44 protein-coding genes and 5 pseudogenes (1 of these 49 running past the window's edge) are annotated in these 57,671 nt (G+C 36.4%); 29 read left to right on the top strand and 20 right to left on the bottom strand.

Going from position 1 to position 57,671, the window contains the following annotated elements; translation table 11 throughout:
- Positions 1 to 225: 225 nt before the first annotated feature.
- From IPH52_09575 to IPH52_09520, 12 genes and pseudogenes are all read left to right on the top strand, one after another.
- On the top strand, positions 226 to 348 hold the full coding sequence (locus tag IPH52_09575) for a hypothetical protein (protein ID MBK7055286.1): 123 nt from the start codon (positions 226 to 228) through the stop codon (positions 346 to 348).
- A gap of 370 nt (positions 349 to 718) precedes the next feature.
- On the top strand, positions 719 to 949 hold the full coding sequence (locus IPH52_09570; GenBank protein MBK7055285.1) for a hypothetical protein: 231 nt from the start codon (positions 719 to 721) through the stop codon (positions 947 to 949).
- A gap of 524 nt (positions 950 to 1,473) precedes the next feature.
- Positions 1,474 to 1,617 carry a hypothetical protein gene (locus IPH52_09565; protein MBK7055284.1) on the top strand — a complete coding sequence of 48 codons (144 nt, stop codon included), beginning with the start codon at positions 1,474 to 1,476 and terminating at the stop codon, positions 1,615 to 1,617.
- Between the two features lie 117 nt (positions 1,618 to 1,734).
- Complete coding sequence (locus tag IPH52_09560; GenBank protein MBK7055283.1) at positions 1,735 to 1,956, top strand: hypothetical protein; 222 nt, start codon at positions 1,735 to 1,737, stop codon at positions 1,954 to 1,956.
- A complete protein-coding gene (locus IPH52_09555) occupies positions 1,937 to 2,119 on the top strand; it encodes a hypothetical protein (protein MBK7055282.1) in 183 nt (60 codons plus the stop codon). The genes IPH52_09560 and IPH52_09555 overlap by 20 nt, the downstream gene beginning before the upstream one ends.
- A 185-nt stretch (positions 2,120 to 2,304) precedes the next feature.
- Positions 2,305 to 2,493 (top strand): hypothetical protein, encoded by a 189-nt coding sequence (locus tag IPH52_09550; protein ID MBK7055281.1) that lies wholly within the window; start codon positions 2,305 to 2,307, stop codon positions 2,491 to 2,493.
- Positions 2,494 to 2,625: 132 nt separating this feature from the next.
- Positions 2,626 to 4,363 (top strand): annotated as a pseudogene (locus tag IPH52_09545) (phospho-sugar mutase).
- Positions 4,356 to 5,604: pseudogene (locus IPH52_09540) on the top strand (aminotransferase class III-fold pyridoxal phosphate-dependent enzyme). Before IPH52_09545 ends, IPH52_09540 begins: the two co-directional pseudogenes overlap by 8 nt.
- Before the next feature lie 26 nt (positions 5,605 to 5,630).
- Positions 5,631 to 6,665: pseudogene (gene leuB, locus IPH52_09535) on the top strand (3-isopropylmalate dehydrogenase).
- Between the two features lies 1 nt (position 6,666).
- On the top strand, positions 6,667 to 7,095 hold the full coding sequence (locus IPH52_09530; protein ID MBK7055280.1) for a response regulator: 429 nt from the start codon (positions 6,667 to 6,669) through the stop codon (positions 7,093 to 7,095).
- A gap of 57 nt (positions 7,096 to 7,152) precedes the next feature.
- A complete protein-coding gene (locus IPH52_09525) occupies positions 7,153 to 7,488 on the top strand; it encodes a hypothetical protein (GenBank protein MBK7055279.1) in 336 nt (111 codons plus the stop codon).
- Between the two features lie 76 nt (positions 7,489 to 7,564).
- Complete coding sequence (locus tag IPH52_09520) at positions 7,565 to 7,966, top strand: hypothetical protein (protein MBK7055278.1); 402 nt, start codon at positions 7,565 to 7,567, stop codon at positions 7,964 to 7,966.
- A gap of 9 nt (positions 7,967 to 7,975) precedes the next feature.
- Here IPH52_09520 and IPH52_09515 read toward each other — a convergent pair whose 3' ends face one another.
- Positions 7,976 to 8,881, bottom strand: a complete 906-nt coding sequence (locus IPH52_09515) for an AEC family transporter (GenBank protein ID MBK7055277.1) — start codon at positions 8,879 to 8,881, stop codon at positions 7,976 to 7,978.
- Between the two features lie 336 nt (positions 8,882 to 9,217).
- Here IPH52_09515 and IPH52_09510 point away from each other — a divergent pair, with 336 nt between their 5' ends.
- The 4 genes from IPH52_09510 (at position 9,218) to IPH52_09495 (ending at position 14,296) form a co-directional block, all read left to right on the top strand.
- The gene (locus tag IPH52_09510; protein ID MBK7055276.1) at positions 9,218 to 11,230 is read left to right on the top strand and encodes a PD40 domain-containing protein; all 2,013 of its coding nucleotides are present in this window, start codon (positions 9,218 to 9,220) and stop codon (positions 11,228 to 11,230) included.
- Between the two features lie 12 nt (positions 11,231 to 11,242).
- Positions 11,243 to 12,412: a DUF1577 domain-containing protein gene (locus tag IPH52_09505; protein ID MBK7055275.1), complete on the top strand. Its 1,170-nt coding sequence runs from the start codon at positions 11,243 to 11,245 to the stop codon at positions 12,410 to 12,412.
- Between the two features lie 112 nt (positions 12,413 to 12,524).
- On the top strand, positions 12,525 to 13,778 hold the full coding sequence (locus IPH52_09500) for a histidine--tRNA ligase (GenBank protein MBK7055274.1): 1,254 nt from the start codon (positions 12,525 to 12,527) through the stop codon (positions 13,776 to 13,778).
- The gene (locus IPH52_09495) at positions 13,775 to 14,296 is read left to right on the top strand and encodes a phosphatase PAP2 family protein (GenBank protein MBK7055273.1); all 522 of its coding nucleotides are present in this window, start codon (positions 13,775 to 13,777) and stop codon (positions 14,294 to 14,296) included. Before IPH52_09500 ends, IPH52_09495 begins: the two co-directional genes overlap by 4 nt.
- Positions 14,297 to 14,384: 88 nt before the next feature.
- Here IPH52_09495 and IPH52_09490 read toward each other — a convergent pair whose 3' ends face one another.
- The 5 genes and pseudogenes from IPH52_09490 to IPH52_09470 all read right to left on the bottom strand — a co-directional run bounded on the left by IPH52_09490 (position 14,385) and on the right by IPH52_09470 (position 19,841).
- The gene (locus IPH52_09490) at positions 14,385 to 16,028 is read right to left on the bottom strand and encodes an ABC-F family ATPase (protein MBK7055272.1); all 1,644 of its coding nucleotides are present in this window, start codon (positions 16,026 to 16,028) and stop codon (positions 14,385 to 14,387) included.
- Between the two features lie 39 nt (positions 16,029 to 16,067).
- Positions 16,068 to 17,241 (bottom strand): annotated as a pseudogene (locus tag IPH52_09485) (hypothetical protein).
- 155 nt (positions 17,242 to 17,396) lie between these two features.
- A complete protein-coding gene (locus IPH52_09480) occupies positions 17,397 to 18,089 on the bottom strand; it encodes a hypothetical protein (GenBank protein MBK7055271.1) in 693 nt (230 codons plus the stop codon).
- A gap of 46 nt (positions 18,090 to 18,135) precedes the next feature.
- The gene (gene truA, locus IPH52_09475) at positions 18,136 to 18,951 is read right to left on the bottom strand and encodes a tRNA pseudouridine(38-40) synthase TruA (protein MBK7055270.1); all 816 of its coding nucleotides are present in this window, start codon (positions 18,949 to 18,951) and stop codon (positions 18,136 to 18,138) included.
- Between the two features lie 2 nt (positions 18,952 to 18,953).
- Positions 18,954 to 19,841 carry a DUF2225 domain-containing protein gene (locus IPH52_09470; GenBank protein MBK7055269.1) on the bottom strand — a complete coding sequence of 296 codons (888 nt, stop codon included), beginning with the start codon at positions 19,839 to 19,841 and terminating at the stop codon, positions 18,954 to 18,956.
- 402 nt (positions 19,842 to 20,243) lie between these two features.
- Here IPH52_09470 and IPH52_09465 point away from each other — a divergent pair.
- From IPH52_09465 to IPH52_09430, 8 genes and pseudogenes are all read left to right on the top strand, one after another.
- Positions 20,244 to 21,320, top strand: a pseudogene (locus IPH52_09465) (hypothetical protein).
- Positions 21,321 to 21,595: 275 nt separating this feature from the next.
- Complete coding sequence (locus IPH52_09460; GenBank protein ID MBK7055268.1) at positions 21,596 to 22,420, top strand: 1-acyl-sn-glycerol-3-phosphate acyltransferase; 825 nt, start codon at positions 21,596 to 21,598, stop codon at positions 22,418 to 22,420.
- Positions 22,417 to 24,426, top strand: a complete 2,010-nt coding sequence (locus tag IPH52_09455) for an acetyl-CoA carboxylase biotin carboxylase subunit (protein ID MBK7055267.1) — start codon at positions 22,417 to 22,419, stop codon at positions 24,424 to 24,426. The genes IPH52_09460 and IPH52_09455 overlap by 4 nt, the downstream gene beginning before the upstream one ends.
- 25 nt (positions 24,427 to 24,451) lie before the next feature.
- Entirely contained in the window at positions 24,452 to 25,114 is a 663-nt protein-coding gene (locus IPH52_09450) for a hypothetical protein (GenBank protein ID MBK7055266.1), read from the top strand.
- A 391-nt stretch (positions 25,115 to 25,505) separates the two neighbouring features.
- A complete protein-coding gene (locus tag IPH52_09445) occupies positions 25,506 to 25,841 on the top strand; it encodes a methylated-DNA--[protein]-cysteine S-methyltransferase (protein MBK7055265.1) in 336 nt (111 codons plus the stop codon).
- Positions 25,838 to 26,632, top strand: a complete 795-nt coding sequence (gene thiD / locus IPH52_09440) for a bifunctional hydroxymethylpyrimidine kinase/phosphomethylpyrimidine kinase (GenBank protein ID MBK7055264.1) — start codon at positions 25,838 to 25,840, stop codon at positions 26,630 to 26,632. Before IPH52_09445 ends, thiD begins: the two co-directional genes overlap by 4 nt.
- Entirely contained in the window at positions 26,629 to 29,241 is a 2,613-nt protein-coding gene (locus IPH52_09435) for a circularly permuted type 2 ATP-grasp protein (GenBank protein ID MBK7055263.1), read from the top strand. The genes thiD and IPH52_09435 overlap by 4 nt, the downstream gene beginning before the upstream one ends.
- Positions 29,238 to 30,149, top strand: coding sequence for a transglutaminase family protein (locus IPH52_09430; protein ID MBK7055262.1), 912 nt, complete (start codon positions 29,238 to 29,240; stop codon positions 30,147 to 30,149). The genes IPH52_09435 and IPH52_09430 overlap by 4 nt, the downstream gene beginning before the upstream one ends.
- On the opposite strand, the gene IPH52_09425 is transcribed toward IPH52_09430, so the two are convergent.
- The 7 genes from IPH52_09425 to IPH52_09395 form a co-directional block, all read right to left on the bottom strand.
- The gene (locus tag IPH52_09425; protein MBK7055261.1) at positions 30,150 to 30,923 is read right to left on the bottom strand and encodes a type III pantothenate kinase; all 774 of its coding nucleotides are present in this window, start codon (positions 30,921 to 30,923) and stop codon (positions 30,150 to 30,152) included.
- 15 nt (positions 30,924 to 30,938) lie between these two features.
- Complete coding sequence (locus IPH52_09420) at positions 30,939 to 31,673, bottom strand: biotin--[acetyl-CoA-carboxylase] ligase (protein ID MBK7055260.1); 735 nt, start codon at positions 31,671 to 31,673, stop codon at positions 30,939 to 30,941.
- A gap of 2 nt (positions 31,674 to 31,675) precedes the next feature.
- The gene (locus IPH52_09415; GenBank protein MBK7055259.1) at positions 31,676 to 34,750 is read right to left on the bottom strand and encodes a SpoIIE family protein phosphatase; all 3,075 of its coding nucleotides are present in this window, start codon (positions 34,748 to 34,750) and stop codon (positions 31,676 to 31,678) included.
- Between the two features lie 29 nt (positions 34,751 to 34,779).
- Positions 34,780 to 37,971 (bottom strand): SpoIIE family protein phosphatase, encoded by a 3,192-nt coding sequence (locus tag IPH52_09410; GenBank protein ID MBK7055258.1) that lies wholly within the window; start codon positions 37,969 to 37,971, stop codon positions 34,780 to 34,782.
- Positions 37,972 to 38,102: 131 nt separating this feature from the next.
- Positions 38,103 to 38,870, bottom strand: coding sequence for a hypothetical protein (locus tag IPH52_09405; protein MBK7055257.1), 768 nt, complete (start codon positions 38,868 to 38,870; stop codon positions 38,103 to 38,105).
- A 352-nt stretch (positions 38,871 to 39,222) separates the two neighbouring features.
- A complete protein-coding gene (locus IPH52_09400) occupies positions 39,223 to 39,849 on the bottom strand; it encodes a hypothetical protein (protein ID MBK7055256.1) in 627 nt (208 codons plus the stop codon).
- Positions 39,836 to 40,606 (bottom strand): nucleotidyl transferase AbiEii/AbiGii toxin family protein, encoded by a 771-nt coding sequence (locus IPH52_09395; GenBank protein MBK7055255.1) that lies wholly within the window; start codon positions 40,604 to 40,606, stop codon positions 39,836 to 39,838. The genes IPH52_09400 and IPH52_09395 overlap by 14 nt, the downstream gene beginning before the upstream one ends.
- A gap of 376 nt (positions 40,607 to 40,982) precedes the next feature.
- Between IPH52_09395 and IPH52_09390 the strand changes: the two genes are divergently transcribed.
- The 3 genes from IPH52_09390 to IPH52_09380 all read left to right on the top strand — a co-directional run bounded on the left by IPH52_09390 (position 40,983) and on the right by IPH52_09380 (position 45,026).
- Positions 40,983 to 42,143 carry an acyl-CoA dehydrogenase family protein gene (locus IPH52_09390; GenBank protein MBK7055254.1) on the top strand — a complete coding sequence of 387 codons (1,161 nt, stop codon included), beginning with the start codon at positions 40,983 to 40,985 and terminating at the stop codon, positions 42,141 to 42,143.
- 137 nt (positions 42,144 to 42,280) lie between these two features.
- Positions 42,281 to 42,865, top strand: a complete 585-nt coding sequence (locus IPH52_09385; GenBank protein MBK7055253.1) for a hypothetical protein — start codon at positions 42,281 to 42,283, stop codon at positions 42,863 to 42,865.
- 208 nt (positions 42,866 to 43,073) lie between these two features.
- A complete protein-coding gene (locus IPH52_09380) occupies positions 43,074 to 45,026 on the top strand; it encodes a DEAD/DEAH box helicase (GenBank protein MBK7055252.1) in 1,953 nt (650 codons plus the stop codon).
- 104 nt (positions 45,027 to 45,130) lie between these two features.
- Here the strand turns inward: IPH52_09380 and IPH52_09375 are convergent, their stop codons facing one another.
- The gene (locus tag IPH52_09375) at positions 45,131 to 48,508 is read right to left on the bottom strand and encodes a response regulator (protein MBK7055251.1); all 3,378 of its coding nucleotides are present in this window, start codon (positions 48,506 to 48,508) and stop codon (positions 45,131 to 45,133) included.
- A 242-nt stretch (positions 48,509 to 48,750) separates the two neighbouring features.
- Between IPH52_09375 and IPH52_09370 the strand changes: the two genes are divergently transcribed.
- The gene (locus tag IPH52_09370) at positions 48,751 to 49,002 is read left to right on the top strand and encodes a hypothetical protein (GenBank protein MBK7055250.1); all 252 of its coding nucleotides are present in this window, start codon (positions 48,751 to 48,753) and stop codon (positions 49,000 to 49,002) included.
- Positions 48,971 to 49,282: a type II toxin-antitoxin system RelE/ParE family toxin gene (locus IPH52_09365; GenBank protein MBK7055249.1), complete on the top strand. Its 312-nt coding sequence runs from the start codon at positions 48,971 to 48,973 to the stop codon at positions 49,280 to 49,282. The genes IPH52_09370 and IPH52_09365 overlap by 32 nt, the downstream gene beginning before the upstream one ends.
- On the opposite strand, the gene IPH52_09360 is transcribed toward IPH52_09365, so the two are convergent.
- From IPH52_09360 to IPH52_09335, 6 genes are all read right to left on the bottom strand, one after another.
- Complete coding sequence (locus IPH52_09360) at positions 49,190 to 50,788, bottom strand: FecR domain-containing protein (GenBank protein ID MBK7055248.1); 1,599 nt, start codon at positions 50,786 to 50,788, stop codon at positions 49,190 to 49,192. The genes IPH52_09365 and IPH52_09360 overlap by 93 nt on opposite strands.
- Before the next feature lie 2 nt (positions 50,789 to 50,790).
- Positions 50,791 to 52,635: an adenylate/guanylate cyclase domain-containing protein gene (locus tag IPH52_09355; GenBank protein MBK7055247.1), complete on the bottom strand. Its 1,845-nt coding sequence runs from the start codon at positions 52,633 to 52,635 to the stop codon at positions 50,791 to 50,793.
- 80 nt (positions 52,636 to 52,715) lie between these two features.
- On the bottom strand, positions 52,716 to 53,846 hold the full coding sequence (locus tag IPH52_09350) for a hypothetical protein (protein ID MBK7055246.1): 1,131 nt from the start codon (positions 53,844 to 53,846) through the stop codon (positions 52,716 to 52,718).
- A gap of 134 nt (positions 53,847 to 53,980) precedes the next feature.
- The gene (locus tag IPH52_09345) at positions 53,981 to 55,342 is read right to left on the bottom strand and encodes a class I SAM-dependent RNA methyltransferase (protein ID MBK7055245.1); all 1,362 of its coding nucleotides are present in this window, start codon (positions 55,340 to 55,342) and stop codon (positions 53,981 to 53,983) included.
- A gap of 179 nt (positions 55,343 to 55,521) precedes the next feature.
- Positions 55,522 to 56,538, bottom strand: a complete 1,017-nt coding sequence (locus tag IPH52_09340; GenBank protein ID MBK7055244.1) for an aldo/keto reductase — start codon at positions 56,536 to 56,538, stop codon at positions 55,522 to 55,524.
- Positions 56,539 to 56,547: 9 nt separating this feature from the next.
- Positions 56,548 to 57,671, bottom strand: the 3' portion of a protein-coding gene (locus IPH52_09335; protein MBK7055243.1) for a serine/threonine-protein phosphatase. Its footprint extends 316 nt past the window's final position; only the last 1,124 of its 1,440 coding nucleotides appear in the window; its start codon lies beyond the right edge, outside the window; it ends in the stop codon at positions 56,548 to 56,550.

Here is a 57,671-nt window from a genome sequence, read left to right as displayed (position 1 = left end):
AACGAGAAAAAGATGTAATATAGAAATTGGAGTTTAACGAGATTAGCCCCTGGTTAGTGCATAACACGAATGGTATAAAAGAAATAGGACTGATGCAGATTTCGGAATTAGATGGGAAAAAGGAAAACTATGAAACTAGAATACTATAAGCAAAACAGATACACTATACATTGAATTTAAAGTTGGCACAGCCAAAACACAAAAGAGATTTCTAAGGACATGGTTTTGGATTTAGATGAAAATGGAAGTGTGATCGGAATCGAAATTGAATATGCGAGCAAACACTTAGATGTTCATTCTTTGCAAGTGAAAGACATTCTAGATGTAGCTTTTAAGGTGGCAGTCTGAAAAACTTATTCGGAATCTATACTCTTCCTATTATTCATCTTTAATTTCATAGGCAATTTCCCTAATAGCGGACGTTACCTATAGACGAATTTTTATTTCTATGATAACTTATTTCTAATAACGAATAAGAATAAAAGTATGCGGGAAAATTTTAGAAGTAAAATACAATTCAACAAAAAAAAATCTTAAGGCTAATCGCCATATTTCTCATTTCGCAAATTCTATGCTGTGCAAGCGCCAAACGGTATGTAGTCAATCGAGGGAATGATTTAACGGATATTGTTAACATTGGGGTTGAGAAGGATGTTTATGGATTATTTAGTATTAGTTGGCTGGAAAGATAGTGATGGCATTGGCTATGGAATGAGATATGGGCATATCGGAATATGCACCGGGTGCTAAAATTCCACTTAGAATTCGAACCAAAGATGAAAAGGTAGTCGGTTATTATGGAGATATTCAATTTCTTTTAGCTTATTCAGAGTATTATCATGAACCAATTAAACCTGAAAATATTAGGAGTAAAAGAAAACAAGTTAGGTTTGCTATGATGGGTGCAACTGGAATGAAAAGCACTCCACCCAGGAATTATACCTTATAAATGAACCAAGAGTCTTATTGTTATTTACCAATTGAACTATCATTGAGGATATATTATGGTATCCGCATTGGGTTTAATCTCATGAATTTGTCGATCTTCTTGCTGGATTTATCGGTTTCGATCCATTAACCGATGATATTGCGGAATACCACAACCTATTCGGTCGAAGAGTAATTGGGAAGATCAAATTGACTCTTTAGATACAAAGTTTATTGAAAGCATACCAATGGTTTCGATGGAAAAAAGTAAATATATTAAAAACAATCCCACAGAATTTCATAACTGCTATTTTATTCATACTTGTGTCCAATATGAAGCAAATAAATATAATAAAGTTTATTTAGAAGAAAAGTGTAAGCGCGAGAGTGGATTGTTCACAATAAATTCGAAATGTTTGCAAAGAAATATTGTAGGGTTTTGTCAATTCGCTAATTACGAAATGATATATTTAAGCAAAGATAATTTTTATTGATCCGTCGCTTCTTAGTAAAATTATCAAAGGAGATAGACCGATTTCTCCGCTTGTGTCTATTGCTCTTGGAAAATTCTTTGGTGTAGATGAGGCTTACTGGATTAGTCTGCAAGTTCAGTATGATTTGGGGATTACTAAATTAGAAAAAGATATTTTGATTCATTCTATTCGAACGATTGAGGAAATGGATGTCTGAGAAAAAGTTCCCAATCCGTATGGACGAAAAGGTGGAGAGAAACATCAGGAAAAAGTCAAAGAAGTTTTGCTGATGTAGAGAAGAGGATTCATTGGAGGCTTTGAAAAGTTTATCCGATTGATAACAGGTCAAGGACGATATATTGATGTCGTTGGTTTAGATCAAGACACAGAAATTCCCGTTGAGTTTCACCAAATTGGAATACAAACAAAAAAAGGCTTGCCTGTGAAGCGCGAAAGAGATGTAATAGAGGAAATTGAAAAATACAAAGATATTCGAATTGAGTTTCATGCTTACAATGCAGAGGAGGGAACCGAAAATGATGGGCAGACAAATTAATTTTTATTTAATGAAAGAAGATATTCTAGAAGTTGATGAATATATTCGAAAGAATGGAATGATCATTATCCCGAATTATACAAAAACAGTTAGCATTGAACCGCTAAAATCTTTATTAGATAAAATTCAACTCCCGGAAAATTTATCTCGTTACCGAGTGTAGCAGATCAAATAAAAAAGATATATAGATACTCAAAATATTTTACAATTGATATATTGGATTCTCCCGTAATAGAATTTTCTCAGCCAGGATATTATAATAATACCAATCAAAATGAGAGGAAGAGTTTATTACACAAAAGCTACAATAGGAAATGGCAATGCTCCTAAAAATGAACTCTTTCTAAAATGGCGGATGATTTTTTTAAATGGATTCGTAAGAACTTTAAAAATGTTAAATTGAAAGGCTATGAAGGTCTTTTAGTAACTGAAAGAACGAATGCGTGGCTAAATGCATCGGAAGATCGAGAGCTTTCAATAGATAATATATTTCCTGATGCAATCAAGAAAACGAATTATAAACAATTAGTAGCCTGAACATCTAGCAAATTTCCTTCACTTGACATACAGACATTCTAAAATACATTTGTATGTAGGGATTTTCAGAAATGGAAATCTACGGAGGACGTTATGGCTAAGAGCACAAATAAAACATTCACTAAAGAAGAGATGATTCAAGCATGGACTGAATCTCCTTTCTCTGCAGAAATCAGAAAGACAGCTAACGATGTGTTGGCGCAGTTTAAAAAGGAGAATCCAACTCCGAAATAGAAGCATTCACCATTCCGCTTGAATTTGGAACCGGTGGAATCAGGGGTGTCATTGGCTCCGGTATCGGTCGCCTGAATGAATACACCGTTGGACGCGCTGCTCTTGGTTTTTGCCGATTTCTAAAGCAAAATACAAAAACAAAAGACAACACTTGTCATCGCTTATGACTCTAGAAGACGTTCTCGCGAATTCATAGAAGTAACCGCTGGAGTTGCTGCTAAGCATAAGATCAATGTGCAAATCTTTCCAGTCGTTACGCCTACCCTATGTTATCCTACGCAGTGCGACGTTTAAAAGCACAGGCTGGTGTTGTTGTTACTGCTTCCCACAATCCTCCTGAATACAACGGATTCAAAGCATACCTTGCCGATGGTGGACAATTAGTCGCACCGATGATGCAAAGATTATTGCTTCCATTGATAATGTTTCTGATTGGAATGAAATTCCTCTTCTGAAAAAGACAGATGCGGATTACAAGAAGTATGTGAAGAACGTAGACAAAAAGGTATTTGCCGCTTACATCAAGCAAGTCCTTGCGACTCCTATTTACAATACAAAGCTCAAAGCTAAAGATAGAAATTATAGTATCGTCTACTCACCGTTACACGGAACCGGTGGAGAGTATATGAAGACTCTCTTAAACAAAGCTGGATACAAAAGAGTTTCTCTCGTTCCCGAACAAGAAAAACCAAATGGAGAATTTCCAACTGTTAAATTTCCAAATCCAGAAGAAAGAGAAGCATTGGCATTATCCGAAACTCATGCAAGAAGAATGGATGCACAGATATTTGTCGCTACAGATCCAGATGCAGATAGAATGGGTGTAGGGATTAGAAGAAAGGATGGAAGCTACGAACTGTTAAACGGAAATCAAATTGGAAGTATCATGTTGCGTATCTCTGAGAAAGTAGCAGGACAGAAAAATTTGGTTACCATGTATTTAAGACAATCGTAACCACCGAGTTACAAGAAAAGATTGCTTCTAAAAATAAAATCAAACTCAAAAACGTTTTGACCGGTTTTAAATTCATCGGAAGTGAGATGACCAAAATCGAAAAAGACAAAAAGAAAAAATTCCTCTTCGGTGGAGAAGAGTCTTATGGCTATTGCCTGTAGATTTACTTCGTGATAAGTTCTCTTTCTTCTACACTTCTTCTTCTCGAAATTCTAAGTGAGAAAAAGATGTTCTGGCTTACTTAAATGAAATTTACATGAAGTATGGTCTATACATGGAGTCTTTAAAATCCATCACTCTCAAAGGAAGCTGGAAAACAAAGATCAAAGAAAGTCTAGAGAAGTTGCCAACACAAACACAGAGTTAGTCAGTAGCACAATTGGTAAACGTAAAAAATCTTAGGGTTTTATAGATTACAAAAACAAAAGATGAACGGAGAAGTTCCAAAAATATATTCGCAGGACTTCCTTCTTCCGATGTTATCAATTAGTCCTTTCTGGTAGTGGGAAACTCACAATTCGCCCCTCCGGAACAGAGCCAAAGATTAAACTGTATTCCTCTTTTCTTTCCATCGCTCAACCTCATGCAGTAGATGAGATCGAAAGAATGAAAAAAGAATTGGTCGATGAAATCAAACAATCGGAAATTTTATTTGTAAAACTGGCAGGTTTAAATGAGTGATTTAGCAATAACAAAGTCAAGCTTTCTGAAGTAAAGAAAGATCAGCAAAATATTTAATCGGAAATTATGCTCCATACGATGTAGTTTTTAAATATGGGGCAGGTGAGGTTGTTGTTTGATACAAACAACAAGCGATACATTGACTGCTTATGTGGTGTTGCTGTAAGCAATCTAGGACAGAGTGATGCGGACATAATCGACGTTGTCCACAAACAAGCAGATATGCTTTCATACATCTAATTGGTTTTTATTCCAGAAGAGGCTTCTCTTCTTGCTACAGGTCACTCATCGCACATAGCTTTCCTGGAAAAGTATTCTTTTTTGTAATTCGGGAACGGAAGCAAAGCGAAGCAGCGTTTAAGCTTGCAAGAAAATATGCAGTATCAAAAGACAAACACAATCCGATCATGCTGAGCTTAAAACAAAGCTTTCACGGAAGAACCATTGCTTCTATGGGAATGACCGGGCAAGATAAGATCCGAGAGGGTTACGGTGATTTGCTTCTGGTTTTGAATACGTTGAGGTAAAAGCAGCGAAGAGTCTCTAGGAAGAAGAGCATTCGAAAAGAAACAATGGAAATATCGCTGGACTCATTTTTAGAATTGGTAATCGGGAAGGGGATAATTCCTCTTACCCAGAGCTTCGTAAATCTAGCGCGTAAACTCACTCAGGAAAATGATGCTCTTCTCATCTTTGATGAAATCCAAACAGGAATGGGAAGAACAGGAAAACTTTTTGCCTGTGAGCATTATGGTATTATCCCCGACGCAATGACTTTAGGCAAAGCACTGGGTTCAGGAATTCCGATTGGAGCCTTGATTGTATCAACTCCATTTGCAGGAGTCTTAGGTCCTGGCTCTCATGGCTCTACATTCGGAGGAAACCATATGGCGACTGCTGTTGCCTATGAAACGCTTCGTATTTTAATCAGCAGAGAGATTGTTGAAAATGTTCCTGCGTTGTCGGAGTTTGCCTTTACTAGACTGAGATTATTAAAAACAAAATATCCAATCATCAAAGATGTTAGAGGTCTTGGACTTCATATCGGAGTTGATTTTACAATACCTTCCAAAAGTATTGCAGTAGAATGCTTGAAAGAAGGTCTGATAGTCAATTCCACAGCGGATACCGTGATTCGAATCATGCCGCCGCTTAACATTGGAATCGAAAGACTAGACGAAGCATTACAAATTTTGAAAGGTAATAATAAACAGCTCATGGAAAAAAAATTGCAGTTTTAGCAGGGGATGGAATCGGTCCGGAGGTAATGCGTGTTGCCCTCTCGGTTTTAAAAAAGACAGTTGCGAAGTCTGGCGTTGAATTTTCTTTTACAGAAGCACCGGTTGGTGGAGCAGCACTTGATCTAACGGGAAAACCTTTACCAGAAGAAACATTAAAGCTCTGTGAAGCTTCAGACGCGATTTTGTTTGGCTCAGTTGGTGGACCTAAATGGGAAACTCTTCCTCCCGATTTACAACCAGAGCGTGGTGCGTTACTTCCTCTACGCAAGCACTTTGATCTTTTGCAAATCTTCGTCCTGCGATTATTTACTCCGAGCTTAGAAATGCTTCTCCTATTAAGGCAGAAATTATCGGTGATGGACTGGATGTTTTAATTTTACGTGAATTAACAAGTGGAATTTATTTTGGAAAACCAAAAGGTCGTGAAGGCTCTGGTCCAGAAGAATTTGCTTATGATACAATGCGTTATTCCCGTCGTGAGATCGAACGTATTGCGCGTGTCGCATTTGAAGCAGCCCGCAAACGAAATAAAAAAGTAACGAGCATCGACAAAGCAAACGTATTAACTACGTCTGTGTTCTGGCGGGAAGTAGTAGTTGCTCTTCATAAAAAGAATTTTCCGATGTAGAGTTAAATCACCTCTACGTGGATAATGCGGCAATGCAGCTCATTGTAAAACCAAAACAATTTGATGTTGTGCTCTGCGAAAATATGTTTGGAGATATTCTTTCCGATGAGGCTTCTCAAATAACCGGCTCCATTGGAATGCTATCGTCTGCGTCTTTGTCTGAATCTGGATTTGGTCTCTATGAGCCTTCTGTGGTTCAGCTCCTGACATCGCAGGTAAAGGAATTGCTAATCCAATCGCACAAGTTCTTTCCGCGGCTCTTATGCTACGATATTCTTTTTCGATGGAAAAAGAAGCCTTGCAAATAGAGAATGCTGTGAGAGAAGTGATTAAATTGGGCTTTAGAACTGGAGACATCGCAGAAAAAGGTGCAAAGGTTCTAGGCACAGAAGAAATTGGCAAAGAAATAGAAAAGGTTATCGAAAAAGGATAATATGGCTCAATACCAACCACAAGGAATCTCACCAAACGGAAGACCGTATAGCGTTATCATAGCGGAGCCGTCTAAATTTCAGTTAAAACAACTCCAACAAATTCTGGAATCAGAAGGTTACAAGATTATTGGAATCGCTGAAACCGGAAGAGACTTGATCAATATGTATAAGGAGAACCGGCTAGTCGATCTTATCTTCATGGAAGTGAGTCTACCGGTTATGGACGGTTATGCGGCGTTCTGGGAAATGAAAGAACAAGGTGGAATTTTACCTAAGATATTTTTCATTTCCGAAGAAAATTCTCCAGGCGTTATCAAAAGTCTTCTCGACAACGGTGCGATAGACTACATGGTAAAGCCAATCAAACGCGAGAAAGTTTTAGAAAAAGCAAAAATCGCCATCGAAAAAGTAAATCCTACTTTTAAGTAGGATTCTTCAATAAAAAAATATTGACATTATTGAATATTCCATTCAGGATAAGACATTATGGAACAAATCAATTTTAAATTAATTGCCGATACCTGCACGGATATTTTAAAGCAAACAGTTCAAGATACGAATATTTTTGACATTGAAATTGAGGAATTTTCTTCCAATAATTCTGAAATATATATAACTATCGGATATTCTCGTAACAGGTTCGTTGGCGTTGATGATGGTAACCCTTATCCTGATCCGAATGATTTTATTGAAGTCAGAAAATACCGAACATTTTACTTTGATCGTTCTAGTCTGGAATTTATTTCGATGGGAATAAGAGAAATGAATCCAAGACAAAATAAATATGGAAGGTTCACCACCATCAAGCTTAATTCTTTTTAAATTCAGGATTTATTAGATGCAAATATTGTAATCGAATATATTAACTGGTTATCAAACGTAAAAAACATATAGAACAATGGGAAAGTCTATTGATCCCAAAGTGGCTAATATTCTTTTGTCTTATCTAGATAAATACTTTCAAAAGACAAAAATTCATACTACTCCAAATATAATTACGGAAGTAACAAATATACTTGGAAATATTGATAAAAATCCTAAGAAGCTTTCTATCTGTTACGCGGAATTAAACAAGTTAATGAAATTCTATGATAATGAGATTTATATTGAGAGTAAAGCCGCATCGAAAATAGAATGCTTTGAAACGCTAGGATTAATAGATACTTTAATTTTTGAAATATTAGATAAGAAAGATGTTTTATTCTTGTCCTTTGATTTAGAATTGATTGCTTATTTAATTACTAAATATAAAAAAAAAGTAATGAATTTGCATAATTTATTACCTTATCTAGATACCTGATTTTAAAAATCAATACTGATTTAGTAATATTTTCCAAATCGGTAATGTGATTACCGATACCAAAACTCCCATCGCAATCATCATAGACGCTAGCTCTGGCGCCAAATCGTTATCAGCCGCAACAATTCCGCCTGTAATCATAGGAGGCATAGCTGCTTCGAAGACAGAAATCTTAGAAGCCATTGATGTATTCTTTAACAAAATGAAATAGAGCAAATATACGATCAGTGGGGCTAATACCATCTTTAGCGCTAAGCCCATGAGTAAATCTTTTTTTCTATTACCGATTCTTTTAGGACTAAATTGAAATCCTACACTGAAGAGTGCTAAAGGAGCAAGTGTATCGCCTAATCTAGATAATCCGCTCATAACAATGGGACTGAATGTGATTCCAGACAAGCCAAAAGCCAATGAGAAAGCAAGGAAAGGAGGAAAAGTCAAAATTCTTTTTAGAACTGTATGTATTTCTGTAGAAGTAGAAGATTGATGAAGAGCAATTGGAATTCCTACTAATGATAGAATTAAAAAGGTTCCTAGTTGATCGCAAATAATTCCGATGGAGTTAAATTCTTTTCCAAAAAAGATTTCTATCATTGGAAGACCTAGAAAAGAAGTATTTCCAAACCCGGCGGTTAACACCAAACATCCAAAAGTCTTAGAATCTATCAGGGAAAACTTTTTTAGAATAAATAGAATTGTTACGATTGATAGAAATAAAATCCAAGCCATACCGGCGGGTAATAAGAATTCGGCGGAGAAGCTAATGTTTCTAGTATAAAGCAGAATCTGAGCGGGCAGGGAAATGTATAAAATAAACGCGTTTAACGTTTTAGGTGCATTTTCAGGAATTCTCTTGGTAGTCTTTAAAAGAAACCCAAAAGTAAAGCATAGAATCAATACCCAAAGATTTTGCATTCATTCCATTTTTTTACTGTGAGGCGAGCAGGCTATCGTTTAGCCCCTTACCAGTAAGAAAAATTTTTTATACATAGCTCGACTGCTGCCGTGAGATCAATTTCATTAAGTTAAGGATTTTCCACCATACTTCTTTCTTAACTTAATGAAATCGGGCCTGATCGGGTGGAGTTAATTAGATGAATTACGACATAATTAATGATTCCCACCGGACAAAGCACTGATCTACCGCAAGCGTTGAATAAAGATAAAAACAATTTACAAAAATATAACCTTTTCTTAATTTTTTATTTCGATATTAAAACTATGAGATATTTATTAATCCTAGCACTAGCTATGTCTTCCCTATTCGCACAGGATTCTACTGATTCTGTGTCTACCCATTTTGGATTTCCTCTAAATACGCAAAACGTAGAATACAATCCAATCATCAGTCCCAACGGTCGATACATTGTATTTCAATCGAACCGTCCGGGTGGACAGGGCGGAATGGATTTTTGGCTTTCTGAAAATAGAAATTATAAAGATAGAACTGGAAAACCAATTTGGATGGAGCCGATCAATCTAATTGAGCTTAGTACTATGGGATTTGATGGACCTTTTACAATTCAGTTTGATGAAGAAGGACGACCCAAAGAAATCTATTTTACTTCCGTTCGAAAAGAAAATACCGACCGAGATAGTTTTAAAACAGGAAGAGATGGATTCAAAGGGTTAAATATCTATTATACGCACAGAGAGTCTCCTGCCTCTGTGGATAAATGGTCAGTTCCAATTCATCTCAATGATATCAATTCAGACTTTGACGATAGAATGCCAGCCATCTCTCCTGACGGCAAATACTTAGTATTCTCATCGAATCGTCCGGGTGGTTTTGGTGGATTCGATCTTTGGATTTCCGAGAGAGTAAATATTGCGACTGATCCAAATCCAAAATGGTCCCGTCCGATCAACATTGGCAATAAAGTAAATACAGCGTCTAACGAGATTATGCCATACTTTCACTTTGATAATCTAACTCTTTATTTTAGCTCAGACAGAAATGATGAATATCATAAGTATAATTTTTTCGGAATAGATATGGATGAACAGTTTGAAAAAGAAACTACCTTAGATAGAGCAAATCCAGCGAATACTCCGAATAAGGCGATTGTTTGGAAAGAAGTATATCGTCTTCCAAAACCATTTAATAGTCCAATGGACGATGAAGGTATTTCATTGACTCACGATGGAATCTGGGCATACTATTCTTCGAATCGAGATGGTGGTGAGGGGCTATTCGATATTTACCGAGCGAAAGTTCCAGAAGAAATGCGTAAACCATATCTGTTTGATTTAACCGGTTTAGTAATTGATGGTTCAGAGGAAACAATGATTGGAATTGCCTCTTCAATTAAAATATCGAACAATAAAGGCGTTGTTAGTATTATTACTTCTGAGAGAATTGGCGGAGATATCTCCAAAGATCATCCAAAAAACTTTGCGACTAAGCTATTTACAAATTCTCTTTATAAAATTGAAGTTTCTGCACCCGATTATTATCCAACTGAGTTTTCTCTAGATCTCCGTGGCTCCGTTGGTCAAAAAAAATCCAAATACGTAAAAATTGTTTTAATGCCAATTAAGAAAGACGAGGAAGCAGAGCCTCCTGCAAAAGATAACAAGCCTGCGGAAACTCCAAAAGATGCAAAAGATACTCCAACTAAAACGGATAAACCAACTATAGAAGAGAAAAAACAAGACGGTCTAATTGTCATACTAAGAGATCATAAAACGAAAAAAGAAATTTTGACTGGTTCCGTAACAGTATTTACAGAGACAGAAAAGAAAGGAATACAACTCAAGAAAGAAAAGGAAAAATTCCTATTAGCCGAGAAGCCTACAAAGAGTTTCGAGCTTCATGGAAAAGCACCTGGATATCAAGATGAGACTTTGATTATTAATGAGGGAGATTACACTCCATCAGGAAACATGACAATCGAAATCTTCTTACGAATGACAAAGGACTTTGAAAAAATATATAGCACTATCGTATATTATGAATTCAATGAATACAAATTAGCAAAAGAACAAATTAAATTGCTTGATAAGTTAGTGGCATATCTTAAATTGAATCCCCTAGATTTATTTGAAATCGGTGGACACACAGATAACATCGCTGGTAAGGAATTTAACCTAAAACTGAGCGAAAAAAGAGCTGAACTAGTAAAGGAATACTTGGTTTCAAAAGGAATCGATGCAAAGCGAATTACAACTAAGGCATATTGGTATTCTCAACCTCAAGGTGACAACGAAACAGAAGAAGGTCGAGCAAAGAATAGAAGGGTAAATTTTAGAAAGTTAAATTAGAGGATAGAAAAATTGGCACTAGATACAAAAACTAATAAAAAAGATTCTTTCAGACGAATGACAACGATTTTACAGGCTCCTAGGGAATGGGAGTCTGTTGAAACCAATGTTGATAAAATGTTAGAGCATGTATCTCAAAACTATCTATTGAAAGATCCCTTTATTAAACAATACAGCGGCAAACCAACAGTAACCATTAAACCTGCCATCGGAAAAAATTCATTCGTCATTGAGGTGATGAATGAAAATACACTTTCCGAAGATCGAGAAATTGTTTTATACAAATACGCAAGAGAAAAATACTTTGAGTTGCTCTTTGAACGGGTTAGCTCAAAAGACAAATCTCACGCTTGCACACTCAGGCAAGTAAAGATCGCAAAGAGAACTCGAAGAACAGAGCGTTTTTCTACAGAAACAAATCCTGTCCACGCCGGAAACTTTTTAGTGGCTAAGATTGATTTGGATATTAAGACCGCTCTCGGTTTTTCTACAGAAGTAATTTTTAGTGAAGTAGACAAAACTCTAAAAACCAAATATCCCCGCTCTAAGATTGTGCCTTTATTCAACAGAGATGATCTAAAAGAGGAAGAGGAAATTATTATTAAACATGGCCTTCCGCTTTTTATTACGAATACAGCAACAATGCAATCCTCTAAAGACATCCCGACCTTTGATTTAAAGGCTTACTATGAAGAAGAATTCTTATTAGATGAAAAGATTGCTGCATTGCGCAAAGATCTAATTCAGTCTTTTATTTATTATCCGATTATTTTTAAATCAGGTAAAGAAGATGTTGTGATTGGATACTGTTATAACGAAAGTCAATCTCCTATTACTCAAGGAAATTTGGAATACTTTGAAATCATCGCCTATACAATTAAAAAACGAATCATGGATTCAAGCACCGCTTCCATCGATGAGAAACAAAATATAGTCAATGTATCAGAGCAGGGAATTCTTTTAGAAGTGACTTCGGATTATATTTTTCAAGCACTCAAAACGAAACCCACTTTTTCAATGGACATAGTATTTAAAATGACGGTGCCAATGCGTTTTTCTTTAAATGCAAAGCATATCTATAAATTGGAAGATACTTATTACGTGGGAGCCGAGATTACAGGCTCAAACAACGACGAAAAAGGATTCGACAAATACAAGGACATTGTAAGAGCATTCAAATAAAGGATGAGTTGCAGAGACACGGTGCCTTTAGTTTGGGTTCCACTTGAGTAAATCAGAAAGAAAAATATCTACAGAAAATTACAAAGGCACGCGCGACTTTTATCCCGATGATATGCGGTTTCGTGCGTGGATGTTTGGCGTTATGCGACGCACAGTTCAGCTTTATGGCTATGAAGAATATGATGCTCCGCTTTTAGAATCTTATGATTTGTATAAAGCAAAGACTGGCGAAGAAATTGTTGGTCGTCAACTTTATGACTTCATTGACAAAGGCGAACGGCATGTGGCTATACGCCCCGAAATGACTCCTTCTCTTGCGAGAATGGTTGCAGCGAAGAATCGTGATTTGCCGAAGCCAATTCGATGGTATTCTATTCCTAATCTTTGGAGATACGAAGCACCAGGTCATGGAAGACTACGAGAGCACTGGCAATTAAATGTAGACATCTTTGGAATTAACTCATTCCAGGCAGAAGTCGAAATCATCAAACTCGCTTGCGATATTTTGTTTGCATTCCGCGCACCCAAAGGAAGTTTTAAAGTAAAGATTTCACATCGTAAAATTCTATCTGGATTCTTAAAGAATTCTCTTGGATTAGGCGGTGAATCCGATCAAGCAATTGCCAAGATACTAGACAAAAAAAATAAAATTACAAAAGAAGATTTCGAAACACAGGTAAAAGCGTATTTGCCCGAACCGGACAAGCAGCTTGCCCTTATCTATAAGTATCTAGCTTCTTCTATTCAAAATATTTCTGAAATAGGCGGAATTGAGTCAGATGTTATCACGGATATTAACCGCTTGTTTGACACTCTAGGCAAATTAGGATTAGCCGAATACATAGAATTTGATCCTTCTATCATTCGGGGATTTGATTATTACACAGGATTTATTTTTGAAATCTTCGATACCAATCCAGAAAACAAACGCTCTCTTTATGGCGGGGGAAGATATGATAACTTAATCGGACTTTTTTCCAATGAAGAGCTTTCCGGAATTGGATTTGGGCTAGGTGATGTTACCCTACAAAACTTCTTGAAATCGCATAATTTAATCCCTGATCTCAAAAGACATGCTACTGTATTTATTCCACTTATGGATGATTCCATTTCCGTAGACATATTACAATTAGCCAGTGAATTACGAACAGAAGGAATTGCCTGCGAAGTAATGCTCGAAGCAAAGCAAAAGTTCGGAAAACAACTTGCAATCGCAGAAAAGAAAGGCTATCGTTATGTATTGATTTTAGGTGGCGACGAAATAGCAAAAGGCGTAGCAAATTTAAAAGACTTAGTTTCGGGCGAACAAAAAACACTAAGTAGACAAAGTCTCGCACAAGAACTAAAGAAAGAATTACATCTTTGATTAATAAGCTTATACAAATTGACTTAGCTATCTCTCGGTTCATTCACGATAGAATTAAGAATAAATCTTTGGATAGAGTCCTTTCCAAAATAAATCGCGGAGAAACATTAGGCGTTATTCTAATTGCTTCGTTCTTTTTTTATCCAGAGAATAAATTTTACTGGGTAATTCTCCACGTAGGTTCCGTTACATTTATAGCAGATAGACTTGTGTTATTCTTAAAAAAAACTATTTCTCGCAAACGCCCTCTCATCAAGGTAATGAATAACGAAGACAAAAATCCAGATATGAAACACTCTTTCCCGTCTGCACACGCAGCCAATTCAATGGTATCGATTTTTATTTTAGTGACTGTCTATAACTATTCGCCTTACTTCTTTGCTCTTTCTATATTTGCCGGCATCGGTAGGCTAATCACTCTTCACCACTTCCTGATTGATATTTTAGGTGGTTGGTCGATTGGACTTTTGATTGGTTTATTAAATCTAGGTGTGATGTATTTACTTACAAGCTACTAAGCTAAATAAATTTTTCTCACAAAGCACACAGAGTCCACTGAGAGTATTGATTCTTTTCTCTGTGTAGTCTGTGAGAAAAACACGGATACTACTTATTCTTGGCAAGCATGGAACCACTTGCAGCACGTTTAAAGAACTCTGCACCTTCTTTTTCAAGGTATTCTTCATAGGTTCCTTTGAAGTCGATGACCTGACCGGGGGTAACTTCGATTATCCTTGTAGCAAGAGACGATACAAACTCTCTATCATGACTGACAAATATTACTGTTCCATCAAAAAGAGAAAGGGCATAGTTTAATGCTTCAATGCTTTCTAAGTCTAAGTGGTTAGTAGGCTCATCAAGTGCTAGAACATTTTCCTCTGCCATAATCATGCGAGAAAGAATGAGTCTGGATTTTTCCCCACCTGATAATACACTTGTGCTTTTTTGTGCCATATCGCCACTAAAGAGCATACGACCTAACATACTGCGGATAACGGTTGTATCTGTTCCTGCTGGCGCATAACGGTAAAGCCATTCGATAAGAGTTGCGGCATCTTCTCCAATTCCATCTTTGTGGTCTTGTGGAAAGTAAGAAGCTGACATACTTTGACCATGTTCCACCTTTCCGGTATCAGGCTCTAATTGTTTTAATAAACATTTAAGGAGTGTAGTCTTCCCTACTCCATTCGTTCCGATGATACCGACTTTTTCCCCTTTAGAAATGGAAATGCTTATATCTGTAAATATTGGATTTTCATACTTTTTAGAAATTCCTACTGCATTGATCACATCTTTCCCAAGTGGCTTTGCCATTTTGAAGCGGATATACGGAGATACCCGCGATGAGGGTTTAATCTCGATTTGCCCTGATTTTAATTTATCAATTAACTTTGCACGTGAGGTTGCTTGCTTTGCTTTACTTGCATTGGCACTAAATCGACTTACGAATTCTTGTAAGTCTGCGATTTTTTCTTTCGTGCGTTTGTTATCGTTGATTAATTGCTCGCGTGCCATTGTAGAAGCTTCCATATAATCGTCATAATTTCCTGGATAAACTCTGATTACGTTGTAATCTAAATCAGCTATGTCGGTTGCTATGGAATTAATAAAATGTCTATCGTGGGAGATAACAATCAATACCCCCGTATGGTTTCGTAAAAAATCTTCCAACCATTTAATGGTCTTAATATCAAGGTTATTTGTCGGCTCATCTAAAAGTAATATTTCTGGTTTCTGAAAAAGAACTTGAGCGAGTAACACGCGTAACTTGTAACCGCCTGTAATCTTTGACATGGTTTCTTGGTGTAGGTTAGATGGAATTCCTAAACCTTCCAACAATTCACCGGCATAGCTTTCCGCTTCGTATCCATCCAAGTCAGCATATTTTTCTTCTAGCTCGCTTGCTTTGATTCCTTCTTCTTCAGACATCTCAGGAAGGGAATAAAGTCTGTCTCTTTCTTTGTGAACTTCCCAGAGATCTTTATGACCCATTAGAACTGTATTCATAATGGATTCATTTTCGTATTCATAATGATCTTGCTTTAAAAAGCCGATTCGCATTCCTTTGTCAACGGAAACAACACCCATATGCGGTTGTTCAAGACCCGCTAAGATTTTCAAAAAAGTGGATTTACCACTTCCATTTGCTCCAATGAGACCGTATCTACAGCCTTCTTTGAATTTAATACTTACATCTTCGAATAAAGTTTTCTTTCCGTATCGGATTGTTACGCCAGCAGCACTAATCATAATGCCAGAATTTCTAAGTCTAGTGGCTAGCCAAGCAATTTAAGGGCAGGTTAGATCGACATTGATAGTTTGTCGAAAGGCAAATGGAACTGAAAAAACGACTTCCCGTATAACTTTATCTGGGTAACCATCCACTTTATTGACGTCACCAACGCATTGAAGTTTATACGTCCCTTCATGGATATATTTAATCTTGGAAGTTCCTTGTTGCACAGGGGTAGATGCAAGGGGAAGCTCTGTAAAGAATTCAGTTTCGCCAGCTCTGAAAACATTGTAGTAGTGCGTCAGGGATCTTGTTCCACCTGTAATGAGAAGTGTAGATGCTGTTTCAGGATAGATGATACGTGATCTAGATTGAATATTTCCTCCAGAATCTAGCTCACCCTTGTGTTCGTATCTCCAATCACTAATTCCTATAAAGGTTCGCACAAAACCAAATGTAGTCGTATAAGAATGAACCATTAGATTTTCTTTGATATTCATTCGAACTTCGAGAATATAAGGATCAGCACCACCACGTATTTGCATATCATCCTGACCTGTTTGCAGAGCATGAAAAATCGGAAACATAAACGGAGTCCTTATCGTCTTATCCGCATCTGTTGTTCCCGGGATATAATTGTTTCGAGGAACGATATTTACTCCACCCGTGATGATCGGATTATTATCAAAGAGGGTATTGGTTATTAGCCCTCCATTTTCTCGCCCCCAACCTGTTACAAAATTTCTGAAGTAAACTCCAGATGCATAGTATTTTGTGGGTTGTCCGTCTGATCCGCCACCTGTTATACTTGAGGTAGGATCATTGGATGGAAACTTTACACCTTCTCCGTTAAACAATTGATTGATTAATACGGCAGAAACCTTACTTGTTAATTCACAACTCGTTCCACTAAATGCATAAGGGATCGAACAATAAACCTGTCTCTGCGTTGCAATAAAGTCCCAGTATTTTTTTAGATGCGGCTACTGTTGTTACGCCATAATCCAATCCAACAGCGCTCTGCTGGTATTTAGAAGAAATTCGAATTTCTCCAATATCCATAAAAAAATTTAAACTTGTTGCAGTGGGTAATGCGAATAAGTCGAAGGCTGGATCTCCACCTGCACCAGCGTCCTGTGTATCTTGGTATAACAATCCTGTTCCATTATTATAATCAGCAAATGCAATGGGTGAATCAGTGGCGTAGGTGCCTTTTAATAAAAGCAGCATTCTATTATTAAAAAGAGAACTCAAAGCAGCATAGGGAACACCTTTGTATTTTCCAATGCTTGTTTTTCCATTTGAACAATTCGCTTGAAAAATAAGGACTATAAGTAAAGGCAGAAGAAAAATGCCTCGATTTAATTTATTCTTATTCATGAATTTCATAATAAAAAACTCACCATGAGTGCAAAGTTAAAAAACTCTCCATTCTTTAACTGATATTGGTTTGGTTGCGATAGTCTGTAGTCTCTATCTAAAGGGGAAATATATGGATATTTAGTTGCAGGATCTTTATCTACCCAGAATGTTTCATAGATTACATTATAATCAATCCTTAGACCAATTCTGATTTTGCGCCCGGCAACAAAGCTTACCTCAGTTCCAAGTGTTGACATTGGATCCCATCTACCCGCATTGGCAGGTCTTGCGATTACATAGGCTGCACCACCACCCGCTTTAAAGAAAATGGAAACAGGAAGTTCGAAAGGCAACTTATAACAAAGAGAAGTGTATACGGGTATTGTCAATAAGCCTCTCTCGGTTTGAGAAAGATAATTAGCCATTCCCCCGCCAATCTCAGTATAAAAAACATAAGGCCAGTGAAACCGTGTAAATACTCCGAATCCTAATGTTGTATCTAACACTGTAGCTGTCTGTGAGCCTGGTCTAGGATTTGCTGCTCCAATCCAAAAGCCCACTTCTGGCTTTGCTTTTTCTATCTGTTGAGAAAAAATTTCCGTGCTTGCGGTTAACACAAATAAACCATAGATGAGAAAAGTAAAACGTATATATTTTTGAATTTTGAACACTTCGACTAAGCTCAGTGCAAGTTTTGAATTTTGAATTAAAGGCATAATTGTAACGAAAAAATAAAACTCATATTCGAATGAGTTTAAAAGATTACGCTCTCTCCGTGGTTTGATAGATTTCTGAATACATTTGATTGATTTCTGGATAATCCCTGTAATACGCTCTTAAAAAATAAAGGCCATAAGGAGGAAGAGTTATACCCGCATTTGTTCTATCCTGTGTTCGTAGAATATCGAGGATATTAGACTTCAGTCTTCCCCTTGCAATATCTAAAAGAGTTCCCACAATGATTCTAACCATATTATGTAAAAAGCCAGTTCCCTTAATTACGATTTTAAATAAATTCTTTAGTTCACTATCTCTTTTGACTTCTATTTTTGTGATTTGTCTTTCAGTAGAATTGTAAGTTTCTAAAACAGATTTTTTTGTGAAACCTGCAAAGTCATGTTTGCCATGTAAAGTCTCAACTTCCCTATGGAGTAGGTCAAAGTCGATATTATTTTTAAACCATAAAACTCGTTCATTTAAAAGTGGATGTGGAGTTCTTGTGTTTAGTATTTTATACTCATATTCTCTTTCTGTGCAAGAAAATCGAGCATGGAATTGATCGGAGATTTCTTTTCCTGCAAGAGCAGAAACATTTCCCCCTACTAATCCATTCAGGGATACCAAAAATTTGTGGTAATTGGGAATTGAACTTGTGCTAGAAAAACTAACTACCATACCTTTTGCATGAACACCAGCATCCGTTCTTCCCGCAGCAACTAATGTAATATCTTCTCGAAGTATGAGCGAAATCACATCTTCGAGTTTTTCTTGAACTGTGATTTGCTTTGCACTTTTTTGCTTTTGAAATCCGTTAAACCGAGGACCATCATACTCTAAAATTAAAACAGTTCTCGGCAAGCCTACTTTTCTCCTCCCAGGGATTCGATCAGTTTAGCCAGTTCATCATAGAGTTCCTTTGCCATATCTAGAATAGCAGAAGGCTTTGACTTGGAAGATTTTCCAGATCCGTATAGTTTTGCAAGCATGCGCTTTGACTTTGCAAGAAGCTTTACTCGCTCATCTGGAATTTCTGACATCATATCTCTAAATTTCATTGTGAGGTAGGCATTTAGATATATAACCCCATCAAATCCCCAGTTGTTGTCTGTATCAGGACCTAAAATAGGCGCCGCTGAATCGACAGGCTCTTGACCAGTTTGCATAATATCTAAAGTCAGCCCATACCAAGAAGCAGCTTTTTGGTATAAAGTATCGCGAACTCTATCATAGCCCAAAGCTGGAAATTCAGTATGCAAATCATCAAAATACCAAGCCGCTTTTAAAGCACATACCGCTTTTTTGGGAGTCGGCGCATCCTTAGGGGATCGATTTTGATAGGAGTCGATTGCTAGTAAAAAGGCACCCGCCCCTGTGATTAGGTTGCGCTCTGCAGAAAAATCAAGTGGACCAAGAATTTTTTCAATATTTACTTTCCTGTCGCCAGATTGGGATTTCATTCGATCCAAATCGGGTCCTACAAGTAAACTCCAATCTTTTGGGAAGGAAGCATAAAGGCACTTTGGACAAACAACGATAACATAATCATTCGGATTGATGCGCCCGTATTTTTTATTTTTTTCGTATAGTCGCCTAAGTTCCTTTGTAAGCTTACCTGCAATTAAACGACCCCCACCTTGGAACATTTGCTCTCTTTGGTGAATGGTGTCGCAAACTGGACATACACTATTGTCTTTGGAACGAAAGGAGGCTTTCTTAAGTGGTTCAACTTTTGTACTTACAGGTGGCATTTATATAAAATTCCTCTCAAATAAACATTCATTTATATCCTAATAAATGTCAATCTATAATACTGAACGCTAAAATCAATCGCACATTTCTCACTCTAAAGAATGCGTTCGGTTATCCCAAACCTACTCCAAATAAATCCTTCCGGGAAATTATTTTTGTCATTTGGTGTATACTTGAAATCCGATACTAGTATGGACAGGTTTTAAACTACTTATACCATTTCTCAAAAAGAATTGTTTTTACTTTATAGAACAAGCTGAAGTGGTCTATACTGATTCATTTTTATATAGTTTTGAGATACTATTAAATAGAATCAATATATATTATTCTTCTTGAACTTTAAAGGTAATCATAAGAGTTTAGTACAAGCTTCATATAGACTAACAGGCATAGGACAGACAATGAAAAAAATCATCATATCTCTTACATTAATCTTCGGATTCCAATCTCTTTTCGCAGAGCCAATTATGAGTAAAGCATACCAGAAACGTGTAGAATTACTCGGCTATCTGAGAACCCTTGAGCCCATCGTTAAAAATTATCGCGGTAGCGATAAAGATGGAAAGCCGGCTTTATTGAAAGCAGAAGCAGGTAAAGAGGGAGAAAGAGTTAAACGTTACAGCGAAATCAAGAAGCTTTTCCAAGAAGGATTAACCGATTATTTCGAAGGCGATTATTCCAATTCTTATAGAAGATTCTTAGAGGCTCAAGTAGATACAGAACAACTCTTAGAAGAAATTTCTGAATTCTACATTGAAGGCACTGCTGAAATTCTAAAAGCTGCTGTATTTATTAAAGATGCTAAAGACTACGAAGATCCCGCTTTTGATGCAAAAGAAGGTAACAAGAAAGTAGGCGATAGTTTAAAAGATGTAGATAGAGAACTTGTTGATATCAGCGTTGAATACGGAAGAGGCTCTAAGAACGTTGGAGAGTTTCGTGAAAACAGAGAAGCTCCTTATGTTAGCCGCCAATATGATGCAAAAGAATATCACTTTGCCACAAACAAATATGCTATCGAGCAAAACACTGAAGCAGGTTACAAAGCGTTAGGGCAAGCAAAGAAAGCAAGAATCGAAGCTCTCAAAATTGAACGTAACTTAGAAAGACATCAAAAATTACAACCTGCCCATAGAAAGTTCAGAATTGAAAAATATATGGATGTGATTGCAAGATGTAGAGACGCAAGAGAAGCTGCTATCAATCTATTCAAGCTTAAATACCCATACGATAACTACTACCTTCAAAAAGACGACAAAACAACTTTGGGTAAAATCGTATTAACCGATGCAAAGGGAGAAGAGACAGTTGCGGATAAAGGCAAATCTATGAATTACAGACTTAATCCTCATGTATTACCAAAAAGCATCAATCCAGTATATGACAGACGAATTCCAGAAAGATACAGAAGAGATGCATCTGACCTTTTAGGTAAAGTCTACGAAGAAGAAGTAGAAGAAAATGTTCAACTTAAATTTACTGACATGAATCATGTGAATGCTGATTTAAAAAGACAGTTAATCAATGAAACATTGGTTGTAGAAGACGGTAAAGATTCTCCTAAAGGAAGTAGCGATACTAAACCAGCAACACCTGCACCGGCTAAACAGTAGTAAACGACATTTCAATTTCGCTCAATGTCCAGACATTTTCGTTCTTGAGCATTATGCCGCGACCTCAAGGAAGTGGCATTGACTTTTTTCGAAGGAAAACATAAAAGAAGACAGGTTTAAAACCTGTCTCTACAATTCTTATGGCAACTTTAAATCCTTACAAATATCTAAAACAAAATCTAGGTGATCAATCGCAAGATTATCACTGGCTAATCGTTAGAACCTACATGGAAGCTCTTATCGTAATCTTCACAAGAGCAAAATGGATTCTACTAAAAGGAGTATTCTATTCTTTTATCAACAAAGAAAAGAAAGCTTATGCTTTTTTAGATGGCTCGTGGCATTGGGGCGACAAGATGATTAAGGTCACTCAAACCAATTTACTTTTAGCAAATGAAATTAAAATTCCAGAAAAAAATCATATGATTTTTGTGAATCATGTGAACGAATTGGATTTTCCATTTGATTGCTTTGTAATTAAAAAACCTTATCTTGCTAACCAGCAAATCAAGAGTAGCTACTTCGCCTATTGGTGGATGAAGGCAATGGGCTCCGAGGTATTTGACACAACGCACGCTAGAACTATTTCAAAATCAGTGCATAATTTAGTGAGTGGTTTGAAAATGTATAGCTACATTGTTTATCCAGAAGGCCATAATTCTTATAATGAAGAAATTAAACCTCTTAAAAAAGGAATGATCAAAGTTGCGTTTGAACATAAAATTCCCGCGGTAGTTGTTTTGAAATCAGGAATTACAAAATTTCAAACTCAGCAAAAGGGAAATGTTATTGGCTATAAATTAGCAGGCACCGTTGATCCAAATCAATTTAAGACATGGGAAGAAATGAAAGATCATGTATTTAAATTGATGACAGATGAAAAAAAAGCTTTAGATGAATTCGTCACAAAGAATTCCGCAAGCCCAAATAACTCAGTGAATGCTTCACTCAGTAAAAATGCATGAAGATCAAGCGGTTACTCATTGCTAACCGTGGCGAGATTGCAATTCGAATCATTCGAACTTGTAAAAAGCTAAATATTCATTCAATATGCGTTTACTCAGAAGCAGATACAGATAGTGCCTTTGTCAAATTAGCTGATGAAGCCTATCTTATAGGTCAAGCACCGGCTAATGAGTCTTACCTGAATATTCCCAAGATAGTAGAGATATGCAAAAAATCAAATGCTGATGCGGTTCATCCTGGATATGGATTTTTATCAGAACATCCAGGTTTCGCTAAGGCATTAAAAGAAGCAGGAGTCACTTTTATTGGTCCAGCAGTTGAGTCCATTGAGCTAATGGGAGATAAAATTCAATCTAGAATGGCGATGCTAAAAGCAGGAATTCCCGTTGTGCCCGGTTACGATGAAGATGATCAGAGCGACGAACGGTTATTAGCCGAAGCAAAGAAGATTGGATTTCCAGTAATGGTAAAAGCTAGCGCGGGCGGTGGCGGAAAAGGAATGCGTCGTGTTGACAGAGAAGAAGATTTCACAGAAAGTCTTCACTCTGCCAAAAGAGAAGCAAAGAATTTCTTTGCAAATGATACTGTATTTCTTGAAAAATTTGTAACTAATCCGAGACATATTGAATTTCAAGTATTCGGAGACAAACAAGGCAATGCCGTTCATATATTTGAAAGAGATTGTTCCATTCAGAGAAGACACCAAAAGATTATTGAAGAAGCTCCAGCGTTTAATCTTGATAATGCGCTACGCAAGAAAATGGGCGAAGTGGCTGTTCAAGTTGTAAAATCCATCTCTTATGTAGGCGCAGGCACTGTAGAATTTATAGTCAGTGACAAAGGTGAATTCTATTTTATGGAGATGAATACCCGTCTTCAAGTAGAGCACCCTGTTACAGAGATGGTAACAGGAATTGATCTTGTCGAATTGCAAATAAAAATTGCAGAAGGCGAATCCATAAATATTGAGCCTAAACTTTTAGGCAAACATTCCATCGAAGTAAGAATTTATGCGGAAGACCCGGAGAATAATTTCCTGCCGTCTACTGGTAGAATTTTATTCTTAGAAAATCCTACTGGCGAGGGAGTTCGACTTGATTCTGGAATAGAGCAAGGCTCTGAAGTTACAATTTACTATGATCCAATGATCGCCAAATTGATAGTAACCGCAAATGATAGAAAGACCTGCATTGATAATCTAATTTCTGCGTTGGATAGATTTGTTTTATTTGGAATAACGACAAATATTTCCTATCTTAAAACAATTCTTTCCCATGAAGAATTCCGAAACGGAAATTTAAATACTGGCTTCATTGATAAATATCTCAAAGACCAAAAGATCGAGAATTCTTTCACAGACGAAATAGCTAGTTATGCGCTTGCAATCAATAACCTACTTTTCAAATCCGAATCTGTCCATGAAAAACTATCCGGTTTTCAATTCTGGGACAATAAACTCAGTCCAGCTAAACGCGTCACAATAGAAGTTTCAAAAGATTTGTTAAATGCGAATGCGAAGTTAAAGTATAAAAATAGTTTGTATGATGTTAGCATTCTTTCCTATTTAGAAGAAGAAAATCATTTTAGAATACGAACTACTATTTCTAACAAGACAAATTCAACCGAAAAAGAAATCCTAATTCCTAAAAGCATGAATGGGAATCGCTTTGTAACCTCTACTAACGATGCTATTTTATTTTTCCAGTATGGGCTAAGAACATTTATCCACTACAAAGGCGAATCTTTTGTCTTTAAAACAGAACAACAGGCTTCTTCGAGTGCGGTTAATAACTCTAACTCTTTCACAAGCCCAATGCCCGGAAAGGTCATCCAGATTTTTGTAAAAGAAAAAGACTTAGTCAAAGCAGGCGACACTCTCGCTATCGTAGAAGCCATGAAAATGGAAAACGCAATCAAATCCCACAAAGACTGTGAGATAACTGAGATTTGCTGCAAGCCAGGTGATTTAGTGAGACAAGAAGATGTGCTCATTCGCGTGAAGTAGTTTCTAAAATTATGAATGTTGAATTATGAATTTTAAATGGGCTTCAAAGTTAAATCAAAGCAATAAACAAATCATAATTATTATTCTAATATTTTCTTTTATTTATTCACAATGCAAAACAATAGAACCGAAATATTTAAAAATAAATCCTCCAAATATTGATTCATTAAAGGTAGATGTAAAATCACAAGGAACTTTATCTTTGGTGTTGGATAATACCGAGTTACCAAACAAAGAGGAAATAAATGTTAATCTTTGCATTTCAAAGACATTTGTTGAATTCAATGATTGTTGGGAAATTCAAAACGTGTCTTTCGGAAGGTTGGTCGCGAATAAGACTGTATCTGCTTTGCTTTCTGATGGATTCTATACTATTTATTTGAAAATTGAAGTTCCATCATGGCGAATAGAAAAAAAAGCTAACGCTTACTTTACGGCAAATGATTCGAAAGAAATCCAAATTGACTCTATGGGAAACTGCTCTAAGAAGATTGATTTTTGGCGCCTGGAATTTAGATGTGATCCAATTATAATCAAAACAAAAAAAGTAACTGAAATAAAAATTAAACTAAAGGACAAACTGGAAATATTTCCTGAATCTTTCCTAATTGCAATGTTAACACTAGGCTTTGTTTCAACTCCATCAACACTACAACAAATGGATATTATAGTTTCGGAAAGTAATTAGGGGTTATTGCAACCAATTTGAATAATCACCTTTCATTGACCAAACGGAGGCACTCGAACGGCTAATATCGATGAGCCGGACATTAAACAATTCTCAAAAGAACTTGTTTTAGTTTTGAAGAAGTAAAGAATTTTCCGACCTGTAGCGTTAGCGATCGAACGGGGTCAATTATTTGCTTGGTTCGATAAATTTTACGTTTTTACTGTGTTCGTTATTTGGTGCTTATCGCTTGCAAATAATTGACCAGAGTGAGAGCGCGGCGGCGATTGTGCTATGTAGGGAACGGTTTCAAACCGTTCCCTACGACGATTGCTTTCGCCGCAACGCCCAGAAAATTTTTTTTAATGACAATTGGTTTGCAAATTGCATAACTATTCTTGTGAAAAAGAAAATTTCTGCTCCACTTAAAGAATCCTTTTATGCAAAGGTTTATGAAGCAGTGAAAAAAATTCCTAAAGGCAAAGTTGTAACCTATGGACAGATTGCAAATATTTTAGGCTCACCTAGGGCAGCAAGAGCGGTCGGCTATGCCTTGAATGCTTTGAAAAAGGACGATCTTCAGGCAGTTCCCTGGCAGAGAGTCATCAATGCAAAAGGTGAAATTTCTTTTAAAGGGGACACAATTCGTGCAAACTTACAAAGAAAACTGCTTGAACAAGAAGGGATTGTGTTTAATGTTGTAGCACAAATTGACTTATCCCGTTATGGCTGGTTGCAAAAAAAATGAATGATTACCCTATTGCATTAACAATCGCAGGCTCTGATTCTGGTGGAGGCGCTGGAATACAAGCAGACTTAAAAACTTTTCTGACCCATTCTGTTTTCGGAACCTCAGTTCTCACCTGTATAACAGCACAAAATCCCGGTGGAGTTAGTGGCATACAAGAAATATCCACTGATATGGTAGAAAAACAACTTAAAGCAGTTACCGGTTACTTTCCAGTAGCCGCAGTTAAGACTGGAATGCTTTTCTCTAAAGAAATCATTGATACTGTTGCTAGTTTTTTTAAAGGCAACGATTACAAAATCGTTGTTGATCCTGTCATGGTTGCGACTAGTGGTGCTAAACTTTTGAAAGACGATGCAATTGAATCAATGAAAAAAAACCTTATACCTATTGCATCGTTGTTTACTCCTAATCTTGACGAAGGAGGAATTTTAATTAATGAGAAAATTTCTTCTGAGAAAGAAATGGAAAGTGGTACAAGAAAACTTTTTGACTCTTATGGTGTTCCCGTTCTTTTAAAAGGAGGACATCTGGGTAATTCCGAGTATGCGGTAGATTTCTTTTTTAATGGAAAGACTATGTATCCACTCAGCTCTAAGTTTGTAAAAGAATTTAATCCTCATGGAACAGGTTGCACTTATTCTGCGGCGATTACTTCTAATTTGGCGAAGGGCATGAGTTTAGTTGAATCAATTAGTCTTGCTAAGTATTATATTTTTGAAGCAATTTCTCAGTCTTATACTTTAGGTAGAACAAATACACTCAATCATAATCCAATTACAATCAAATGAATCTACAAACCAACTTAGAACAATCCAATTCTTTCTCTTTAAATCGTAAGCCTAAGGAATCTTTCAGTGAAGTAAGACCGAAAGATTCTAGCTCGAAGTATCGACCAGAATATTCAGAAATACTTCCTATGCTTGAATCACAAAGTGTAGATCGTCTTCGGTCTATTAACAAAAGAATTGAATTTGTTTTAAAAGAGCAAGGTATTACATTCGGTGAAAGCAGAAAAGGAAATTATGTAGAGCGCCCCTGGTATCTCGATTTAATTCCTCATATCATCAACGAAGCCGAGTTTGCGATTGTTGAGAAAGGAGTTAAACAACGATTACTCGCTCTGAATAAATTTCTTTTGGATATTTACTCAGATAGAAAAATTCTAAAAGAGAAACGAATTCCAAAGGAAATTATCCTGGGTGATCCTAATTATTTACGCGACTGTCAGGGAGTAAAAGTTCCGCATGATATTTATTTGCATATTGGGGCTTTTGATATTGTTCGCAATTCAGATGGTAATTTTCAAATCATAGATGATAACGTTACAATTCCAAGTGGAATTAGTTATGCGATGACGAACCGTCAAGTGCTGCGTCAACAATTTCCAAATATATTTGAGAAAACATCTATCAAACAAATTTGGGATACAACGCCTGTTATGCTGAGCATCTTAAAAGAATGCGCACCCAAGCAAGACAATAACCCAATGGTTGTTTTACTTTCTCCCGGTATTTATAACGAAGCTTATAGTGAGCATGAACTACTTGCGAGTAAGATGGGTATACCGCTCGTTCTTCCAAAAGATTTAATTGTAAAAGACAATCATGTGTTCATGAAAACCGTCTACGGCTTATCACGAATAGACGTTATCTATAGAAGAATTCAAGATTATTACATTGATCCAGTTAGTTTTTATCAAGACAGTGTGCTCGGTGTTCCAGGACTTTTTTCTTGTGTGCGTTATGGCAATGTTACAGTTGCTAATGCAATTGGAAGTGGTGTTGCGAGTTCGAAGTGTTTGCTTCCATTTAGCGACGAGATCATTCGTTTTTATCTTTCCGAAGAGCCAATCTTACGATCTGTTACAACTTCTTTATTATTCGAAGAAAAATATATCAACCATGTATTTGCCCATATTGATCACTATGTTATCAAGCCAAAGCAAGGCACTGGCGGTTTCGGCATATTAATCGGTCGAGAGTCTACTAAATCCCAAATCGATGAGATGAAACAAAAAGTTTTAAAGAATCCATTTGAATATGTTGCACAGGAATTAATTCCTCTTTCCAAGGGAAAAGTATTTACTCCCGATGGAGGATTCAAAGAGCGTTATGTGGAAACTCGCTTCTATTCTTTTCTAGGTCATTCTTTTCATTTGAGTAATTGCGCCCTTACGCGTGTTTCTAGAGAAGAATCGTCTCTCATGGTATGCAATGCTATGGGCGGAGGAAGCAAGGATACATGGGTTATGGGGAAAAATGATGTTGTCCACAAGAGAAACGAAGTTCTTTTCCCAAATCGTATTTCTAAAAGTTTAATTCTGAGTCGTGTGGCTGAAAGTTTATTCTGGCTTGGTCGTTATATAAATCGCGGATACACTACAGCCAATGTTTTACAGGTTGCTTATTCATCTGAGATTGACATTTTACTCGGTAGTGAGGATCCCTCTTATACGTCTTTAATTAAGACACTATCGCGCCTAACGGGTTCTCCTGTTAAGAAACTTTTCAAATCTACAGAGCCCTGGCATGTTAGCTTTTTTAAACATGCAGTTGCTGATAGCAAGAATCCATATTCCGTTCGGTCTAATATGAATTATGCGATGAACAATGCGCGTGAAATTCAAAATTATCTTTCCAACGATATGTGGGTTTCTCTTAAAAAGTTATTAGAGTATTTATCTGAACTACCCGGTAGCGAGAATAGTAGTAATCAAAATATCAGCGTGGATGATTTGTCTGAATGGCTAGTCGGTGTTGTCCACTACTCGCAATCATTCTACGGTGCATCGCTAGATACTTTTTCTAGACAAGATATTTTACAATTCATTCAACTTGGTAGATACATTGAGCATTGCAGTTATATTGTGACTGTTATCAAATCTACTCTACAATTCTTAGTAAAGGCAACGCAGAGTGATGCAGAAGTTCCAAATCTACAACCTTTCATTATTGTGATTTTGAAAATTCTAAATACATATGAAGCATACCAATGGAACTATCAATCCATCTTTGATCCTTATCTTGCTTACAAGATGATGATTACGGATAAAGGATTTAATAATTCACTTGTAAACTCTTTAGATAAAATTAAATCTATTTTAAATACAATAGGAAATGATTCCCTTATTACAATTCCAGAAGAAGAAACCCCAGAATATATTTGTGATATTTTAATCAGTCGAGCCTTTTCATTTGACCTAAAGGATAATCTGAGTAAAACGCACGAAGCAGAAAAGAAAATTAAAAAGCAAGAGCATTTTTTATATGCAAAGGATGAAGTGAAGCCTGGATATTGGGCAGCTCATTTAAAAGCCGGAATTGAACTTCTGGGAAACAAAATTATGGATAGATATAGCAATATATCTTCTCCAACTCCATTTACGGTGAAACAATGACCCAGAGATACACAATCATTCACACAACAAAATATTCCTACGATTATGAGGCTTCGGAGTCTTATTCGCAGATTAAAATTTCTCCACTTGAAACTCTATGTCAGAGCGTAAATGCTCATTGGCTAGAATTGAACCCAGATGTTCCGACTTATTCGCATAGAGATTATTTTGGAAATCTAGTTCACGAGTTCTCCGTTCCATTTCGCCATAGTTATCTTGAAATTGTTGCCAAGAGCGACGTTACACTGTTTGCCCCTTCTCATGAACCATTAAATTCTTTAATGAAAATAAAAGATGCACGCGATTGGTTTGATAGATACCAATTAGAGTTTTATGATTTCATTAACACTTCATCGTTTGTTCCTATCACCCAAGAAGTAAGAAACTTTGCACGTAAGATTTTAGATCCAGATAGAAGACTTGCAGAAGCAATTATGGATTTAAATGAAGTATTCACAAAGCATTTTAAATATAAAACAGGCTCGACTAATATCAATACCCCAATTGATGAAGTCATTCAGAAGCGAATGGGTGTTTGCCAGGACTTTGCTCATACAATGATTGCCGCACTTCGCAGTGTTGGTGTTGCGGCACGATACGTTAGTGGTTATATCGAAAGCTATGACCCAAATTCTAAAATGCCAGAGATGGTTGGAGCAGAGCAAAGCCATGCTTGGCTGGACGTATATATTCCTGAGTTCTCTTGGTTTGGTGTAGATCCGACTAACAACATGATATCCTCAGAAAAGCATATGCGTGTAGCTATCGGTCGTGACTTTCATGATGTTTCGCCGGTTCGCGGAACGTTCAAAGGATCAGGAAGGCAGTCTCTAGAAGTAGATGTTAAAATGCGTCGTGCTGAAAATAAAGAAACTACGATGCAGGCTACTTTGCAGAAGCCTTCTTAATTACCGATTCATTTCAAACAAAATCTTCAAGCCTTTAAGTGTAAGAAGCGGATCCACTGTATCGAGTAAACCTTTTCGTGAGTTGTGGATAGTTGTGATTAGCCCACCAGTGCCGATCACTTTGTAGTCTTCGCCATATTCATACTTAATTTCTTTGATGATTCCTTCGAGTAGTCCAACCCATCCGTAATAAAATCCAGATTGTAAGGATTCAATGGTAGAGTCGCCCAGAACTTTTTTGGGAGTTTGAAATACGATAGGCGGTAGTTGCGCAGTATTACGAATCAGAGAGTCCATTGCAATCTTGAGTCCCGGAGCAATGAGCCCTCCTACATATTCATTCTTTTCATTCAGAACGCAGAAGGTAGTTGCAGTTCCCATATCGATGATGATTTTTCTTCCGCCATAAAGTTTAACAACAGCGGCAGTATTTACTAATCTATCTGCGCCAATCTCGAAGGGACGGGGATAAGTAATCGTAAAAGGCAACTTCGTATTAACCGTTACATTAATAGGATCAACCTTAAACCAATCTTCTAGCATTCTAGAAACGATAGGATTGAATCCCGGAACAACACTTGAGTAGATGGCATGACTAATATTACTTGAGTCAATGTTTTCCTCTTTGAAAAAGCCTTTTAGAAATACACCCAACTCATCTGAGGTTCGGTCTCTTCGTGTAACAGTTCTTTTGTGAAACTTAGGCTCTTCTTCCCCGTTGTAAAATACTCCGAACACTGTGTTTGTATTTCCAACATCTATAACGAGTAACATATCTTTCGCCATAATTTAAACTACCCTGAAATCCGGCCCTGTATCTATTACTGAAACCGTAACTCCATCATCCTTTTTAACGATTAAGAAACCATTTCTATCGTAACCGATTACAATTCCACAGAATTTTTCTTCATTCTGTGTTGTTTCGATTTTTTTATTCTTAAGGAGTGAATGACTATAAATCCAATCAAGTTCTTTTTGTATTAACTCAGTATCGAGTAGGATAAATTCTATTTCATTGATAAATGCAATCAATGAATCAATGATGTTTTTCTTTTGTTCTTTGCCTATTGCGGTTTCGCTTAGGTAATCGCTTGTGGAAAGTTTTTCTTTTCCATAAAGATTAACTCCTACGCCTGCAATGAATGTAGATTTAGAATCAATATATTCCGATTCAATGAGTATACCAGAGACTTTTTTATTTTCTAGGTATATATCATTAGGCCATTTCAATGTGAGTGTATCTGCGAGCTTTGGAAAATGTTTAAGCAAAGTCTTCAAGACAGCACTTCCAATAAATAACGACAGTAGTGGAATAGAGAAATTAGCCCCTACTATATTGAATTTTGCAGAGAAGAAAATCTTTTCTTCTCCTTGAGAGAGCCATTGCCTACCATGCCTACCGCGTCCTGCCGTTTGCTCTTCGGCTAATACCCAGTAACCAACGGGAATTTCCTTCTTCTTGCAATATGTATTTGTGGAATCAACTGTTTGTAGTTGTATTCCACAATCTTTATCGACGAGCAAAACTAAACATTTCCTAGGAAATTTAAAATCTTCTTAGCATTTTGATTGTTCGGATCAAGGGACAATGCTTTTTCTGAATACTCTCTTGCTTCTGCAAAATGACCAGTTAGCCGGTAAAGATCGGAAAGGTTGATTAGATTATTTACATTGTCCGGATGAAGCTCATAAACTTTTCTAGATGCGTCTAGAGATGCCAAGTAATTTCCCATTTTCTTTTGTGACAGAGATAGATAATACCACATCTCTTCCGTATCAGGATCCATTTGCAAATATCTACTGAGAACATCAATAGCTGTTGCATAATCTTTTCCTTTGAAACTAATAAGTCCAAGGAGTTTATTTAACTTTTGATTGTTTTGCTCAACAGAGTAAGCATTCATTAAGACTTCCAAAGCCTTGTTGATATGTCCTTCTTGATAGAGACGTTTACTTTGTTGATATACTTCAGTCACATCAATTTGTAAATCAGCGTCTTCTCTAATTTCAATTTCTTGTTCTTCGATTTTTGCGGTTATTGGCTGTATTAAATCCTGCTGCGCATTTTCACTTACTGCTATAGGCTGAAATTCAACGCGTAAGAAAGACAAATCATCAGTAATCGCGCCACGATTTTTAATCATACTTTCTATTTCGTGGATATCACCTTTTGCTTCTTCCACTATCCCAAGGATAGCAGTTTCATCTTCATTAATTGTTCTAATAGGTTCATTCGGAGTTAAATCAATATCATCCCTTCCATCCGAGCCAAGTATGATTACATCTTCAGGCAATAATTGAAAGCGATAAACTTGAAAAGGAAATTCCGATTCCTGACCAAATTTTCTGAGTAGAAGTTCCTGCTCTATGAAACTTGCACAAGCATCTCTATAAAGAATCATGGCGGGATGTTCTGCGTTAAAATAATACATCTCTCCCGTTTTTTCTTCGATGAGTAAGATCGTAGCAGAGATTACCATTGTTCCGTTGAAGGATTTGAATACAGCATCTACTTCACGGTAAAGTTCTGTTAGCCACTGTTCTGGTGTTACATCTAAGACTCTTTTGTTTGATGCAGATCTAGACATGATTGCATTAATCACAACGCCCATCACAAGAGAGCCTCCAGCACCTTGCATGGACTTACCCATTGCATCGCCATTCATTGCCATCGTATAAACATTGTAATTATCAGGCTTTCCTAGTTTTAAATTTCCAGTGATACAAATATCTCCACCTAAATCAGCAGCTTTATTTCTGAATTCAAATTTTTTCTTCTGATGAATTAAGAAATCTGTGGTAACTGCTTTTGATCTATTTGCATTAAAGAAAAGTGGTTTAGCTAAAAGGGATGTTAAAAAGTAATCACCATCTTGTTGAATCTTCAACTTTTGCACTTCTTCCATTTTCTCTTGCACTTCTTTTGTGCGCTCTTTAACTTTTTCCTCTAAGTTTTCAGCATAATCTTGTAATTCCCTTCTTGCCTGTTTAATAGAAGCAACCATAGAATTGAAAGATTCTGATAGAAAACCAATCTCGTCTTGCACTTTGATTGGAACTTCTATGTCTAGATTTCCTTCATTTACTTTTGTAACACCTTCTAGTAAATCGTTCAATGGTTTTACTAGACTTGAATGAAAGAATTTTGGGAAAAGAAGTAAAATGATAAACGTTGTAACCAAGATAATATAGATTAGCCGCACAGCATTGTGGTGAGTATGATTTCTGTATTCAGCATAAGAGAATCCCACTTCATATCTGACATTGTCCTTTACAAAGTCAAAATGAGTATAAAGGGAACCTGCATCGCGATAAAGACGTTTCATTATAGGTGAGTTTTCTTTTACTAGATTTTCGTTAGCTAGATTTTCATATTGGCGAGATTTTTTATATCTCACTAAAGCCTCATCGTATTCTTCCTCAGTCGGTTTATCTTTATGAATATCCCGCTTATTTTCTTTCATTACCTTTGTAAGAGTTTCCTTTAAAGCAACTTCTTTAAATCTATCTGCACCCTGGTTAATTCCTTGCGCATTTAAAACATCGGGCTTCTTAATAAATTCAATCGTGAAGCTCTTATCGAATACATCAGCCATTGCAGGCTTTAACAATACATATTCAATTTCATCGGGTAATTCATCATATTTTCTATCTAGAATGGAATGCTTGGATCCTAAAATTTGTGCACGTCTTTGGTTATCATAGTCTTCTTCACTTAAGGATAATGTTAAATTGCCTACAAAACCTAGCACTAATAAAACAGTAACAAGGCTAATACCAACTAACTTTACCATGAAAGTCGTTGGTTCCGGTGAATTATTTATAAAGATGACAATGATGGAAAAACAAATTACCAAAGTTACATTCGCATAGATAAGTGCGTATAATTCGTAAGAGAGGATTCCCGATTTATTCAATAAGTTTGAAACTGCAATAATTAAAAGAAGCAAAAAAGAATTAACAAAGCTTTTTATCGCAGTTGCTTTTTTTCCTTTAGGATTAAAGAATTTAATCCAACCTACTATGAAGCGTGTAAAATAAAACCGAGGATACAAAAAAAACTTTTCTGGCTTTCTTAACCAAACAGAAAACATTCCATTGTAATCAGAATAAAAAATTGTCTTTCTTATTAAAACCGAAATAGGCCAGAGTTGAGACAATAGAATAATAACTGCCGTTCTCGCGCCGTAGTCAAATGTGTAAAAATGAGCCGTAAAGTTAAATACTTTTTCCATTTTTTGAGTGCTAAAAATAAACTCAAAGTAAGCTAGTGCAATAACAACAAACCATAGAGGTATAATAATTTTAGCTTCTCTCGGATTGTCTAGTTTTGGATAAAAATAGGAAAAAACAATTAATCCAGAATTTCCAAACAAAGCTATCATGGTAAAATAACGGTGATAAGCCCCCCAGGAATCGCTCACAGTATAAGCCATAAAATACCCGAAAAGCATAAACGCAAAGCCCGTAAACATTCCCCATAAGCCCCATGTTGGAACAGTTTTGTTTTTTTGGGTTAATAAAAATAAACTCAAAATACACTGGATAAGAAAGGTGATAAAAACACCGATAGAATGGTAGGATACATTTAGCCAGGTCATTTATTCTTTTTCCTTAAATTTTATCAAAATCAATTATTCATACTATTTAAAACATTTAAAAGTTTCTTAGCATTCTTATTTTCGGAGTCTATTGCGATTACTTTCTCGGAAAAAGTTTTTGCTTCGATATAATTTCCATTGAGTCTATGCAAATCAGAAAGGTTAACCAAATTGTTAATATTATTTGGCTGAAGCTCATAGACTTTCTTTGCTGCTTCTAAAGACGAAAGGTAATTTCCCATTTTCTTTTGGGCAATGGAAAGGTAATACCAGATTTCGTCGGTATCAGGGTCTTGACTCAAATACTGACTTAAAACTTTTATTGCGGTATCATAGTCTTTTCCTTTTAGACTAAGTAAACCAAGAAGTTTATTTAATTTTTGATTATTCTGCTCGACCGCATAAGCATTGGCAAGCAAGTCGATTGCTTTCTCGATATCTCCAGTTTGATAAAGCTTTTTACTTTGCATATAGATTTCATTTACATTGATTTCATTACTAATTTCTCTTTCTTCAAAAGAGGGTGCGATGGAATCAGAACTATGTGTTTCTTCGGCTACATTCATTTTATAATCAATTCGTAAGATAGAAAGATCATCCGTCAAATCACCTTTTGTATGCAGAAGCCTTTCTATTTCATGAATAGAGCATTTTGCCTCGTCCACAATAGAAAGAATCATAAACTCATCGTCGTTGATTGTTCTAACTGGCTCATGCGGAGTCATATCAATATCATCTCTTCCGTCAGAGGCTAATATGATTATATCGCCGGGCACAAGCTGAAACTTATACACTGCAAATTCATATTCAGAATCTAAACCCAATTTTCTAAGTTTTAATCCATCTTCAATGAAGTTTGCTTTTTCATCTCTGTATAGAATGGTAAAAGGATGCTCTGCATTCCAGTAAAGCATTTCTCCACTCTCATCGTCTATCATTAGAACGGTAGCGGATAATACCATTGTTCCATTAAAAGACTTAAATACAGAATTGACTTCATGATAAACGTCCGTTAGCCACTGTTCTGGAGAAAGCTCTAAGATTCTTTTGTTTGCCGCAGACCTTGCCATAATAGAATTCATGACGACACCCATCACAAGAGAGCCTCCTGCTCCTTGCATAGATTTACCCATTGCATCTCCGTTCATGGCTAGCGTATATCGTCTAAAATTATCAGGCGTCCCAAATTTCAAATTTCCAGTGATACAAATATCTCCGCCTAAGTCGGCTGTTTTATTTCTAAATTCAAATTTCTTTTTTTGATGAATTATGAATTCAGTCGTGACTAACTTTGATTTGTTCGCGTTAAAGAATAAAGGTTTAGCGAGAAGAGAAGTTAAGAAGTAATCACCGTCTTGTTGAATTTTAAGTTTTTGAACTTCTTCCATTTTCTCTTGCACTTCTTTGGTTCGTTCTTTTACTTTTTCTTCTAGATTGTCTGCATAATCTTGCAATTCTTTTCGAGCTTGTTTAATAGAGTCAACCATCGAATTGAAGGACTGGGAAAGAAACCCAATTTCGTCTTGCACTTTAACACTTACGACTACATCTAAGTTACCGGAGTTGACTTTAGCCACACCACGCAATAGACTCATCAGTGGATTCATTAAACTTCCTTTAAAGAATAACGGGAATGCACCCAATACAATGAATAAAACGACAAAAAGAATTATAATCTGCGATCTTGCAGCAGGGTGCATATACTTACGATAAGCCAGATAAGAAAAGCCGACTTCAGTTACATTTTTCTTTGTTGAGTTGTATTTGATATAGGATACGTAGTGTTTGCCACCATCGAGACTCTTTCTATAATGCCTTGTGAGAGTTGGCTTAAAATATCTCAGGTATTTGTTGATTTCTTTTTTTAATTTATACGGTTCTAGATAACTTCTATTCCAGTTGCAGTCTTGTAAATGAACAAAGATTACATCTCTAAAGCTAGCCAAATCCTTGCTTTTATTCAGATACTTAACTGTTTCGCTACAAAAATCTTTATCTGAAAACGTGTCTAGTTTTGTGATCCCAACAAACGCTGTCTTGTTTAATTTTTCAAAGAAAGGAATCAACTGTGATTTCATTTCTTCATTGCTTAATCCTCTATGCTCTTCAACAAAATCTAAAATTGAGTTCTTATACCCACCAAATTCTTCATGGGTTGTAGAAAGTAATGTTTTAATATTATTTTGAAAATTTTCGATTGGTAATTCCATTATTTCTTCATAAACAATGCTATTTAAAAAGTCTTCTCGTATGAGAGGCATATCTAAATTATCTGCATCTTCATAGTCTATTTTATTAATCTCTCCAGAATCTTTTGATAACTCCAAAACATATTGCATATCTGCATGACGATGCCCGCCTTCTAAATACCTTTCTAAATTTTCCACTCGGATCGCATCATACTCAACTTCTTTATCTTTCATTGTAACAAAACTCATTCCCTGCATTAAGAGTAAGAAGCTAACCATTGTTACTCCTACAATCTTTGCCATGAAAGATGTGCGGTCTTTTGTTTCATTGATGAATATGATTACTACAAAGAAAAATCCAAAGACAGTAAATAATACAAAAGAAGTAAGAAATACTCCTCTATCTAAAATTCCATCTCTACTTAAAATATTCATGAAGGCTGGAACAATCGAAGCAATTAAAATGGCAATGGTTACTTGCAATAACGCCCAGCGCTCTTCCGTTTTTAAAAGAAATGTTTTTACAATGCCAACTAACGCAAATGTTATAATGTATCCAAAGATTACGATACCAACGATCTTACTTACCCATTCTGAATCAAAATCCCAATAATGACCTGTAAAATGAAATTTTGTGTTAGAGTGTAAGCTTGCATAGATAAAAACTCCTTCTACTATAAAAGCTAAAATCCATTGTGTATATTGGAAGATTTTTCGAACTCTAGGATAATTGTCTTCTGGAAAATAAAAAAGCCACTGCGTCAAATGTAGAATAGCCGGAAGAATAAACCCCACAGAGCCCCATCTATGAAAAGCGGCAAATGGCAAATAGATCATTGCTGCCATTACATATGATAAATTCATGAGACCCATGAAGAAAAAACCAAGACCAAGGTGGAAAGTGCTTTTAGATTTGCCCGGTAAAGTTACTAAATAGATACCGAGTAAGATTGTAAAAATAAAACTGAGTAAAGTTCCAAAGGAAAGATAGTTTAAATAGATAGCATCATAAACAGAATGAAAAAAAGTCATTTTATTTCTCCAAAAGCCTTAAGCGTAAAAGACAGAGGCAGATTATTGCATACGCTTTTTAAAAATCAACAATAAGATTCATTTAATTTAAAAAAAATCGCAATAATTAGAGTTAGGTAACGATGAAAAAGTTAATCTAAAAGAAAATCTTGCGCATCAAGCTCTTCTGCTCCACGATGCGGATAGGCTTGTTCAAAAAATAAAGCAGACAATAATTCGAAATCGTCGTCTACAGGAAAATCTTTTTCTTCAAAAAATTCGTTACGTCTCTTTATTAAAAGGGCAATCGTTCTGTCTTCTAGAGAAAAAGTCACATTTCCCCGATTTAGTTTTTTAATGAGCCAAATTAGATTATGTATTGAGTATTCGCCCAATACTTCAAGCGTAGCAAGGGTTGGCTCTGATAGCATAAGAGTTTCTGTTAAATAGACTGGAATTTTAAGAAATTCGGCGTTCTTGCTTTCCTCGTATTGCTCTAAGTTGTCAGAAATGGTATCTAGGATGGATTCGACATGACGGTAAGATTTTTTGATTACCTCCGCATATGGCTCCTTAGAATTGGAAAGTTCTAATAGATTGATAAAAGTATCTTCTTTCTGTGCCTGAATTAGAATTTTATCAATATCCGGTCTAGGCGTTGGGGGTATCAAAAGAATAAAGAGATATTTTGTTTCAAGAGCGAACCTAGACTCTTTCGGAATATAGTATTCAATCCAAATAGGCTCTTTGTAATAATTGATTTGCTCATCCGGGGCTAAATCCGGTGTCACCTTAAGCGATTTTAATTTTCGCACATCATCCGTGATAACTTTCTTGCCCTCTACACGAGTCCTAGATTGCTTGATTTGCTTTAACTCATTTCGATTGAGAATTGGCTTTGGCTTGAAATTAGATTCCATTGCTATAAATATCGGAAGCTCCTAGCTTTTTCACCACTAATGGACGAATGGTTTGAAATGAAAAGTAGAAAAGTAGTTTCCTTTTACCATCGTATAAGAAGACGATGCACATAACATAGGGTAGGAATGGGTTCCCTAATACTTCAAATATGGGTTAAGGGGGCATAGGGAACCTATATTGAGTATATCTTTGAACCCATAGCTAACCTATATTTGGTAAAACGTCATCTTATACGCAGCTTATACAAAGCATATACACAGTATTAGCCTCTTCACAGTCAACGATGAATTAAACGGATCGACTTGTTTTAGAAGTCTTCCATCAAGAGGTATACGCTCGTTATCCATCCGATTAGGAATTCCCCATTTCACAAATAGCTTCAAATCTTTCCAAAATAGCTCGATGGATCGGAATGGGAAATTTTTGATTGTTTAACAATCGAAAGAATACATTTTTGTTAAATCCAGATTCTTTTAAATCTAATTCGGGTAGAGAAGAAAAACGTTTTCCTTTTCTCGTGCTTAAATATAAAACATCTAAGAGCGCTTTCTCAGGTGTAGCCATTCGAAAAGGAAGTTTCGTATCAGACCAGACTACTCCATCGAGCATCATCTCCGGTTTCATTTGGAAAAATTCAAATACTCCAAGTTTTGTTTTTACGACTCTAGAATGAGCCGTTGTCACAACTTGTGTTCGCGTTGGAATTTGAGACAGAATTCCATGTATATGAAGAGCGGTTAATAGAGATATATACCCATGCTCATTTCCTAAAAGATAAGGAGTGAGAGAAAAGGGATGCACTTCATTTTCTTTGGCAAACGTCCATAAGCCGCGAGTCACACGGATTACTTCTTTTTCGTTAGTAATGCGCGTGAGTAGTCTAGCTGCCGAACTGCTGGAAATTCCGGTCTGTAAAGAAAAGTCCCTAGTGGTAAAAATAGGGCTCGATTGTAGTATTTTATATTTATATAAATTCATTTAGAAATCCTAAAACATTAGCTCGTAAACGTTCCCAATTTTTTTTCCCTGAATACAAATCTCTTTTTTCTTCTAAAATATATTCAAACACTTGTCCTTTGAAATCTTCGTGTGTAATAGTCTCTGCTTTTTCGATTGCAGAATTTAGTAAGTCAGATGTAAGGTTACCTTGAATAAACCTCTGATTTAATTGGTTCTCTGAATGTAAAATATCTAAATCAAATAAATCACGCGCTTGTGTTTCGGATCTTCCTGCAAGAGCTTGGATCTTTTGTAACACAGCAGCATCTGCTGGATAGTGTGGACAAAGAAATCCAATCTTGTTATAAACCTTTGCGATTTCGGAATCTATTTTTTCCATTTTCACAAAATCTTTTTCTTTTTTTCTTCTGGAAAATTCAACTTTTGTTGGAAGCTTTACTCCCGAAATAGTTTTCAGATTTACTTTAAATCTCTGCACTGTGTCAGTGTGCTTTGCTTTGTCTTTATCTCCTATTTCCACGCCGATGATCCCGTAGGCTGCAAGATATTTATGAAACGAAACATCTTCTAAAATTTTATAACCGTTCTTCTTTAGCGTTTCGACACCGCCACCAAACACATCTAAGTCCATATCTTCCGAATACCTCGGACTCTTTAGAAAGAATCGTAGATTCACCCCGCCTTTCACTGAATAAAGTCCCGGGTCAGTTGCTTTCAGGAATCGTTCAAGGAAAACGAAGTGAAAGAGTTCTCGTCTTTGCATGTCGGAATACATAATACCATTAAGTATTTCAATATACAAATATGTCAATTCAAATACTTAATGGTATTTTCTAATATTACCGCCGATGACAAACAGCAATCTGCTCTCCCTAATGACTGTCGTAGGTGACGCAGATATACTTCGCCTACAACAACCCTCTGTGTCTCCGTGCCTCCGTGGCAAAAAATCCCCAAATTGCAAATTGCCATTCTAAGTTTACGGCGTAAACACTGATATAAATCATTCCATTTTTGAACCAATCGGTCTAAGATTTGAAATATTAGATTTGATTTTAAATCCTAACCCAAAATAATAGGATATGACACTGACTGATAAGTCGGTGGAAAAAAAAACTATAATAAACTACCAATAACAAGGGAATAAAATTATGTATCAAGCTTTTACAGAAGATCAAATACAAATCAGAGACTTAGTGAGAGATTTCACAAGAAAGGAAATTACACCTGTCGCGCATCTTTACGACGAAAAGAATGAACATCCGAAAGAGCTCATTGATAGAATGAGAAGAGAGCTTGGAATCAACGGCTTAACAATTCCTGTTGAATTTGGTGGAATGGGTTATGGTTCTGTTGAACAGTGTCTTATTACAGAAGAAATGAGTCGCGGCTGTCTTGGTATTTCATTATGTTTTGGTTACACAGGTCTTGGACAACTTCCAATCCTAAAAGGTGGAACTGATGCACAAAAGAAAAAATGGCTAGAGCCTGTGATTGCAGGAGAACATGGAATTGCTTTTTGTCTTTCTGAGCCTGGTGCTGGATCTGACGTTCCTGGCATGGTAACAAAAGCAGAAAAGAAAGGCGATAAATATGTTATCAACGGAGCAAAACAATGGATCACCGGCGGTGGTAGCGCTGACGCATACACTGTATTTGCCTATACTGACCGTAATCGTGGAACACGCGGTGTTAGCTGCTTCTATGTTCCTCGAAACACTCCAGGTCTAATCGTAGGAAAGAAAGAAGACAAACTAGGTATCCGTGCATCCGATACAAGACAAATCATTTTCGAAGACTGTGCAGTTCCAGCAGAAAACTTGATCGGACGTGAGAATATGGGATTTGTTTACGCATTACTCACATTAAACGCTTCTCGTCCATTCGTTGCAGCAATGGGTGTTGGTGTTGGTCAAGCAGCTTTGGACTACGCAGCAAAATATGCAAGAGAGAGAGAACAATTCGGTCAAAAAATCGGAACATTCCAAGCAGTGCAACACATGTTAGCCGACATGTCTATCACAGTAGAAGTTGGTCGTGAGATTACCTATCGTGCAGCTCGTATGTCTGATGCAAATGATCCTAACCTTGCAAAATACTCCGCTATCGCAAAAGCATTTACTTCTGAAGGTGCAATGAAATGTGCGTTAGACGCAGTTCAAATCTACGGTGGTTATGGTTACACCAAAGAATATCCAGTTGAAAAACTAATGCGCGATGCTAAGATTCTTTGTATCTTTGAAGGAACTACACAAATCCAAAAGAACGAAATCGCAGCATATGTAACAAAAGAAGCAGCTTCCGGCAAATAAGTATTTTACTCTCCGATGGAGCAATTCCATCGGAGTCCCCTCCTCCCTCTCAAAAAAAACTGCGCTACTGCGTAATTCCAAAAAGAAAATTTTTCTAACCCCTTGACATCTACTCTATCCTTGGAAGAATTTTTTCCATGGAAGAAAATTTTCCTAATACATATTGGGGTAAGCTCTGGAACTCTCTCATCGAGTCTCTTTATTATGGAGACAAAATAGTTCAGATTGATCGACCCAAGTATCGAGATGAGTTTATCATTCGCATTGATTTTACGGGAAATAAAATCTTTGCTCTATTGCAGGCAGACAACCGTTCCCCGCATGAAATATATTTTGAAATCCAGCGATACTCAGAAGAAGAAATTCTAATCATCCAAAGAGTTGTAGAGAGCTTAGTAGAAGAAGGTGTAAATACAGATTTATCGCAGAGTCAAATTAGAATTACCCAGACACTTACACAAAGAGGCATTCCTGTTCTACCCGACAAAGAAGAATTAGCCTCTACTTGTTCTTGTTCAAGGACAGAGTCAGTTTGCAATCACCACTTCGCTGTTCTATTTCAACTATCGCATTATATAGATAAAAATCCTCTAGGTCTACTCGAACTACGCGGATATAGGGATCCTATTTTTAATCCAAGACCTATAAAACAAAAAAGAAAGAAGCGTTTATTTAGAAATAAGAAAACAAATCTTAGTAAGTTTCATCCATCGTCATCTTGAGAGTGAAAATGGGATTATTCCTATTATTCTTGTAGAAATTCTAGATGATTTAAAGTTTAGTTTAAAGTTATTCATTGAAAATAGGAAAGACTCGCTCTCTATTCCCGTTCCCTTTTCTGAAATTTACGAAACCGAGTCTATATCCATTCTAGGACAATCAACGAGTCATGTAAAAATAGATTTACTTCGAAAGCTAATTCAAATTGGGATGAAGCTTCCAGAACTTGTGCAACTTTTACATAAGAGAGGCAAAGAAGAAGTAGTCGTAAACTTGGATCGAATGAGTAAAATTCTGATTCAAGAAAGAGAGACTTTAGAGTCAATGGGAATCGGGTTTAGTCTTCCTTATAATTTGAAAGAAATTTTACAGCCTGCTTTAAGCTATTTCGGAAACACGCCTAAGACAATTCAATACATGGATGCTTCTGATTTATTTGTATTCGATCCGGTTATCTCATTGGGGAATATGGTGATTAGCCCGAAAGAGTTTGATGAGCTTTCTAAGAATGCGGGGAAATTAGTATACTATAGAGATCGATTTGTTCTAATGACTCCTGAAAAAATTACTAGCGTCTTTTCAAGTCTAGATCCTTCAAAAGAAAGACTCTCTAACGCTCAATGCTTATACTTCGCAATGAAAGGCAGATACAAGGACAAAGAATTAAAGTTAGACAAAAATCTAACTGCCTTTATAAATAAGCTTTATAAGCCAGAAGATACTTCACTGCCAGAGGGGTTAAATGCGATTATGCGTCCATATCAGCTAAAAGGATTTGAATGGATTTATTCTACAATTCAAAGTAAGCTTGGAATCTGTATTGCTGACGATATGGGACTCGGAAAGACTCTACAGGTAATCGCTGTTATTCTCAAGCTGAAAGAAGAAAGGAAACTGACTAATCAAGTTTTAGTTGTCTGTCCCACGACTCTACTTGGAAATTGGCTGAGAGAAGTAGAGAAATTTGCCCCTAGCCTCAAAGCGAAAATTTATCACGGAGACGATAGGCATTATACTGAATCTATTGATATTGTAATTACTACTTACAATCTAGTTCGCATTCGAGAAGAATTCTTTGCCAATCGAAAATGGACTTTACTCGTAATTGATGAAGCGCAAAATATTAAGAATCCGTCAACCTATCAAACAAAATCTATTAAATCACTAAAGAGTGAATATCGAATTGCGATGACGGGCACACCTGTCGAAAATCGTCTCACTGAGCTATGGAGTATTTTTGATTTTTTAAATCCTGATTTTTTAGGAACACTCAAATGGTTTCGCGCCGAGTATGCGATGCCGATTGAATCGTATCAAATCGAACATAAGGTAGAGGAATTTAAAAAGATTACTTCTCCCTTCATGATTCGTAGACTAAAGTCAGATAAGTCGATCATCGCTGATCTCCCTGATAAAATCGTAAAGGATGAATTCTGTTATCTCTCTAAGGAGCAAATCGTTATTTACCAGAAGATACTTAAAGAAAATTTGGATATTATAGAACGACTACAAGGAATTTCTAGACGCGGAAAAGTATTTCAAATGATCAATGCCTTAAAGCAGATTTGCAATCATCCTTCTCATTTCACAAAAAAGAAAGCCTATCACCCAAATCTTTCTGGGAAATCAGAGAGACTTGTGAGTCTACTCCAGAATATCCTCCCGACGGGCGAAAAGACGATACTATTCACGCAATACACAGAGATGGCAGAAATTCTATTAGATATTTTAGACAAGCATCTAGGTATTCAGCCTGATTTCTTTCACGGAGGACTATTGCGTAAAGAGCGAGAGAAAGTCATTTCCAATTTCCAGAAAGACCCTGCAAAGCAGCTAATCCTTATTTCCCTCAAGGCAGGAGGAACAGGATTAAACTTAGTAGAAGCAACAAACGTTATCCACTATGACCTCTGGTGGAATCCAGCCGTAGAAGACCAAGCCACCGATAGAGCCTATCGCATCGGTCAAACCAAAAACGTCCAAGTCCACCGCCTCATCACCCTTGGCACCTTTGAAGAAAAGATAAACTCCATTATCCAAGGCAAACGTGCATTAAGCGACTTAACTCTCATCAAAGGCGAAAAATGGATTACCGAACTTTCTAATGAAGAGTTGAAGGAATTGTTTGCATTGACGGGAGGGGAAAAATTGTCTGAACTATGATTTATGTGATTATTTTGATTGGGATGATTTAGTTCTAAGAGTTACTTTTTATTTCATATCCTCGTAATTATATGAATCATGGAAATCACAGTTCAGACAGTTTGTTACTTATGGCTAAACTCTATTATCCCTTGCCAATTTTCAGGAATCGGAGAATTTGCCAATTCCTTGCATCGACTTAAATATGTTTTTGCTACAATGTCTTCTGGATAAATAGAAAGCATTTCCTGAAATAATTCTATTGCTGTTATAAACTCGCCAATCTTGAATTGAATGATACCTTGCATCAGAAGACTCTTTGTTTTTTCTTTTAATTCAGCAATATCAACTCGGTCAGTTTCATATACTTCGAAAATACCAACGGCTTCTTTTTTTCCCTTCACTTGAACAGAGCCAATTTCTCGCATTCCAGTTTCAGTCAATGTTTTCAAGGCTTTTACTACATGGTCACTGATAAGAATTCCTGACTTGTAAAATGCAGTTAATGTTTCGAGTCTAGCCGCAAGGTTTACGGTATTTCCGATAACGGTTGTGCTTAATCTATTAGAACTTCCAACTGTTCCAAGAACAAGGCTACCAAAATTAATCCCGATTCCAATATCTATTGGGGTATATCCTGATTTTGCTCTATGAATGTTAAACTCCGCTAGAGAACGTCTCATTTCCATTGCAGCGGATAATGCTCGATCGGCGGAGGAGTCATTACTATGCTCTTCAAATAATGCCATGACTGCATCGCCAATAAATTTATCTACGAAGCCTCCTTGGTTGGTAATTGTAGGTTCCATACGTTTTAAATAACTATTTAAAAATTTAAAATTATCTTCGGCAGACATCTGCTCAGAAAGAGTAGTAAAAGAACGAATATCCGTAAATAGCACGGACATATTTTTTAGCTTTGCATCGCCTAATTCCACATCAGATACACTTTGTTTATCTAAAAGATTTATAAACTTAGATGGAACAAATCGTTCAAATGAATTCGACTGCTTAATTTGTTCTCGGACAGATGTTTGTAAATCCAAATGCACTTGAAGTCTTGCAAGCAGTTCATTTCTGGAGAATGGCTTTGTTAAATAGTCATTTGCCCCTGCTTCTAATGCGATAACTAAATCATTGACTTGGTTCTTTGCTGAAAGTATAACAATCGGTAGAATCGTCGGAGGGTAGGATTCACGAACAGCGCGTAATACCTCTAAACCGCTCATTCTAGGCATCATCAAATCCAATAAGATACATTGTGGATGAATAGTCTTCATTTTCTCAAGTGCTTGAAATCCATCGGAAGCAGTTTCTACTTGTAAGCCTACAGCCTTTAGATGATTTTCTAAAACCATTACATTGATTGGCTCATCGTCTACAACGAGGACGGTAAAGTTCTGGAAGGTTTTTTTAGGAGGGTCGGATACATCGGTTTCATTGGCATAATGGATATTAGCCGAGTTAGCAGATTGTATTCCATCGACAGCAACGAGTTTGTCACCCCCGAAATCTTCTGTCGGGGGTCTCAAGATGTTGAGATTCCCGACAGAAGATTTCGGGAATGACATATTGGTAACTGGTTCTTTTATAGCTTGTCGAACCACACCTTCACCAGTAGCGGCTAAAGGCAAATAAAACGAAAAAGTAGAACCTTTCCCTAACTCACTTTCTACAGTCACCTCCGAGCCATGCAGACGCACAAGACTTCGCACGATTGACAAACCTAGACCAGTTCCACCGTAGACTCTACCTATAGAGCCATCTGCTTGCTCGAAACTTTCAAAGATAATGGATTGTTTTTCTTTGGGAATACCGATTCCAGTATCCTGCACGGAAATCTGAATGGCATTATCTAATCTATTAGCTCTTATGGTTACACTTCCTTCATGTGTGAATTTAATTCCATTACCAATGAGGTTAATCAAAATTTGCTGCAATCTATCTTCATCTGCATTAGCAAGTGGTAAATCTTCTGGAATGTCCATTGAAAGAGAAAGACCTCTCGCTTTTGCAAGCGGAGTAGATAGGCTGATAACAAGTTCAGCTATCTTACGAGTATCCACAGCTTGGTTCTTCAACTCTATCTCTGCATTCTTCAATTTGGAGAAATCTAGAATATCATTCACAAGAGAAGAAAGTCTTCTACCACTTGATATTATCATTTCCGAGTTCTTTTGAATTTGTAGAGTGTTTGTTGGCTCAAAGAAATTCGATTCCGCAAGTCCAATAATTCCATTCAAAGGAGTGCGCAGCTCATGCGAGGTATTTGCGAGAAATTCATCCTTCATCTTATCCGCTCGCGCAAGGGATTCGTTCTTTTGCGAAAGCTCCTCGTTCAATCGGTCTGATTCATTAAACGCTTTCACATATTTGTTTGCTAGGATGACTGCGATGTTTAAGATGAAAATTGGGAAGCAATATTGCATTGCAGAAACATGCGGAAAAAATCCTAATCCCGCAAAAATATCATAAAAACCTCCTGCTACCATGAATACCATTCCTGCAAGTATACGAATCGCAGTATTATTTTTTTTAAAAGCAAAGTAGAAAACATAGCCAAGAGCATTAATAAAAAAGGGAATCATGGAGATTTGCCAAATAAAGAGAATTTTATGAAGATAACTTAAGTTTGGTGCTATTATCCCTCCAAGGATTGTTAGCAGTGACCAATAAGAACATATCTTAGTAAGAAGATTGATTTTTCCTTCTATTATTTGAGATAGAAATGTTATTATGAAAAATGGAATTATAAAAACCAATGAAATCTCTGTCTTAAATTCAAGAAATCCGTTTGATTGAAACAAAATTTCCCTACTGGGAATTCGGCAAAACCAGTAGAAAGAAATCGTTAAGCAAAACATTCCGAATAACAAATTATGAAGATCTATTCTCCTTTTAAAAAATAATAACAAATGGTACAAACCAGATAGTAAATAAATCGAGAGTAAAGAAAAAGAAATAATTTCACTAGTATAATATTCTAAAAATATTTCTTTACTCAATCCAATTTTATTGCTTAAATGAGACCAGCTCCAATATGGATTATCCGCATCCTTATAGAATATTGCAGAAAAGATAATGGGAGTTTCAGATTTCTTAACAGAATCTGGCAAATTGACCAGAACTGAGTTTGCTAAAGCAGATTTTGTAATACTTCCGTTTCTGAAAAAAAGTTTTCCATTAATATAAAATTCCACTTGGTCGTTAAATGGAATATCGGAACGAAAGGCAATAGGTATATCTCCAACGAAGAATGCTTGTGCTTCTCTGGGAAGGGTTCTTTTGAGTGTAATCCAACCATCATTAGATGCATCTGTTAAATGGTTGAATGGAACTTGTATTTTTTTCCATTCCAACTTATCCCATGTCTTTGGATCAGGATGGTGTCCTGCGGTATATTCCCATTCACCGTTGAGCGAAACAATATTAGGATTTGGTTTACAATTGAGTAGAAAGAAAAGGAAGAATAGGCAAAGGGATAATTTTAAGCGGTATCGCATAATTTTCTAATTGTGCAGAATGTAACTTTTTATGAAAGTAGAATTTTTAAAACTAAGAATGGTTTTTGCAATCTGGTATCAGTTTGCCAAAATCCACAAGAAACCAATTGAATATTTTGTAAAAATGATTTAATCTCCAAGCCTTCGATACAAAGTTAGAATGGTGTTCCTATAAATAATTCTTGCGTTTTATTTCAGTCCCAACAATTATAGAAAAGAATTATTTGAACAGGAGAAAGTCAATGACAACATTCGCAATAGAAGTTACAAATCAGAAGCAAGCAAAAGCTCTATTTGCTTTTTTGAAAACTCTTGATTCAGTAAAAATAAGTGAAGTCATAAATTCTAAAAGATCAAATACAAAAATAGAGGATTTGACAGAAGAACGAAAACTAGAACTCGATCGTAGAATTGCCAGTCTTGGAAAAGAAAAAACTTACAAAGCCAAAGAGGTGATTTCTTATGCCAGACAAAGAATTCGAACAAAAAATTGAATTTCATGCACAAGCCAGAGAAGAATTAGCCGAATCAGCTCAGTGGTATGAAGATAGGAAATCTGGCTTAGGAGAAGAGTTTCTTATTGAAGTGGAAAGCAAATTAGAAAAAATTGCTAACAGACCACAATCTCATCCCGTAACTTATGAAAATGTAAGGCAAATTTCCCTTACCCGCTTCCCTTATTTAATTTACTACCTTATAAAACCACCTTCGATCTTTATACTTTCTGTCTGGCATAAAAAAAGAAATAGAGATGGATGGAAAACTAGACTTTAGTGAAAAATTTCCTACATCTAGTTTATCTAGTTGAGCAAAATTATAATTAGGCGCAGTTGTTTCTGTTTGTAAGATGACCTCTCCGTTAGATATCTGAATAAATTTAATAGTGTAGGATTTGGCTCCGGCGACAGCTACCCACTTAAATGGAATAGAATCTAGCTTATTCATATCAACGACTGAATTTGGTCTTGGAAATAGCAGAGTCGGGTTTGTAATTTTATTAGGAGGACTGTCTTTCTTTAAAGGATTTCCACCTGTCGGTTTATTTGAATTATCCGCAGTTGGTTGCGTCACGTCCTCTGCTTTTGTTTCCTCCTCTGAAATTGCCACCGGTTCAGGAATATCTTCTTTTCCGATGGTAAACGAATTCACTCCCGTTTTGGAATTCGCACCTGGAATAGAATCCACAGAGCGAACCCGCCAATAGTATTGACCAAGACTAAGAGGAATAGAAATTCTATTCTTAAAAACATTTCTCGATACAATTAAATTCTTAAACGTAGTATCATTCGAAATCTCAAAATGATAAGATAGGGCTAATTCGCGTTTGCTCCATAAGAAGTTTACTAGACTTTCTCCAGTTTTAGTTTTGATTTGATGATTATTTTTCGGAGCAATTAATGAAAGCGGTGGATTTTTTATAATTCTAAATTTTCTAGTTTCCGTTAAATCACCATCTACCGTTTTCAACTTCCAGTAATAAATTCCTTCTGTAAATTCTTTTGCTACTCTTTTTTCTTTGGATTGAAGTTGCACGACTTGGTTTTTAAAAAGTCTATCGGGAGAGACTTCAACTATAGGTAGTTCGTCTCCCTTTGCGCTCCATTCAAATAGAATTTCCTTTGTATTCTCATCTATAAAATAACGCGCATTATGCGCCGGTCGCATATCAAAATAATTCAAATCTACTTTATCTAGCTTGTCTTTTGTAAAATCAAATTTTGCTTTTTGTTTCTCGAAGATGCTTTCCGTATTCTGTCCTGTCGTAATTGTAGTGCTACCCTTGCTAGACACTATCTCGATGGAGTCTTCTTTTTCTAAGACTTTAAATTGCCCAGTGCCTTCTTGAAATTTCAACTTGGTGTTTTTATAACTCAAAGAAAAATCATTTGGATTTACCAATGCCTTCGTTGCGGATAATAATACTGATCCCCTCTCTAGTGTAACATCCACTGTCTTGTCGTGAATGTTTAATACAAACATACTATCAGGGTCTAATTCTATTTTGACGCCATTGTTTAAGGTGACGATGGCTTCCGATAAAACATCTGTGCGAATAGAATCTTTGTTATAAATAGGAAGCATTTGCTCTACATCCTCCCAGATCATTCTAGAGGGAAATTTTCTTTGGGCTACTTTGTATTTGAATGTAATAAATCCTTGTTTCTCGGCTCCTCGTAATCCAGGCTTTACATTGAAGTCCAAATACAGATAATAGGAACAAGCCGCTAAAATGCTCGCAGTAATCAAAAAAACGAAGTAATCTTTTAATTTAAAATTCACAGCTATTCCTGAAAGGGTATACCGACGATTTGCCGCAATTCCTTTAGATCCTTAGGACAGCTAGGATCATCTTCCTTTCCGAGAACAGCATAGATTTGTTGAGGCTGAGACTTCCCTCGAATATGAATAGGCGGCATAGCGACTAACTTAAATTTGCCTTTAATTTGTTCATAGGAATTTTCTGAAATTAAAATATCTGTTCCAAATTCTTTGTTCATGTATTCAATTCGAGAAGCCAGATTCACTGCATCTCCGATTACAGTGTATTCTAATTTTTTCGGAGAGCCGATTTGCCCTGCGACTACTTCTCCTGTGTTAATTCCACATCCAAACCGAAACTTGGGACGATCTGAATGCATTGGGTCACGATTGAACTTAATCAGTGCCATCCTCATAAGCAATGCTGACTCGATTGCATTTGCAGTGTCATTTCCATCTGTGTATATCGCTCCCCAATGAGCCATGATCGCGTCACCAATAAATTTATCCACAATTCCATTCGCTTTATAAATGCACTCTACCATTTCAGTAAAATACTCATTGAGGTAAACAACGACTTGCTCCGCTTCCATCTTCTCTGACATACCGGTAAAATTTCTCAAATCAGAAAAGAAAATCGCGCAATTTCGCTTCACTCCACCTAATTGTAATTCGCCGTGCAAAGCCTTCTCTGCAATTTCCTTATTTACAAATTTCCCGAATGTATTCTTAATATTTTCTCTTTCTTGTAATCCCTTTGCCATTTGAAGAAATGACTTCGTAAGTAGCCCTACTTCATCTCTTGTAGATGGAATTATTTTTACTTTGTAATTTCCTTCTTCAATCTGCCTAGTCGCAGTCACAAGATCAGAAAGTGGAACGGTGAGTGTATTAGCAAAGAGATAGACAATAATAAAACTAATTGTTAAAATGATAATCGTGATAATAATATTTCGTCTTTGAATCTGGTAGATTGCTTCGAATACTTTGTCTGATTCCACTGTGGATACTATGCCTAAGCCGCTAAAATCAAGTTGTTGAAATGAGCCAAGGAACTCTTCTTTATCCACTGTGTATTTTTGAGAGCCATTGTCTACATTGCTAGAAAGCATTTTTTTGACAATCGGAACTTCTGATTTATTTCCAGTGGATACTGTCTCTTTGTCGTCCGAATGGGCAATCACCTCTCCCTTTTGATTTACCATGAAGACCTGAAAAATATCTGTTTGCAATGCGGATTGAAATGTGCCCATTATTTCAGTTGGCTCTAGATAAAGAAGTAAGGCTTCGTCTGGAGTTGTTTCAACAGGGACAACAAGAGCCAAAACTGGAAAATTAAATTTGGAAGAAGCATTTACAACGGCACTCGTTCCATTGAAAGCACGAATAATATCTTCTTTGGTAACTTCGTGAATAATAGGCATTAGACTCTTTTCGATTTTATTGTCTATGAAAACCTTCTCATGCGTAAATTCATAAAGGAATTTATAATCAGTCTCTGTTTTCTTTGCAACTCCCATAAAGAGAAAGCGTGGGTTTTTAAGAAAGAATTGATTGGCTTTCTCTTGAATATCTTTTTCTGTCGCGTTTTTTTGTGGAAGAGAAGCGTAGAAAGCCTGCATTCTATAGCTTGTATTTTTTAAATTCGACTCTACTTGCACACCCGCTAGTCGAGCCAGGCTTAAGTTATATTCTTGAATCAACACTTCACTGTTGCCTTTGTAAAAAAAAGTGACTAACAGGATAATCGAAGATAGCCCCAAAATAATAATTAAGGAAACTATCAGTAAGAGTTTATACCGAATAGAAAATTGAATCGGTCTCGATTCAACGGGTTTCATTTTTGTCTCAGTAGACATATCTATCATAACAGAGTGCTAAAAGTAATTGAGCAAGAACTTAATGCAAGCAAAAAAGATGTTTCTTTTAAAAATGAATTCAACTAAAATCAATCAGGCCTCAAGTCTTCTACGATTTTATTTCTAAAATCAAGATAGAAATCTCTTCCTTCTCGTTTTTCTTTTTTCGTTGCCGCTAAAGGTCGAAAAGGTTTTTGGAAGATTTCAGTATAGGACTCAAAATTTACATTCACATGATTTCCTTCTTTCTTAATCTTTGTTGTAAAATTTGCACCTTCTGAATCACCTGAACGGGTTAGCAAATCAAAATAATCAGACAGATAAGACTCAATATCTTGTGGAATAAAAATATTAATCAAACCCGGTGGTAGAATATAAAATAATCTTCCGCTGACTTTATACTTGGGGTAAATAGGAAATTTCCCCGTCATGACTTCTTCTGTCTCTGAATGCTTCATCACAATATGATATTCTAAATTCTGAACTTGAATTCGAAGACCATAAAAATTCATATCAATCTCAAAAAACAAAGTCATATTTTCTAGATTTTGCAATTCTCCCTTTTTAAAATGTAAAACCTTGGTATAGATTGTTTTGCCTTCCGAATAAATCTCTCCTATTTTCTGCGATTTAGAAAATAGTTTTACTTTGAATTTTACTTTTCCTAACGCCTCTGACATTTTAACATAGAATGTTTTATATTGCAATTTCATTCTTTCATCGAGAGCAAATGACAGCAAAGCCTGATTATCCCCCAGTTCACTATTGCATTTGAATTCAGAGCATAGAAATTGATATACAATAGATCGATCAAGTATTGCCAATTGTTCTTCGCTATTCACAGAGCTAGAAAAGACTTCCATCCAATGAAAAAAATCTCGCATCGTATATGCGGGATATTTAAAACTGGTTCTTCGCTTCATCTTATAAGTAGGTCTACCTTTAAACTCTGACTTTATATATTCAATCTTTGTAAAATATTCATCGTTAGCCGTAGAATTTTCTTTATCGTCAATTTTAGGAATCAGAGTATTGCCTTGCTTTAAAACATATCCGGAAAGATAAAGTTTATCATCTTTCTTAAATAAGAACTTCTCTTCTTCTGGTTTTAAAGAACCAAATAGAATCGGATACAGATCAGTATCCGCATATTTATCAATGAGAAGTTGCTGATTGGAAAAGAAGTTATCCCAAAAACTACTATGAGTTGCATTTTTCACAAAGCATGCCTCCAAGAACATAAGTATAATTAGCCACAAGAGTAAAAATAAAGATTTAGATTTTGGAATTATTTTCGGGAAATTCATTGTATTACCTTTTAGTTTTGACTTTTCTGAATTGCAAATACTTATCGTTAGACTGACATTGCATCTGTCTTGATTCGACTTAATAGAAGAACGGACTCCAGATGAGGCGTTTGCGGATAAGGGTCGGTGATTAGACCAGACTGAATCTTATAATTTTGAGATAGGATTTTTAGGTCATCTAGTTGTGAATTTGGATTGCAGGATACATAAAAAATTGATTCTATCGAAGAGTTTAAAATATACTCACAAAGTTTAATTCCAATTCCATTGCGAGGCGGATCTAAAATCAAAACAGAATCCTTTGGAATAGAATTTGCACTAGAAAATACATCTTTAAATTGCAGTAAATCCTTTTTTTCGAAAGTTATCTTCTTATCGGGGTAAATACGTGTTAGATTCTCTTTTGCTGTTTGAATGGAGCTTTCTACCCAATCGTATCCAATTAGATTCTCAAACCTTTCACCAAACAGAATACTAAAAAATCCATTTCCACAAAATAAGTCAATGAGAGTAGAAGACTTCATTTCACCAAGTCTAGCTTGAATGTATTGAATAATCGGAAGAAACCCCATCGGATTCGGCTGAAAGAAAGAATTAAAAGGGACTTCGATTTCCTTATTTAAAATTTCTTCGGTATAATAAGATTTGCCTCTTACTACCAAGAATTTCCCATCGGCAGAAACCTCGGATTGCTTTCTGTTATAACAAAACACTATATTATTGGAAGTAGAGAATCTTAGAAGATCAGAAATGAGTTTTTGCTCCAATTCAGAAGATTGAAACTCTTCTGTAAAAGTTAAGATAGTAATCGTATCAGAGCCTTTAATATTGGTCCGAAGCGTTATATACTTTAAATAACCTTCTCCTGTTCTTCTATCTAAAGGCAAATCAGAATATTCCTCAAATATTAGATTACGAAGTTGAGACAACTCTTCATTAGCCCATTCAGATTGAAGTTCACACTTCTTTACATCAATGATACGACGAAAGTTTTCTGCTTGCCTAAGTCCAATGAATCCAGGAAATACAGCAAAGTCCATTCTATTGCGATATTCGTAATGCTTTTCGGAAGGAATTAAATCAGGAATAAAATCCTGCTCGGCTTTAAATCTTTCTCGAATAGTCCTAGTCTTCGTAGCAAATTGAAGCGGATACTCTAAATGTTGCGCACTACAACCTCCACAATCAGCAAAGTGCTTACATTGCGGAGTATAAGAATTAGCCCGTAGAATAGATTCTACTTTCGCAAACTTATTTTTCCCACGTCCTCTTTGTTCGTAGATTACTTCATCGCCAATGTTCGCATAACGAAACGTCAAGCCCGTATCAGGGCTAACACCCTGTAAGGATGAATTTAGACTAATAATCTTAGTCTTTAAAAGAATTGGGTTGTTGTATGTTGGTTTCATATATAGGAAATTGTTAATTTAAGGGAAAAGATTGCCTACCCCTGTCACCTCGAACAGCCCCTTCGTCTCCGCCCTGCGCTCAGTCGCGCCCTTCGCCTTCGCAAGGTCTAGACTTCTTAGCACTATCGCATTAAGTAAAATAGACCTCTCACGATGAAGCAGTTCGAGGTGACTGTAAATTACCCCATCGGGTAAGGAATGTTTTTCGAAACCTCGTTGATTTTGTTCAACACATCTTGTGTGAGGATAACGTCTGTTGCCTTCAATGACTCGTTGAGTTGCTCTACAGTATTTGCGCCAATTAAAGTAGACGCAACGAAGTCATGTTGCTTGCTCCAGGCGACAGCCATTGTAACCAAACTCATATTAGCCTCTTTCGCGATTTTCAAGAACTCATCTGTGGCTTTTACAGTGAAATCATTTAGAAAACGATTAGACATTTTCTTTTGTCTATCGCCTAATTTGGCGTATCTGCTAAAACGAGAATTTTCAGGAACTTTACCGCCATTGTATTTTCCAGAAAGAACTCCACCGGCTAATGGCGAATAAGGAAGAAGACTGATACTTTCTTTTTTACAAATTTCTGATAAGGAATCTTCGAAACGACGATTGAGCATACTAAAATTATTTTGAATGCTCTCATAACGAATGAGTCGATTTTTTTCGGATGCCCAAAGGCTTTTCATAAGTCCCCAGGGAGCTTCATTGCTGCAACCGACATATCGAACTTTGCCGCTACTGACTAATTCAGAAAGTGCATACATGGTTTCTTCATACATCATATCAGGATCAGGCCAGTGCGTTTGGTAAAGGTCGATATAGTCAGTGCCTAATCGTCGTAAGCTGCCTTCGATTGCACGAACGATATGATGACGGTCTAATGCCGTTTTGCCGTTACGAACAGGTGGAGTAAACCAACCATGACCCGGACCACAGACTTTTGTCGCAATGAGAACAGAGTCTCTCGGTTTTGTTTTGAGCCATTTGCCTACAATCTCTTCTGTGCGATGAACCCATTTGTCTTCCGGTGGAACGGGATAAATTTCTGCTGTATCGTAGAAATCAATTCCTGCGTCATAAGCTTTATCTAAAATCTTAAAACTGGTAGGCTCATCACAGCTTGAGCCAAATGTCATTGTTCCCATTCCGATTTCCGAAACTACCATTGCCGATTTTCCGAGTCTTCTTTTTTTCATAAAATTCCTTTAGTCTACATCAATAATTAAAAGTGTAATATCATCTTCTACATTTTTTCCGTCCGAAAAATCCCATAACTTTTGCAGGATAAATTCGCAACTCACACGACCATCTAAGTCTTTGCTTTCATCAAAGATTTGATAAAGTCGCTCTTCCCCTAAAAGCTCTCCGGTAGGATTCTTAATTTCGAGGAGCCCGTCAGTAAAAAAAATAAACCTATCACCTTGATAATAATCTACTGCATATTCTTCAATACGAATATTTTGAAAAACTCCAATCAATTGCCCTTTTACTTTTAAAGTAATGGAATCCATATTCTTTCGAATGATATAAGGAGAAAAATGCCCCGCAGATGCGTAAGTAAAAATTCCTTTCCAATCAGAATGCTCACTTTGCAAGGCAAGTCCATTTGCCAGATTGTGTCGAACTCTCGATTCAAAAATTCCAAGAAAGGCAGTCAAAAAATTTCCTGCTGTATTCTCTACCATTTGTAAATTGAGTCGTTGTAAAATTGCCGCTGGTGTTTTAAACTGTTCAAAATTATTCTGCCAACTAATCTTTGCCATCGAAGCAATGAACGCCGCAGGGACTCCATGACCGGATACGTCTGCGATTAGAACTCCGACTTTATCAATGGGAAGCTCATCTGGATTTGGGAAAATCTGAACATCATAAAAATCTCCCCCCACACTTTCCATTGGAATATAACTTGCAAAAAATTTTAAACCCATATTCGAAGGAAAACTTTTTGGTAAAAGATTTTGTTGAATTTTTCTGGCACGAGAGAGTTCTTCGTTCATTGACTTCTGTCGAGCGATAAGTTCTTTTTTGAGATCCTTTTCTTCAATAAGAGTATCCGTTAGCCGCTTCACAAAAATTTCGTTCATTGTGTTCATTACAATGAGAGATTGTTTTTCAATTAACGCACTTGCTTTTCTCTTAAAATCATCGTTGCCATCTTTTAAAACGGCTGAGATCATTTCTGTGCGAATGTATTTTTCTTGTAGATTAAAATTTCCAATGTAATCAGGAATTTCAATTAATCGAGCGACTACTTTCTCGATAGTAAAACGTAGCTTAGCATCTAACTCATAATTTTGGGAATGTAAAAAACTTTCGATTCTATATCGAT

The sequence above is a fragment of the Leptospiraceae bacterium genome (assembly GCA_016708435.1).
Taxonomy (GTDB): Bacteria; Spirochaetota; Leptospiria; order Leptospirales; family Leptospiraceae; genus UBA2033.
Note: the sequence above shows the minus strand (reverse complement) of the source record. Positions and strands in the feature narration are given on the sequence as shown.

Bases quoted from the DNA above. Each gene is read 5' to 3' on its own strand.
- IPH52_09570 (MBK7055285.1), top strand. From the start codon at position 719: ATGGGCATATCGGAATATGCACCGGGTGCTAAAATTCCACTTAGAATT.
- IPH52_09555 (MBK7055282.1), top strand. From the start codon at position 1,937: ATGATGGGCAGACAAATTAATTTTTATTTAATGAAAGAAGATATTCTA.
- IPH52_09550 (MBK7055281.1), top strand. From the start codon at position 2,305: ATGGCGGATGATTTTTTTAAATGGATTCGTAAGAACTTTAAAAATGTT.
- IPH52_09530 (MBK7055280.1), top strand. From the start codon at position 6,667: ATGGCTCAATACCAACCACAAGGAATCTCACCAAACGGAAGACCGTAT.
- IPH52_09525 (MBK7055279.1), top strand. From the start codon at position 7,153: ATGGAACAAATCAATTTTAAATTAATTGCCGATACCTGCACGGATATT.
- IPH52_09520 (MBK7055278.1), top strand. From the start codon at position 7,565: ATGGGAAAGTCTATTGATCCCAAAGTGGCTAATATTCTTTTGTCTTAT.
- IPH52_09515 (MBK7055277.1), bottom strand. From the start codon at position 8,881: ATGCAAAATCTTTGGGTATTGATTCTATGCTTTACTTTTGGGTTTCTT.
- IPH52_09510 (MBK7055276.1), top strand. From the start codon at position 9,218: ATGTCTTCCCTATTCGCACAGGATTCTACTGATTCTGTGTCTACCCAT.
- IPH52_09500 (MBK7055274.1), top strand. From the start codon at position 12,525: ATGCGGTTTCGTGCGTGGATGTTTGGCGTTATGCGACGCACAGTTCAG.
- IPH52_09490 (MBK7055272.1), bottom strand. From the start codon at position 16,028: ATGATTAGTGCTGCTGGCGTAACAATCCGATACGGAAAGAAAACTTTA.
- IPH52_09480 (MBK7055271.1), bottom strand. From the start codon at position 18,089: ATGCCTTTAATTCAAAATTCAAAACTTGCACTGAGCTTAGTCGAAGTG.
- IPH52_09470 (MBK7055269.1), bottom strand. From the start codon at position 19,841: ATGCCACCTGTAAGTACAAAAGTTGAACCACTTAAGAAAGCCTCCTTT.
- IPH52_09460 (MBK7055268.1), top strand. From the start codon at position 21,596: ATGGCAACTTTAAATCCTTACAAATATCTAAAACAAAATCTAGGTGAT.
- IPH52_09455 (MBK7055267.1), top strand. From the start codon at position 22,417: ATGAAGATCAAGCGGTTACTCATTGCTAACCGTGGCGAGATTGCAATT.
- IPH52_09450 (MBK7055266.1), top strand. From the start codon at position 24,452: ATGAATTTTAAATGGGCTTCAAAGTTAAATCAAAGCAATAAACAAATC.
- thiD (MBK7055264.1), top strand. From the start codon at position 25,838: ATGAATGATTACCCTATTGCATTAACAATCGCAGGCTCTGATTCTGGT.
- IPH52_09435 (MBK7055263.1), top strand. From the start codon at position 26,629: ATGAATCTACAAACCAACTTAGAACAATCCAATTCTTTCTCTTTAAAT.
- IPH52_09430 (MBK7055262.1), top strand. From the start codon at position 29,238: ATGACCCAGAGATACACAATCATTCACACAACAAAATATTCCTACGAT.
- IPH52_09425 (MBK7055261.1), bottom strand. From the start codon at position 30,923: ATGTTACTCGTTATAGATGTTGGAAATACAAACACAGTGTTCGGAGTA.
- IPH52_09415 (MBK7055259.1), bottom strand. From the start codon at position 34,750: ATGACCTGGCTAAATGTATCCTACCATTCTATCGGTGTTTTTATCACC.
- IPH52_09410 (MBK7055258.1), bottom strand. From the start codon at position 37,971: ATGACTTTTTTTCATTCTGTTTATGATGCTATCTATTTAAACTATCTT.
- IPH52_09405 (MBK7055257.1), bottom strand. From the start codon at position 38,870: ATGGAATCTAATTTCAAGCCAAAGCCAATTCTCAATCGAAATGAGTTA.
- IPH52_09400 (MBK7055256.1), bottom strand. From the start codon at position 39,849: ATGAATTTATATAAATATAAAATACTACAATCGAGCCCTATTTTTACC.
- IPH52_09395 (MBK7055255.1), bottom strand. From the start codon at position 40,606: ATGTATTCCGACATGCAAAGACGAGAACTCTTTCACTTCGTTTTCCTT.
- IPH52_09390 (MBK7055254.1), top strand. From the start codon at position 40,983: ATGTATCAAGCTTTTACAGAAGATCAAATACAAATCAGAGACTTAGTG.
- IPH52_09385 (MBK7055253.1), top strand. From the start codon at position 42,281: ATGGAAGAAAATTTTCCTAATACATATTGGGGTAAGCTCTGGAACTCT.
- IPH52_09380 (MBK7055252.1), top strand. From the start codon at position 43,074: ATGAAGCTTCCAGAACTTGTGCAACTTTTACATAAGAGAGGCAAAGAA.
- IPH52_09375 (MBK7055251.1), bottom strand. From the start codon at position 48,508: ATGCGATACCGCTTAAAATTATCCCTTTGCCTATTCTTCCTTTTCTTT.
- IPH52_09370 (MBK7055250.1), top strand. From the start codon at position 48,751: ATGACAACATTCGCAATAGAAGTTACAAATCAGAAGCAAGCAAAAGCT.
- IPH52_09365 (MBK7055249.1), top strand. From the start codon at position 48,971: ATGCCAGACAAAGAATTCGAACAAAAAATTGAATTTCATGCACAAGCC.
- IPH52_09355 (MBK7055247.1), bottom strand. From the start codon at position 52,635: ATGATAGATATGTCTACTGAGACAAAAATGAAACCCGTTGAATCGAGA.
- IPH52_09345 (MBK7055245.1), bottom strand. From the start codon at position 55,342: ATGAAACCAACATACAACAACCCAATTCTTTTAAAGACTAAGATTATT.
- IPH52_09340 (MBK7055244.1), bottom strand. From the start codon at position 56,538: ATGAAAAAAAGAAGACTCGGAAAATCGGCAATGGTAGTTTCGGAAATC.